This is a genomic window from Ferrovibrio sp. (assembly GCF_964218355.1).
In the GTDB taxonomy this organism is placed as follows: Bacteria; Pseudomonadota; Alphaproteobacteria; order Ferrovibrionales; family Ferrovibrionaceae; genus Ferrovibrio.
Genome location: NZ_CAXPMC010000007.1, coordinates 112841 through 155693 on the forward strand (window position 1 = coordinate 112841; position 42853 = coordinate 155693).

The window sequence follows — 42853 nt, forward strand, 5'->3', positions numbered from 1 at the left end:
AGCGGCTGTCGCGGCGGCCGCAGGAATTCGGCAACGGCGCGGTCGAGGGTCTGGCCGGGCCGGAATCGGCCAACAATGCCGCCGCCCAGGCCTCGTTCATCCCGCTGCTGACGCTGGGCATCCCGCCCAATGCGGTGCTGGCTTTGCTGGTCGGCGGCATGATGATCCACGGCATCGCGCCGGGTCCGACGGTGATGACCGAACAGCCGGCGCTGTTCTGGGGCCTGATCGCCAGCATGCTGATCGGCAATATCATGCTGGTGATCATCAACCTGCCGCTGGTGGGCATCTGGGTGCAGTTCCTGAAGATCCCCTACCGCTTCATGTTCCCGGCGATCTTCCTGTTCTGCTGCATCGGCGTCTACGGCGTGAACAGCAGCAGCTTCGAGGTGCTGCTGGCGGTCGGTTTCGGCCTGCTCGGCTTCCTGCTCTCGAAACTGGGGCTGGAGGCGGCGCCGCTGGTGCTGGGCTTCGTGCTCGGGCCGCTGATCGAGGATCACCTGCGGCGGGCGCTGACGCTGTCGGACGGCGATCCGACGGTCTTTGCCACCCGGCCGGTGGCGGCGGTCCTGCTGCTGCTGGCGGTGCTGGCGCCCTGTCTGGTGCTGCTGCCGCAATTCGGCCGCCGCCGCCGCGAGATTTTCCAGGAAGAGGCCTGAGGCCCGCCTGGCCAACCCCGGACCGGAGATGATTCCATGACCACGACCGATATCCGCGTCGCCGCCCTGTGCGGCAGCCTGCGCAAGGATTCGTACAATGCCGCCGCGCTGCGTGCCGCCATCGAGCTGGCACCGGCGGGCATGACGATCCGGCCGGCGCCGGTGGGCGACCTGCCGCTGTATAACGACGACATCCGCCAGGCCGGCTATCCCGAGCCGGTGGCCCGGCTGCGCCAGGCGCTGGGCGAGGCCGATGCCGTGCTGTTCGTGACCCCGGAATACAATTTCTCGATACCGGGTGTGCTCAAGAACGCCATCGACTGGGCCTCGCGGCCGCCGAGCCAGCCGTTCGACGGCAAGCCGGTGGCGATCATGGGCGCGGCAACCGGCGTGATCGGCACCGCGCGGGCGCAGTATCACCTGCGGCAGATGATGGTGTTCCTGAACGCCTTCCCGGTGAACAAGCCGGAAGTCTTCATCGGCCAGGCGGCGTCGAAATTCGATGCCGGCGGCAATCTGACCGACCAGCCGACCCGCGACATCATCGCCCAGCTGCTGGCCGCCCTGCAGGCCTGGACCCTGAAGCTGCGCGGCTGAACCCGCCATGTGAGCCGGGCGGGGCGCCCTTGCCGCGAATCCGGCCGCCGGAGTAGATTGCGTTCCGTCGCAGGCATTGACGGTTGCGGGCCCGGGTGAGCGCTTTCGAACCTTTGGAACATGGCGGTCGCCCCGCTGCGGACATGACGTCCGGGGCAGACCTGCTGCCGCGCGGACTGCTGCCCGGGTTGACCCGCAGGCTGTCGCGCAGCCAGCTCCTGCAGGCCGTGGCGCTGCTGCTGCCGGCCTGCTGGGCCCTCGGCTACCTCCAGCCGCCGCTCAATCACGATGCCGCCCTGATCCTGGACGTCGCCGGCCGCTGGCTGGACGGGGCCCGGCTCTATGTCGACGTGATCGACATCAACCCGCCGCTGGTCTTCCTGCTGGCGGCACTGCCCGAAATGCTGGCCCGGCATTTCGCCGCCGTCGACGGCCCGACGGCATTTGTCCTCATGGTTCTCGGCCTTGCCGGTGGCGCCCTGTTGCTGGCCCACAGGGTCATCACGCTGGCCGGCAGCGGCTTCGGCCCGGTGTCGCGGTTCCTGCTGCCGCCGCTGCTGGCCTTTCTGCTGCTCGTCTATCCCGACGACATGTTCGGCCAGCGCGAGCACATCATGCTGATCGCCAGCATGCCGTATCTGCTGGCGGCGGTCCCGCGGGCCGGGGGGCAGCGTCTGCCGGACGGCCTGCTGTGGACGATCATGGCCGCGGCCGGTATCGGCTTTGCCCTGAAGCCGCATTTCCTGCTGGCGCTCGCCCTGGTCGAGGTCTGCCTGATGGCATTGCGGCGCCAGCCGGGCCTGCGCGATCCGGCACTGTGGTGGCTGGCGGCGGGCCCGGCCCTGCAGGGTTTCCTGATGATTGCCGTGATGCCGGAATACCTGGCCGAGATCGTGCCGATGGCATTCCGGCAATATGCCGAGCAGGGCGAGGCGATGTGGGCGGTGGCGACCGGCGGCCTGATCGGACCGGTGCTGGCGGTCAGTCTGCCGCTGGCCGGGATCGCCGTCGCCCTGCGCGGCCTGCAGCTGCAGCGGCTGGTGGTCCTCTATGTGCTCGGCAGTGCGGTCGCGGCGGTGGTGCAGGCCAAGGGCTGGTCGTACCAGAGCCTGCCGGCCACCGCGGGCTGCCTGCTGCTGGTGTTCAGCACCCTGGCCGGCGTGATCGACCGCTACCTGCCCCGCCGCACCGCCGCCGCCGGCGCGCCGGCCATCGCCGGCCTGCTGCTGCTGACCTGCTATTTCCATGGTGCCACGCTCGGCCTGCCGTTCCAGCCGCAGCGCGGGTTTGCCACCAGCGATACCCGCCGGCTGCTCGACGTGGTGCAGCGTCACGCCTTCGACGGCCGCGTGATGATCGTCTCGCCCGGCGTGCTGCCGCATTTCCCGATGGTGAACTATGCCCGTGTCCGGCTGACCGGGCGTTTCGAGAGCATGTGGCTGCTGCAGGGAATCTACGGCGATTGCGGCCGGCCGGCGCCCTACAACCCGCCGGCCCGGATGTCGGCGGACGAGCGGCGCATTTTCGACGGCCTGTCCGCCGATTTTGCGCATGACCGGCCGTCGCTGGTGATCATCGACACGGATGCCGGCATTCCGGCCTGCGGCGGTCCGGCTTTCGACTATCTCGAATATTTCGGCCGCAATTCGGTTTTTGCGGCGACGCTGGACGAGTATGAGGAAATCACGGCCTTCGGCCGTTACCGTATCTTCCAGCGCACGACCGGGACGGACCCGGAGGAACTGTAGCGCCGGCCATTCTTTCTGGAAGGATGGCGGAGAGGGTGGGATTCGAACCCACGGTACCCGCAAAGGCACAACGGTTTTCGAGACCGCCCCGATCGACCACTCTGGCACCTCTCCGCAGGGGTCCGGCAGGGAACGGATGTCCCGGCCGGGGGTCGAAAGCGGCGCGGACCTTAACCGAAGCAGCCCCGACCCGCAAGCCTTGCGCGGCGTCTGCCGGTCCTGCCGGGCCACGGGGATTGGCCTTCGGAGTCAGCCGCTTATCCGCAGCCGCCGGCCGGGCGTGACAGGGCCGCCGGGGCCGGCGGCGGGGCTTGTCTTCGCCCCGGCCTTGGCGGAGACTTGGGGCAGGATTGAGTCCACGGCATTCGCCTGGGAGGCCAGATGGGCAGCGGCCGGTACCGCCTCGTCACACGCAGCGATTTTGATGGCCTGGCCAGTGCCGTGCTGCTGCGCGAGATGGACCTGATCGACGAGATCCGCTTCGCCCATCCGAAGGACATGCAGGACGGCGCCGTCGAGATCGGCCCGCGCGACATCATCACCAACCTGCCCTATGTGCCGGGCTGCCACCTGTGTTTCGACCATCATCTGAGCGAGGAAATCCGCGCCGGCGCCCCGGTGCCGGCGGATGCCCGCAATGGCGGGGCGCGGAACGGGCGGCCGGCCAACCACATCATCCGCGCCGGCGCCGATTCCGCTGCCCGCGTCGTGTGGGACCATTTCGGCGGCCACGAGCGGTTCCCGCGCCGGTTCGATGCGCTGATGTCGGCGGTCGACAAGGCGGATTCGGCGCATTTCACCGTCGAGGAGGTGCTCGATCCCACCGGCTGGGTGCTGCTGGCCTTCCTGATGGATGCCCGCACCGGCCTGGGCCGGTTCCGCGATTTCCGCATTTCCAACTACCAGCTGATGCAGGACCTGGTCGAACTCAGCCGCGAGGGCGATGTCGGCAAGGTGCTGGCGCATCCGGATGTGCGCGAGCGGGCCGACCTGTATTTCGAACAGGCCGAACGCTTCCGCGACCAGCTGCGCCGCTGCGGCAGCGTGATGGGCAATGTCGTCGTGCTCGACCTGCGCGGCGAGGAGCCGATCTGGGCCGGCAACCGCTTCCTGGTCTATGCGCTGTATCTGCGCTGCAACATCTCGGTGCATGTGCTGTGGGGCGTGAACCGGCGCAATACCGTGCTGGCGGTTGGCAAGACCATCTTCGGCCGGGCGCCCGGGATCGAGGTCGGCCCGCTGCTGCTGCATTACGGCGGCGGCGGCCATGCCGGCGCCGGCACCTGCCAGGTCCCCAACGACCAGGCCGAACGGGTTCTGGCCGAAATCGTGCAGGCTCTGCGGGAGGATTTGTAGTGCCCGAATGACAACGCCCGGTACGGGCGGCAAACGGAGGAAGCGGCCATGAATGTTGCAGCCATACTCAGGGAAAAAAGGGGTGGCGTGATCGGCGCCAAGCCCGGGGACAGCGTCGAGGCGGTCTGCCAGCTGCTGGCGGACAAGGGCATCGGTGCCGTGCTGGTGCTCAGGCCGGATGGCAGTATCGGCGGCATCGTTTCCGAGCGCGACATCGTGCGCGGCCTGGCGATGATCGGCACCGACCTGCTGCAGCAGAGCGTCGACAGCATCATGACCAAGACGGTGATGGTCTGCTCCAGCCACGACACCATCGAGGATATCATGCATCTGATGACCAAGCGGCGCATCCGCCACCTGCCGGTGGTCGATGACGGCAAGCTGACCGGCATGATCTCGATCGGCGACGTGGTGAAGAAGCGCATTGCCGATACCGAGATGGAGGCCGAGGCCCTGCGGCAATATATCGCCACCGGCTGAGAAAGCCCCTATACAGGGGCATGGCGGAACAGACGCGCGGCGCAATTCTCGGCATCATCCTGGCTGGCGGGCAGGGCCGGCGCATGGGTGGCGACAAGCCGCTGCAGGAACTGGCCGGCCGGCCGCTGCTGGCTCATGTGGCGGCCCGGCTGGCGCCCCAGGTCGATGCCGTCATCCTCAATGCCAATGACGACCCGGCCCGCTATGCCGCCTTCGGCCTGCCGGTGGCGGCGGATCCGGTTCCGGATTTCGCCGGGCCGCTGGCCGGCATCCTTGCCGGCATGGACTGGGCGCGGGCGAACCGGCCGGAAACGGTCGCGCTGCTCAGCGTGCCGGCCGATGCGCCGTTCCTGCCGCGGGATCTGGCGGTGCGGATGATGGCGGCGCGCGACCGGGCCGGTGCGGAGATCGCCTGCGCGGCTTCCGGCGGGCAGCTGCATCCGGTGGTGGGCCTGTGGCCGCTGGCCCTGCGTGACGACCTGCGGCATGCCCTGATCGCAGACGGCGTCCGCCGCATGACCGATTACACGGCGCGCCACCATATGGCACAGGCCGCATTCGGCACCGATCCGGTCGACCCCTTCTTCAACGTGAACACGCCCGCCGATCTTGCGGCGGCAGAGGCGCTGGCCGCAGCGTCAATCTGACGGCAGGTCGCGGGCGCCGAGGCGGCGCAGCAGGTCGGGCCGCGCCAGCAGCCAGGCCTCGACCGGGCGCAGCAGCCGGAACAGCAGCGGATTGAGGGCGATCGAGAGCAGGGCGCCGGCCAGCACGAGGTCGCGGCCCTCCTCGGGCAGCAGGCCGTAGGAGACGCCGAGGCCGGCCAGGATGAACGAAAACTCGCCGATCTGCGCCAGGCTGGCCGAGACGGTCAGTGCCGTGGTCAGCGGATGCCGGAAGGCCAGCACGATCAGGAAGGCGGCCAGCGATTTGCCGCCGATGATGATCAGCAGGACGGCGAGCAGCGGCAGCGGTGCCTGGGTGACGATAGCGGGATCGAACAGCATGCCGACCGAGACGAAGAACAGCACCGCGAATGCGTCCTGGAAGGGCAGCGAGCGCTGGGCGGCATCGTGGCTGAGATCGGACTCGTTCATGATCATGCCGGCGAAGAAGGCGCCCAGTGCGAAGGAAACGTCGAACAGCGTGGCGGCCCCCCAGGCGATGCCGAGCGCGGCGGCAAGCACCGCCAGGGTGAACAGCTCGCGCGATCCTGTGGCATCCACCTTCGCCAGCAGCCACGGGATCACCCGTTTGCCGACCAGCAGGGCAAGGCCGGCAAAGGCCGCGACCTTGATGACGGTCAGGGCCAGATTCTGCAGCAGGTTGTCACCGGCATAGATCGAGGGGCGGCCGCCCAGCGTGTCGGCCAGCGGCGGCAGCAGAAGCAGGGCGAGGATCATGAAGATGTCCTCGACGATCAGCCAGCCGACCGCGATGCGGCTTTCCGGATTGCCAAGGTCGCCGCGCGCCTCCATGGCGCGCAGCAGCACCACGGTGCTGGCCACCGACAGCGACAGGCCGAAGATGATCCCGGCGCCGATGCCCCAGCCAAAGGCCTGGGCAACGCCGAAGCCGAGCAGGCTGGCCACCAGAATCTGGGCCAGCGCGCCGGGGATGGCGATCCAGCGCACCTGCATCAGATCGCGGGTCGAGAAATGCAGGCCGACGCCGAACATCAGCAGGATCACGCCCACCTCGGCCAGCTGCTGGGCCAACACGGTATCGGCAATATAGCCCGGGGTATGCGGGCCGACGGCAATGCCGGCCAGCAGGTAGCCGACCAGGGGCGACAGCCGGAACTGCCGGGCCACGAAGCCGAAGGCAAAGGCGATCACGAAGGCCATGGCCAGCATGGTGATCAGCGGCGTGTCGTGCGGCATTGCGACATGTTCCCTGCCGGCGACAGGTACCGGCGTGTTTCTTGTGGGGCCTTCCGCCTTACGCATCCGTTAATGCGCCGGCCCCGTCCTCATACAGAAAGGGCGGCAGATGCCCGCCGCCCTTTCGCATCCTGCAGCCAGGATCAGCCGAGGTTCTTTTCGGCGAATTCCCAGTTCAGCAGCTTGTCGATCACTGCATTGGCGTAATCCGGGCGACGGTTCTGCCAGTCGAGGTAATAGGCATGCTCCCACACGTCGATGGTCAGCAGCGGCTTGACGCCGTCGACGGTCAGCGGGGTTTCGGCATTCGGGGTCTTGCGGATGGTCAGCTTGCCGCCCTCAAGGCAGAGCCAGGCCCAGCCGGAGCCGAACTGGCCGACGCAGGCAGCGGCGAAATCGGCCTTGAACTTGTCGTAGTCGCCGAAGCTGTCCTTGATCAGGTCGGCCATCTTGCCGGTCGGCTTGCCGCCGCCATTGGGGCGCAGGCTGTCCCAGTAGAAATCATGGTTCCAGACCTGGGCGGCATTGTTGAAGATGCCGGCCTTGTCGGCCTTGCCGGCCACCGCCCTGATCACCTCGACCAGGCTCTTGTCCTTCAGCGGGTCGTTGGCCAGCAGATTGTTCAGGTTGTTGAGATAGGTGGTGTGATGCTTGCCGTAGTGGAAGCCGATCGTGCCGGCATTGACAACCGGGCTCAGGGCGTCGTCGGCATAGGGGAGGGGTTTCATGGTGAACGGGGCACTCATCAGGTAACACTCCTTTGTTTCGCGCTGTCTTCTCTGTTCTGATCTGCCAGTCTGGGCGCTGCCCTAAATAGGACATTGCCGGGGAAAGGAAAACCAAGCTGCACCAGCGACATGGCGATAATTTGACGATTCCCTGCGGAACCGTGAATGTTCCGGTCTTCGGCTAGTTTTCCTGTTCTGCCGCCATTATAATCAAAGCCTTGGCCTCGGCTTCCGGATGGATGGGCAGATGCACAGCAGCAAGAATGGCGGTGCCATGGCGGTGCTTGGCTTCGCCGGCTGGAGCGGTGCCGGCAAGACCACGCTGCTGACCGCGGTGCTTCCCGGCCTGGTTGGCCGCGGCCTGCGGGTCTCGACCATCAAGCATGCCCATCATGATTTCGACATCGACCGGCCTGGCAAGGATTCCTTCCGCCATCGCGAGGCGGGTGCCAGCGAGGTGCTGATCGGTTCCGGCCGGCGCTTCGCCCTGATGCACGAATATCGCGACGAAGCCGAGGCCGGCCTCGATGCGCTGCTGGCCCGGCTCAGCCCCGTCGACCTGGTGCTGGTCGAGGGTTTCAAATACGAACCGATCCCGAAGATCGAGGTCTGGCGGGCCGCTTCCGGCAAGCCGATGCTGCAGCCGGAAGATCCCCGCATCATCGCGGTTGCCGGCGACCGTCCGGTGGCCGGACTGCCGGTGCCCTGGCTGGATGCCGGTGCGCCGGAGACGGTGGTGGCCTTCATTGCCGACTGGCTGGATGGTCTTGCCGCAGGAAAGCGCCGTGGCGCGGCTGAATGACGATTGTTTTGCCGATGGCGGTGCGCTGACCCGCCTGGATGCGGCGCTGGCCCAGCTGCTGCAGCGCCTAGTGCCGCTGACGGAGATCGAGACCTGCCCGACCGGCCTGGCGGCGGGGCGGGCCCTGGCGGTGCCGCTGGCGGCGCGGCTGCCCCTGCCGCCGCAGGACAATGCCGCCGTGGACGGATATGCCGTCTATCATGCCGACCTGCTGCCAGGGGCGGCAACGCGGTTGCCGGTGATCGGCCGGGCCGCAGCCGGACATCCTTTTGCCGGCCTGCAGCCGCGCGGCGCCGCTGTCAAAATCCTGACCGGTGCGATGATGCCGGCTGCCGCCAGTGCCGGCGGCGGCCCCGATACCGTGCTGATGCAGGAGGATTGCAGCGAAACCGACGGCCATGTGGTGATCCCGCCCGGGATTGTGCCCGGCGCCAATTGCCGGCGGGCCGGCGAGGATGTTCGGCAGGGGGCGGAAATCCTGCCGGCCGGCCGCCGGCTGGCACCGGGCGATCTGGCGCTGGCCGCCGCGGCCGGCCATGCAGGGCTGCCGGTTTTCCGGCCCCTGCGTATTGCCCTGCTGTCGACCGGCGATGAGCTGCACGAAGCCGGCCAGCCATTGCCGGCCGGCGGTATCCACGATGCCAATCGCCCGTTGCTGGCGGCCCTGCTGTCGGGGATCGGCTGCCATGTCAGCGATCTCGGTATCCAGCCGGACCGCCAGGGGCATCTGGCCGGCCTGTTTGCCGAGGTATCGGCGACCCATGACGCGATCGTCACCTCCGGCGGCGTGTCGGGTGGCGAGGAAGATCACGTGAAGGCCGCCATTGCGGCAGCCGGTGGCCGGCTGCATGCGTGGCGGCTGGCGATCCGGCCGGGCAAACCGGTGGCACTGGGCCAGGTCGGTGCCGTGCCGGTGATCGGCCTGCCCGGCAATCCGGTGGCTGCGGCCCTGACCTTTGCCTTTTTTGCCGGTCCGCTGCTGCAGAAGCTGGGCGGCTATATACCGATGCCGCCGCGTGGGTTTGCGGTCCGTTCGGGCTTTCGCTGGGCCAAGCGGGCCGGGCTGCGCGAATGGCTGCGGGTTTCGCTCGAACCGGACGGGACGGGCGGCTGGCTGGCCCGCAAATATCCTGTGGACGGTGCCGGCATCCTGTCGTCGCTGGTACACAGCGACGGCGTGCTCGCCCTTGACGAAGACCGGAGCGGGCTGGAACCCGGAGAGACGGCGCTGTTTTACCCGTTCAGGGAACTCGGGCTCTAGCGGTCAGCTGCTGCCGATCTGGCGCAGGATGTGGTCTGGCTTCAGTGTTTCGGCGAAACCTGGGGTCTCGACGATCGGCGCCACCGCATCCCCCTCGATGAAGCTGAAGCCGGCGGCAATGGCCGTCGAAACGTCGTCGTGGCTGGAGGCAAAGGCCAGCACGGATTCCATCCGGTGCAGCGCGGCCCGTTTGGCGAAGCTCGACAGGAGGTTGAGCCGCTTGCCGATATCGACCTCATCCTGCGGAACCCAGGTCGAGAAGGTGTGGCAGCCGGTGGTGGCATAGAGATCGATCAGGCGGAAATCGGGCGCGATATGCAGCACGCGGGTGGCGCAGAAGGGCTGGATATAGGCCATCACCTCGGCGACACGGCTGGCGGGCGTGCCGGCCGGGATATTGTGGATTGCCATGCCGAGGAATTTCGAAATGCCGGCCGGGATCTCCTTCAGGCGGGCAAAATACACATCCCGCAGTTTCGATTGCGCCAGGGTATCGAAATTCACCGACATGATGGCGATGCCCTTGCGACCGCTGGTCAGCATGCGATGGACGCCGAGCAGGCCGGTGGTGAGCGTGTAGCGATCGAGGTGAAAGGGCAGTTCGGCCGGGTTCTCGAGGAACGGGTCGTCGATCTCCAGCGCCGGCCGGCCGGTCGGCACATGGATGACGGTCGAATGATAGATGTTGAAGGTCCGGCGCTTGATGCCGAAGGCGGGATAGAACCCGGCCTGGCATTCCTTGAGAAAGGCCGCGATGGTTTTCTTCTGGAACAGGCCGGCCAGCGACTGGTCGAGATCGGTCAGGTCTGGCCCGGCGCCGGTAACCGCCGGCCCGACCTGCGACAGGTCGGGATCGGCCTCGGCGCCCTGGTGGAAAAAGGTCACGCTGTCGTCCTGCGGTGCCGCCTCGGCGGCGGCGCGGACATAGTTGACCAGGTCCTGCAGCGATTCAACGCGCTGCAGGACCAGCTTGCGGTCAACTTCGGCCACGGTGGAAGAGACGATGATCTCGCGGTCGGCCGGCAATTCGCCGACCACCAGCTTCTGGACTTCGTCGGCGATCACCTTTGCCTTGAAAGCCGCTTCCTGCCGGCCCAGCCGGGTGAACAGGATCAGGTAATTCTCGTCATCGACCTTGTAATAGGCATCGGTGACGTCGAGCCGCCGCCGCAGGATTCCCTCGACGAGATGGAAAATCTGCTCGGCCCGGTCCGGCCATTGCGGGCCAAGCTCCTGCCGGATCGCGGCGAGGCCGATCAGCTGCATGGTGCCGGCCGGCAGCTTGCTCGGCAGCGCGGTGCCGGGCGCCAGCGGTCTGCGGCCACCACCCGAAGGCGTGGTTTCCGCCTGGGACCGGCGCGGCTGCGTGGCGGGGGCGTCGTCGTCCCCGAACAGCATGTTGCCGATCCGGCCCATGAAGGATTTTGACTGCTGGTTGCTCATGTCTCAAAAATATAGGCACGGCTGGTCCTGTCCATGGCAGAAATCGAGCCGCATACATGCTTATTTTACAGTAATGCCTCTGTCGCCCGCGTGCGCCGCACAAGAAAAAGCCCGGGGTGAACCCGGGCTTTCCCATATCACAGGACGCGGCAGATCAGAGAATGGTCGGGTTCGGCGCATCGCCATAGACCGCCTTCGGATCGAAGGCCTTCTCGGTCTCCTCGAATTTCAGCGCGACCGGCTTGTCGCCCGCCTGGCCGGTCGGTACCGAGCGGTAGAAGCAGGAGCGGTAGCCGACATGGCAGGAGGCATCGCCGGGGATTTTCACCCGCAGCCAGACCGCATCCTGATCATCGTCGATGCGCAGCTCGGCAACCTTCTGTACCAGGCCGGAGGTGGCACCCTTGTGCCACAGGACCTTGCGGCTGCGGCTCCAGTAATGTGCCTCGCCGGTTTCGATGGTGCGCGTCAGCGCCTCTGCATTCATGTAGCCCAGCATCAGGACTTCGCCGCTGTCGGCGTCGGTGGTCACACAGGGGATCAGGCCGTCAGCGTCGAATTTCGGCGCTAGGTCATGGCCTTCCTCGACCTGTTCCACGGATATGCGCTTGGCGAACACGGGCTTGCTCCTGTCCCGGCGGGCTGCCGGCCCCGGGGGCGGCAACAAGCCGGATTGCTCTTCAAAGATGGGCCGTTATATATCGTCGGGCGGCCCCTGCTTCAAGCCAAGCCGCCCGGAGCCCCATGCTGAACGCCCTGTATAATGAAAAAATCCTTGGTTTTGCGGCACATATTGGCCAGACCGAGCGCCTGCTGGCACCGGATGCGACGGTGACCCATCACAGCCCGCTCTGCGGCAGCCGCATCACCGTGGATGTCAGCCTCGGCCCCGATGGCCGCATCGCCGGCTATGGCCAGCAGGTCCGGGCCTGCGCGCTCGGCCAGGCGGCCGCCTCGATCCTGGGCCGGCATGTGCTGGGGCAGGATGCCGCCACCCTGCGGGAGCTGGCCGGCATTATGCGCCGCATGCTGAAGGAAGACGGGCCGCCGCCGGGCGCCGATTTCGCCGGCGGTGCCTTTGCCGATCTGGAAGTGCTGACCCCGGTGCGCGACCACAAGGCCCGGCACAATGCCGTGCTGCTGCCTTTCGAGGCGGTGGTGAAGGCCATCGACCAGATCGAGGCGGCGCGCGGCGCCGCATAGGCGCGATGGCTCAGGCGGCTTTCAGTTCCGCCCGGGCGACATTGCGGATCAGCGCGATCATGCCGTTCAGGCCGTTCACCCGGTTCGAGGTGATGTTCTCCCAGACCCCGATCCTGTCGAGGAAGTCCGGCGGCGTATCGACGATCTCCTGCGCCGTGCGGCCGGAATAGACCTTCAGCAGCAGGGCGATCAGTCCGGCGACGATCTCGGATTCGCTGCTGGCCTGGTAGTGGATGCGGCCATCGCGGGCTTCGCCATGCAGCCAGGCGCGGTTGATGCAGCCCTTGACCCGCCAGTCGTCAGTGCGCAATGCGTCCGGGTAGGGAGGCAGCGACCGGCCGAGATCGATCAGATACCGGTAGCGGTCCATCCAGTCGTCGAACAGCGCGAAATCCTCGATGATCTGCTGCTGGGTTTCCTGGATGCTCTCGCTCATGGCCGCCTCCTATGATGCCACGCGCCAGGTGGTTTCGCCGGCCTTGTCCTCCAGCAGGATGCCGCGCGCAGCCAGCGCGTCGCGGATGCGGTCGGATTCCGCCCAGTCCTTGCGGGCCCGGGCCGTGCGGCGTGCGGCAATCAGGTCTTCGATCTCGGCAACGTCCATGTCTGCCGCCACATTGCCCTTCAGCCAGGCGGCGGCATCCTGCTGCAGCAGGCCCAGCAGCCAGCCGGCGGCCAGCAGCTCGCCCTTCAGGCGGGCCCGCTCGGCCGCCCCGGTTGCCTTGTTGGCGGCATTGGCGATCTGGTGCAGTTCGGCCAGCGCCTTCGGTGTGTTGAGGTCGTCGGCCAGCGCGGCGAGGAAAGCCTCCGGCGCGGCACTGGCCGTCGCCTCGGCGTCCTTCAGACTGTCGAGAGTGCGATAGAGGCGGTCGAGCTGGGCTTTCGCCTCGCGCAGGCCGGCCTCGGTCCAGTCGAGCGGCTGCCGGTAATGCGCCGACAGCAGGGCCAGCCGGATCGCCTCGCCCGGCGCCTGCTTCAGCAGGTCGTGCACCAGCAGGACGTTGCCCACCGACTTCGACATCTTCTCGGCTTCGATATTGACGAAGCCGTTATGCATCCAGTAGCGGCTGAACAGGGCGCCCCCATGGGCGCAGGTGCTCTGGGCAATCTCGTTTTCGTGATGCGGAAAGACGAGGTCGTGGCCGCCGCCATGAATGTCGATGGTGCCGGCTCCGAGATTCTTCTCGATCATGGCCGAGCATTCGATGTGCCAGCCGGGCCGGCCGCGGCCCCAGGGGCTGTCCCAGCCCGGCAGGTCGGGCGGCGAAGGTTTCCAGAGGACGAAATCGGCCGCATCGCGTTTGTAGGGGGCGACTTCGACGCGGGCGCCGGCGATCATCTCGTCGCGGTCGCGACCCGACAACCGGCCATACGCGGCATAGGACGGCACATTGAACAGGACATGCCCCTCGGCTTCGTAGGCATGGCCATTGGCGATCAGGCGTCCGATCATGGCGACGATGGCATCGATATGTTCGGTCACCTTCGGCTCGAGCACCGGCGGCAGCGCGCCCAGCGCGCTCATATCCTCGCGATAGACGGCATGGTACCGCGCCGTGATGGTGCCGATCGGCACGCCTTCCTTCTGTGCGGCGGCATTGATCTTGTCGTCGACGTCGGTGACGTTGCGGGCATAGATGACCCGCGGGTAGATGCGGCCGAGCAGACGGTACAGCGTGTCGAACACGACGACCGGGCGGGCGTTGCCGATATGGGCGTAGTTGTAGACGGTCGGGCCGCAGACATACATCGTCACCCGCTGCGGATCCTGCGGGATGAAGGGTTCCTTGCTGCGGGTCAGCGTGTTGTAGATCTGAATCTGCATGGCCGGGCCAGTCTCCATGGCCCGGAATATAAGACAAGCGCGGTGAATCGCAACCGGCCGGCGGATGCCAAAAGCACCCGTCCGGCGCGGAAAACCCCGGGGGAATGCCTCAGCGCAGGAAATTGACCAGCGAGAGCTGCAGGCTGTCGCGGGTAATCACATAGCTGGCTTCGAGCGAGGTCTGCAGGTTCTTGATGTTGACCGAAACCTCGCCGATATCGACATTCTCGATGGCGCCGATCCGGACCTTCAGGACATCCAGCGAGCGGTCGTGACGCTCCTGCACCTCCTTCAGCTGCTGCTGCTTGTAGCCGTTGCGCGAGGCAATGGTCTTCAGGCTGGTAATCGCCGTTTCCAGCTGGGCGCGGGCATCGTCGACGCGGACCGTATAGTTCGGGCCGTTGCCGGCGATGTCCTGGGTGGCATCGCGGAAGCGGATCATGGCATCGACGAGCTGCTGGAAGGCCGGCTCGGCGGCCGAGACGCCATAGCTGACCAGCTCGTTGTCATCCGAATAGAGGGTGACGCCCTGGTAATTGAAGGTGTTGGCGAGAGTGCCGGTGGTGCCGAGATAGAAATTCGCCGCAGCCGCATAGGGAGCCGGCGGGTAGGCGCCGGCATTGGCGGCGGCGGCGAAGGGCACCGGATAGCCCGCGGCGCCGGGCACGGCATTGGCGGCATAGGTGGTGGCCAGCTGCGACAGCTGGCCGTTGATCGGCGTAATGGTGTAATCGGTGCCACCGAACAGGAAGCGTTCGCCGTCCTTGGTCTGCAGCAGGCTGCCGACCTGGTCCATCAGGGTTTCGATCTGCACCCGCGGCGCCGCCGTGGCGGCGAAGAAGGGGTCGCGGGTCTTGATCATCAGGTCTTTCGCCTCGGTGGCGAGGTCGATGATCTTCTCGATGCCGACGGCATAGAGGCCGACGCGGTTCTGTGCCGTCTGCACACCGGACTTGTAATTGTTGACGGAACCGAGATCGGCCTTGAGCTGACTGAGTTCAAGTGCGCGCTGCGACACGCCGATCAGGCCGTCTGCATAGCGACCAGAGCCGAGCTGCTCGTTCTGCCGGGCCAGTTGCAGGTTCAGCTGCCGGATGTTGCGGGTGAAGGTGAACTGCTGGGCCAGCTGGGTGGTGCCGGTGACTGCAACCATAACTTACCTCCCGATGTTGACGAGAACGTCGAACATCTGCGTGACGGTGTTCATGACGTTGGCCAGGGCTGCGTAGTTGTTCTGCAGAACCTGCAGATGGGCAAGCTCGTCGTCGATGCTGACGCCAACGAGATTGCGGAAGTTGGTTTCGATGGCCGCGCTCTGGCGTTCGGCAGTATCGCGGGCGGACTCGTTTTCCGAGGCGTTGCGGGCGTGATAGGCCAGCACGCCGCTGCCGAGGCCGAAGATATTCACGTTGGCCACCACCAGACCGTTCGGATCCGCCGCACGGTTGACCTGGGCGGCGGTCAGGGTGGTGTTGCGCATCGCCTGCTGAACGGCGCCGGCGCGGGCCGCGTTCAGGTTGGTCGGCGTCGTCTGCAGGGCGGCCAGCACCGCGATGTCGCCGGCTTCGAAATTGGCGGTCGGCGTGGCGAAGAACTGCTCGACGGCGCCGGTCGCCGGGTCGTCATAGGCATTGTTGACCACGGTAACCAGGTTGGCGGCGAAGGTATCCAGCTGGTTGAAGAACTTCTGCAGGGTGCCGACATTGGGGTCGGAGCTGGCCAGGGCCGTCGCGCTGGTGTCGAGGTAATTGAAGCTGGCGCGGATCGAGCCGGTCTGGAAGCCCTGGTTCAGGACATTGGTGCCGCCGACATTGGTGATCTCGTTGGTGCCTGTATTGTAGGTGAACTGCTGAGCCACGGTGCCGACGATCTGCACGCCGGCCTCCGTGTAGACGAAGACTTCGCCGCGGTTGTTCTGGAGAGTCCGGATGCCGACCTTGTCCGCCAGCTTGGCGATTTCCGCATCGCGCAGGTCTTCCAGCTCGCCGACATCGCCATTGCCCGATTTCTGCGAGGCGATCTGGCTGTTCAGTTTGGCGATCTGCACGGCGGCTTCGTTGATCGCATTGATCTCGGTCAGGATATTCTGGCGGGCGCGGTTCTGCAGCTGCGACTGCAGCCCGTTCACGCGCCGGATTTCGGCGGTCAGTTCGTTGCCGCGCAGCACGACCTGGTTGCGCAGATCGGTGTCTTCCGGAGTGGCCTCGAGCTGCTTCCAGGCATCTTCGAAGCGGGTCAGCATTGCCATCAGGGTCGGCTGCTCGCCGGTGGTGACCGTGGCATCCAGCGATTCCGCCAGTTCCTTGGCGTAGCCGAGCTGGGCTTCCAGCTCGCCGAAATTGGCCTGTGCCTTGTAGAAATCCTGCTGCACCTCGGGAGCGGTGACGCGGGTGACGCTGGCAATCAGGGCGGCCTGGGGATAACCGTCGGCGGCCGGGGTGGTCAGCGCGGCGACCTTGCGCGAGTAGGACGGGTTCTGCGCATTCGAGACATTGCCGGAAACCAGGCGCGTCTGATTCTGCAGGGTCTGCAGGCCAATCACGGCGGTATTCAGTGCGGCGCTCAGCGACATGGCTCGGTTCCTTTGCGGGGGGCGGCGGGGCCTTCTGTCCCGCCGCGGGTCCTGGTGCTGCCCGACGGCTGGGCCGTCCGGCAGTCAGGTCACGCCTAGCGGCGGATGTTGATGGTTTCCTGCAACAGTTCGTCGGAGGCGGTGATCAGCCGGGCATTGGCCGAGTAGATGCGCTGGGCGACGATCAGTTTGGAAAACTCCTCGGCGATGTCGACATTCGACTGTTCGATGGCTGCCGAGACATAGTCGCCTGCTCCGCTGGATCCGGACTGGCCGAGCACGGCGGCGCCGGAATTTGGCGTTTCCACGAAGGCGTTGCCGGCCACGCGGTCCAACTCGGTCGGGTCGCGGAAGCGGGCCACCGGGATCTGGTAGAACTGCTTGACGTTGCCGTTGTCGAAGGTGACCGAGACAAAGCCGTCCTGGTCGATCGACAGGCTCTTGAAGTTGCCCTGCGGCACGCCGTTCTGGCTGAAGTCGTTCAGGGTAAGCGTATCGCCGGCATACTGGGTGGTGCCGATCGAGTTGCCGTAGGAGCCGAGGTCGAGGCGGATCGCCTGGGCCCCGGAGCCGTAATTCAGGGTGAAACTGAAGGAAGCGTCGTCGTTGATCGCACCGGCGGTGGAGCCGGTCAGGCCGCCAGCCGTGGTCAGCGCCGAGATCGTGCCGGGGTCGGTCACCGTGGCACCGAGGGTGCCGCCGAAAACGACCGTGGCCGGGCCGAGAGCGACGGTTGCGCCTGCGAAGCTGGAGCCGGATGCGCCGACTTCCAGGGTCCAGGTGTTGGTGCCGATACGGGTCCAGGTCAGATCGAGCGTGCGGGCATTGCCCAGGGCATCGAAAATCTGGATCGAACTGGCCGGCAGCGTGGCGGGCACGGTGCCGGTGGTGTTGGTGGCATTGGACGGCAGGTTGGCGGCATAGTCGACGATGCTGGAAGCCACGGGAGCATCCAGCAGGTTGGACACGCGCACCTCGGTGGTGGTCGAGGTATCGACCACGCCGGTTACCGGGTCGATCGACCAGCCACGCAGGAAGTAGCCCGACGAGTTGACCAGATAGCCGTCGTCATTCTGGTTGAAGTCGCCGACACGGGTGAAATACCCGGTGGTCTCGAAGGTCGGCAGGCCGGTATTGCCGTCGGTGCCGTTTTTCTTTGAGACCGGGATGAAGCCGGCGCCGACGATGGCGATCGACGTGGTCGAGGAGACCTGCTGGATCGAGCCCTGTGTGTTGTTGGCGAAGAAGGGCTGGTTGATCGCGCCGCCCGGCGAATGGGTGTTCGCCTGCGCACTCGAACTGGTGATCAGGGTCTGGAACCGCGATTCGACCTTTTTGTAGCCGATGGTGCCGGCATTCGCGACGTTGTCCGAAATGAAGCTGATCGCGGTCGACTGGCCGTTCAGGCCGGTAATCGCGGTCTGCATTGCGCCACTGATCGTCATAACACTGCCTCCTGGCTGGAAACCGATTTGGCCCATACAGAGCAAGCCGCGTGCCAAAGACCTTGGCACATTTCAAGATATTGATATTCCTGCTTTTTCACATGGATGACGGGAGCCGGCCTGGCGGCAGCTTCTGCCGCCGGGCTGCAAAGGACAGGGCGGACCGGCAGAAATTGCCGGGCGTGGAAGGGACGGACAGGGCGGAAATAAGCGGCCGGATCAGCCGCGGTTGAGCCCCGGCACCCACAGGACGTCGCCGATGCCGTCCTGGTTGGCGTGGCGGCTGGCGACGAACAGGTGATCGGACAGCCGGTTGATATAGGCGAGCGCCGCCGGGTTGATGGTCTCGGCATCCTGCAGGGCGGTGACCAGCCGTTCGGCGCGGCGGACGATTGTGCGGGCCAGATGCAGATGAGCAGCGACCGGGCTGCCGCCGGGCAGGACGAAGGAGGTCAGCGGCGACAGCCGGGCATTGAGCGCGTCGATTTCGGCTTCCAGCCGGTCGACCTGGACCTGGGCGACCCGCAGGGGGCGGCGGCGGGATTCCTCGTCTTCGGGGGTGGACAGGTCGGCGCCAAGGTCGAACAGGTCGTTCTGGATGCGCGACAGCATGGCATCCAGGTCGCTGCCGGCGGTATGCAGCCGCGCCAACCCAATGGTGGCATTGGCTTCGTCGACGGCGCCATAGGCTTCGACCCGCAGGTCATGCTTGGGCACCCGCTCGCCGTTGCCCAGCGATGTCATGCCTTTGTCGCCGCCGCGGGTATAGATACGATCCAGCTTGACCATGGCGCGTATCTCAGCCGCGGAAGGCGAAGCTGGCCACCGCGATCAGGATGATGGCGATGAACTGCAGCAGGATGCGCAGGCGCATCAGCTTGTTGGAATAGGAGCGGTTGAAGCTGCCGCCCCGGAACAGGGAATAGATGCCGACGCAGAGCACCAGGAAGGTGCCGACGGCAAAGACCGGGATCAGGGTGTGGATCATCTGTTCCATGCCGGCAGGATACCGCGCCGGCGCTTCTGCTCCAACCATTCCACGGAGGGGGCGGGTGCGCGGCAATCCGTCGCGCCCTGTGCCGGTGGTCTGCGCCATCTATACCCGAGATCGGGGTAAATCCCCTCTGGCCGCCATTGCTGGCCGCCTCTATCCTGACCGTGAAGGAGGCGGCAACCGCAATGCTACGCAGTGAATCCCGCAATACGGCCCGTTTCTGGCTGTCCCCGGCCATGCCCGGGTTGAGTCTGCTGCAGGCCGATTTCACCGCCCATGACTATGCGCCGCACAGCCATGACGCCCTGGTTGTGGCGGTGACCGAGATGGGCGGTGCCGAATTCACCAGCCGGGGCTGCACGGAGGAGGCGCGGGAGAACGTGCTGCTCGTCTTCAACCCGGGCGAGCCGCATTCGGGGCGCATGGCGCGCAGCCGCCGCTGGCGGTACCGCTCCCTGTATCTCGACCAGGCAGCGCTTGCCGGGATCGGCCGGCTTGTCGGCGTCGAGGCCGCTCCGTATTTCAATGCCAACCTGTACCGGGATGCGGGTCTGATCGATGCCTTCCTGCGGCTGCATGCTGTCCTTGAGGGGGAGGGCGGTGGTGCGGGGCTGGAGGGGCAGGAATTGCTGGCCGAGTGCTTCGGCCTGTTGCTGCGGCGGCATGGCAGCCGGCGGGAGCATGCGATCGCCGGGGACCCGCGTGACGAGAAGCTGTTCCGGCGGCTGGTGACGGTCATGCATGACCGTCATGCCGAACGGCTGGTTCTCCAGGACCTGGCAGATATTGCCGGCCTGACCCCGTTCCAGCTGATCCGCCTGTTCCGCAAAATGTCGGGGCTTACCCCGCACGCCTATCTGACCCAGATCCGCCTTGCCGTGGCGCTGGACCTTCTGAAGGCCCGCCGGCCGATTGCGGAGGTGGCCCTGGCCGCCGGCTTTTTCGACCAGAGCGCACTCAACCGGCATTGCCGCCGGGCCCTCGGCATCACGCCACGGCAATATATGGTTGCCCAGGCGGCGCGCAATTTTTGCCAATAAGCCGCCGGTCGGGCTTGGCATGCTTCTCCCGGCAAGGAGAAGGCAATGGCCCGTTATGTCTGTCACGAATATCCCGACCTGATGCAGATGGAGACCCGGGTGCTGGATGCCCGGCCCGGTGCCGTGCTGCTGGAGGCCAGCCCGTTCTATCCCGGCGGCGGCGGCCAGCTGCCGGACCGGGGCCTGCTGCGCTGGGCCGGGGGAGAGGCGGCGGTTGGCGGCTTCGAGGACCATGACGGGCAGTTCTGGGTCCGGCTGCAGTCGGATGCCGTCGTGTCCGGTGGCGTGGCGGCTGTGGTCGACCCGGCCTTCCGGCAGATGATGCGCGAACTGCATACCGACCTGCATATCCTCAATGCCCTCGTCTTCGCAGCCTTCGATGGGGCGCTGGTGACCGGGGTGCAGATGAATGACGACGGCACGGCGCGGATCGATTTCGACCTGCCCGATGCCGACAACGACCGCCTGCGGGCGCTGGAGCCGGCCGTCAACGACGCTATCCGGCAGGATCTGCCGGTGCTGGAAAACTATGTCGGCCTGGACCGGGCGCGGGAGGAGAAAGGCCTGCTGCGCTCCCGCTCGGTGGCGCCGCCGCCGACCGAAGACGGCCTGGTCCGCATCATCGAGATCGCGGGCCTGGACCGGCAGGCCTGCGGCGGCACGCATCTGGCCGCCACGGGTGCCTCGCGACCGGTGCGGATCCTCAAGATCGAGAACAAGGGCCGGCATAACCGCCGCATCCGGATCGGCCTCGACGGGCGCTAGGCCATGCCCCGCTGGCTGCAGGCCGTCTGGACCCGCCCGGTGCTGCTGCTTTGGCTGCCGCCGGCATTCTGGGCCGGCAATCTGGTGATCGGTCGCGCCGTCAGCCAGACCATGCCGCCGGTTTCGCTGGCAGTCGGCCGCTGGCTGGTGGCCCTGCTGCTGCTGCTGCCGTTCGTCGCGCCGGCGATGTGGCGGCAGCGTGCCCTGCTGTGGCGGCACCGCTGGCTGATCGCCCTGTGTGGCGGCTTCGGTATTGCCGGCTACAACGCGCTGGCCTATGTCGCCCTGCAGACCAGCCCGGCAGCCAATGTCGCCTTTCTCAACTCGACGCTGCCGCTGATGATCCCGCTGGTCGCAATGGGGCTGGGCCGCGAGCCGGTTGGGCTCCGGGTGCTGGTTGCCGTCGTCATTTCCTTTGCCGGGGTCGCCTGGATCGTGGCGAGAGGCAGCTGGGCGGCCCTGCTGGCTCTGCAGCTGGCGCCGGGCGACCTGCTGGTGCTGCTGGCGGTGCTGAATTATGCCCTGTATTCGGTGTTGCTGCGCCGCCGGCCGGCCGGGCTGGATGCGCTGGTCTTTCTGGCGGCCTGCATGGCCGCCGGCCTCACGGTGCTGCTGCCCTTCTGGATCTGGGAACTGGCGCACGGAGCCCGGCTGCCGATCAATGCCGCGGCGGCCGGTGCCGTACTCTATATCGGGGTGTTCGCCTCGCTGCTGGCCTTCATCCTGTGGAACCACTGCGTCGCGCGGCTGGGCGCCACGGTGACCGGCATTTCGTTCCACCTGGTTGCCGTGTTTACCGCCCTGCTGGCCTGGCTGCTGCTTGGCGAACCGATCCGCGGCTTCCATGTTGCCGGCATCGGCCTGATCCTGTCCGGCTTCCTGCTGGCGACGGTGTCACCGCATGTCTTCCGCCGTGCCGTGCCGCAGCAGCCGTCGTCCTGATCCGGCCATGCCCCGGACCGCAGGCTGCAACAGGATCGCCGCCACGCTGCAGGAACGGAGCGATGCCGAGCGGCGGCGCCTGCTGGAGGCGGGTGCCGTCGTGATGGTGCCCTGGCCGGGCGACCGGGATGCGGTAGATCGGGATGAGGAGGACCGGGATGCGGCCGCCCCGGCTGTGGATCACCGGAAGGCCGGCACCGGAGGTCCGCACCGAAGTCCGGCCGCAACCGGGCCGGCCCGGAGAACATGCCGGCCTAGCCGTTGCGCTGTTCCAGCAGGCGGCGGGCGATCACCTGGGCCTGGATTTCGGCGGCACCCTCGAAAATGTTGAGGATACGGGCGTCGCACAGCACGCGGCTGATCGGATATTCCTCGGCATAGCCGTTGCCGCCATGCACCTGCAGGGCGTTGTCGGCATTGGCCCAGGCAATGCGGGCGGCCAGCAGCTTGGCCATGCCGGCCTCAAGGTCGCAGCGGTGGCCTTCGTCCTTCTCGCGAGCGGCGAAATAGCAGAGCTGGCGCGCCATCATGGTCTCGACCGCCATCCAGGCGATCTTGCCGTGCACGCGCGGGAAGCTGTAGATCGGCTTACCGAACTGCTGCCGCTCGGTGGCATATTTCAGGCCGAGTTCCAGCGCGCATTGCGCGACACCGAGCGCGCGGGCCCCGGTCTGGATGCGGGCACTCTCGAAGGTCTCCATCAGCTGCTTGAAGCCCTGGCCTTCCTTGCCGCCCAGCAGGTTCTCTGTCTTCACGGCGAAACCGTCGAAGCCGATCTCGTATTCCTTCATGCCGCGATAGCCGAGCACCTCGATCTCGCCGCCGGTCATGCCCTCGGCCGGGAAGGGATTGGCGTCGTCGCCGCGCGGCTTCTCGGCGAGGAACATGGAGAGGCCCTTGTAGCCCTTCTCGTTCGGATCGGTGCGGGCCAGCAGCGTCATCAGGTCAGTGCGGGCGGCATGGGTGATCCAGGTCTTGTTGCCGGTCACCCTGTAGACATCGCCGTCCTTCACCGCGCGGGTGCGCAGGGAACCGAGATCCGAACCCGTATTCGGCTCGGTGAAGACGGCGGTGGGCAGAATCTCGCCCGAGGCCAGTTTCGGCAACCACTTTTTCCGCTGCTCCTCGGTGCCGCCGCACATGATCAGCTCGGCGGCGATCTCGGCGCGGGTGCCCAGCGAGCCGACGCCGATATAGGCGCGGCTCAGCTCCTCGGAAACCACGCACATGGCCATCTTGCCAAGCCCGTGGCCGCCGAATTCCTCTGGAATGGTCAGGCCGAAGACCCCGAGTTCGGCCATCTCCTGCACGACCTCCATCGGGATGAACTCGTCGCGGCGGTGCCAGTCATGGGCGAAGGGAGCCACCTTGTCCTCGCCGAAACGGCGGAACTGCTCGCGGACCATGGCCATGGTCTCGTCCAGCCCGGTTGCGCCGAAATCGCCGGTGGCGAGGCCATCCTCAATCAGGGCGGCGATGCGGCTGCGCACCGCCGGGGTATTTCCGCGCGCGGTCAGCAGCGCCACTTCGGCGACCTGCAGCAGGGCCTGCTGTGCCTCGGCCGGCACGCCCATATCCGACAGCCGGCAGATTTCCACCTGGCTCATCGGGATGCCGCCGGCGATCTGCGAGAGATACTCGCCGAAACCGGCCTGCAGGATCAGCTGCTCCAGTTCCCGCAGGCCGCCTTCTTCCTGCAGCCGTTCGGCCCAGTGCAGGGTTTCCTTCAGGGTCGCTATATAGGTGGCCAGCCAGGACAGGCCATGGCTGGCAAACTGCTCCCCCTCCAGTTTGGCAGCATCGATCCGGCCATCGGCCCCGCGGATCAGCTGGGCCACCGAAGCCGTGGCCGTGCCGAGCAGCTGTTCGGCCGCCTTCAGTGCGGTGCCGCAGGCGGGGATCAGGCCGGCGATGATCAGGCTGTCGGAGGTATCGGACAGTTTCGGGGCAGCAGACATGGCGGTCGCTCGCAATCAGAAGCGGTGGGCGGTCAATGATACGGATGTACGGCCGGCGGGATCGCTCCCGCCGGCCGGTCAGCGTCGAGAAGGGTTAGGCATTCCCCGCTTCGATCGCATCCTCAATCGTGCGCAGGCCGGGCGTCTTGGCACTGACCAGCACCGCCATGTTGCCGGGCTTGTGCTGGTTCTTCCACATCTTGGTGTGGGCCCGCGGGATGTCGGCCCAGGAAAACACTTCCGACATGCAGGGGTCCAGTCGCCGTTCGATCACCAGCTGGTTGGCCTGGCTGGCCTGCAGCAGGTTGGCGAAGTGGCTGCCCTGGATGCGCTTCTGGCGCATCCACACGAAGCGGGCATCGAAAGTGATGTTGAAGCCGGTGGTGCCGGCGCAGAACACCACCATGCCGCCGCGTTTCACCACGAAGCAGGAGACCGGGAAGGTCTGTTCGCCCGGATGCTCGAAGACGAAATCGACGTCATTGCCCTTGCCGGTGATGTCCCAGATCGCCTTGCCGAAGGCGCGGCATTTCTTCATGTATTCGGCATATTTCTCGGTATCCATCACCGGGGGCAACTGACCCCAGCAATCGAAGTCATTCCGGTTGATCACGCCTTTTGCGCCGAGGCTCATGACGAAATCGCGTTTCGATTCGTCGGAAATGATGCCGATGGCATTGGCGCCCGAGATCGCGATCAGCTGGATCGCCATCGAACCGAGGCCGCCGGCGGCACCCCAGACCAGCACGTTCTGGCCCGGCCGCAGGATATGCGGGCGATGTCCAAACAGCATGCGGTAGGCGGTGGCGAGCGTCAGCGTGTAGCAGGCGCTTTCTTCCCAGGTCAGGTGTCTGGGTCGCGGCATCAGCTGGCGCGACTGCACGCGGGCGAACTGCGCGAAGCTGCCATCGGGCGTTTCGTAGCCCCAGATGCGCTGGGTCGGCGAGTTCATCGGGTCGCCGCCATTGCACTCCTCGTCGTCGCCGTCATCCTGGTTGCAGTGGACGATGACTTCATCGCCGACCTTCCAGCGCTTCACGCGGCGGCCGACGGCATAGACGATGCCGGACGCATCCGAGCCGGCGATGTGGTATTCGGCCTTGTGCACGTCGAACGGCGAGATGGGCACGCCGAGGCCGGCCCAGACGCCGTTGTAGTTGACGCCGGCGGCCATCACGAGGATCAGCACCTCGTCGGCATCGATCTCCGGCGTCGGCAGCACTTCCAGCTGCATCGAATCTTCCGGCGGGCCGTGGCGTTCGCGCCGGATCGCCCAGCCATACATCTGCTTGGGCACATGGCCAAGCGGCGGAATCTCGCCGACCTCGTAGAGGTCCTTGTATCCACCCTTGGAGGGCGCTCCGTTCGTGGTCTGCAGCGCGACCACGGACCCACCCGCATTCGACATGGCGAAACTCCTTTTTGCTTCCCTGCCCCCCGGTTGGCGGGGGTGATTTCTGTCTTGTTGGGCCGGACCGGCCGGGATTAGCCTGGGCCGGCGCCGCGAGACGGCGGCTTGCAACCCGCCTGACATCTTTTCGCGTCAGCGAAAGAATGGCAAGATCATTTTGCAATGCAGCAGAGGTTATGATATTTCAGTTGCATGACGCAAGAGGCAACATAATAACCTTACGTCAACTTGACATGGAATAAAATTATGACCTCGACTCGTCCGGCGGAAGCCTTCGCCGCAAGAATCGTTCGCACTCGCACAAAAGGCTGAGGAAATGCCCGCTCGCGACAAACCCTGGCTGTTCCGCACCTATTCGGGCCACAGTTCGGCGAAAGCCTCGAATGCGCTGTACCGCACCAATCTCGGGCGCGGCCAGACCGGCCTGTCGGTGGCTTTCGACCTGCCGACCCAGACCGGTTATGACAGCGACCATGTGCTGGCCCGCGGCGAGGTCGGCAAGGTGGGCGTGCCGGTCTGCCATCTGGGCGACATGCGGGTGCTGTTCGACCAGATTCCGCTGGCGCAGATGAATACCTCGATGACCATCAATGCGCCGGCGGCCTGGCTGCTGGCCCTCTATATCGCGGTGGCCGAGGAACAGGGCGCAAACCGGGCCGACCTGAACGGCACGGTGCAGAACGACATCATCAAGGAATACCTTTCGCGCGGCACGTACATTTTCCCACCGGCGGCATCGATGCGGCTGATCACCGACGTGATCGCCTTCACCTATCGCGAGCTGCCGAAATGGAATCCGACCAATGTCTGCAGCTATCACCTGCAGGAGGCGGGGGCCACGCCGGTGCAGGAACTGGCCTACGCGCTGGCCACCGCGACGGCGGTTCTGGATGCCGTGCGGGATGGCGGCCAGGTACCGCCCGCGGATTTCCCGCAGGCCATGAGCCGGATCAGCTTCTTCGTCAATGCCGGCATCCGGTTTGTCACCGAAATCTGCAAGATGCGCGCCTTCGTCGAATTGTGGGAGGAAATCGGCCGCGAGCGCTATGGCGTCACCGATCCGCGCGCGCTGCTGTTCCGCTATGGCGTGCAGGTCAACTCGCTCGGCCTGACCGAGCCGCAGCCGGAGAACAACGTCTACCGCATCCTGCTCGAAATGCTGGCCGTGGTGCTGTCGAAGAAGGCCCGCGCCCGCGCCGTGCAGCTGCCGGCCTGGAACGAGGCGCTCGGCCTGCCGCGGCCCTGGGACCAGCAATGGTCGCTGCGCCTGCAGCAGATCGTTGCCTACGAGACCGACCTGCTGGAATACGAAGACCTGTTCGACGGAAACCCGGCCATCGAGAAGAAGGTTGCCGAGCTGAAGGATGCCGCCCGTGCCGAACTGAAGCGCATCGGCGATCTGGGTGGCGCGATCACCGCGGTGGAAAGCGGCTATCTCAAGCAGGCGCTGGTCGAGAGCAACACGGCCCGCGTGCGCGGTATCGAGACTGGCGACATCACCGTGGTCGGCGTCAACAAATTCACCGAGAGCGCGCCGTCGCCGCTGGTGGCCAGCGAAGGCGGTGCGATCATGACGGTCGATCCGGCGGCCGAGGCCGAGCAGATCGAACGGCTGAAGGCCTGGCGGGCGCAGCGCGACCAGAAAGCCGTGGATGCCGCGCTGGCCGGGCTGAAGGCAGCGGCACAGGAAGGCCGCAATATCATGGAGCCGAGTATCGCTGCCGCGAAAGCCGGTGTCACAACCGGCGAGTGGGCCGCCACCCTGCGCAGCGTGTTCGGCGAGTATCGCGCGCCGACCGGCGTGGCCGCCGCCGCAAACGCGCTGGCCGATGACGGCATGGATGAGCTGCGGGCCGAAGTGGCTGCCGTGGCCAAACGGCTCGGCCGCCCGGTCAAGCTGCTGGTTGGCAAGCCGGGTCTTGACGGGCATTCAAATGGTGCCGAGCAGATCGCAGTGAAAGCGCGCGACTGCGGCATGGAAGTGGTCTACGAAGGCATCCGCCTGACGCCCGAGCAGATCGTTGCCGCGGCCCTGGAAGAGGGGGTGCATCTGGTCGGTCTGTCGATCCTGTCGGGCAGTCATGTCGAGCTTGCCACCGAAGTGATCGAACGGATGCGCAAGGACGGCATCGGCGACGTGCCGGTGGTGGTCGGCGGCATCATCCCGCCCGAGGACGAGAAGCGTCTGAAAGCGGCCGGTATTGCCGGCGTGTTCACGCCGAAGGACTACGACCTGACCCAGATCATGCGCGAGATCGTGCAGTTGGTGGACCGCAGCTGGTCGAAGGCGGCCTGAACCCGCATCCTCGGGCCACACAGGCCGGGCCTTGCGCTGGGTCAAAGTTTCGTCACGGTCCTGATGTCATAATCGGGGCATGGCCGATGCAAATCCCGCCGATATCGCCGCGCTGTTCAATCCGCCGCCGGATGCGGTGATCGAGACGCATATCTCCAGGGTCTTCCTGTCAGGCGACCGCGCCTGGAAACTGAAGAAGGCGGTCTCGCTGCCCTATGTGGATTTCTCGACGCTTGAACGGCGGCACGCCGCCTGTGAGCGCGAGCTGGTGCTGAACCGTCGTACGGCTCCGGATCTCTATCTCGGCCTGCAGGCCGTGCGACGTGCCGCCGATGGCCGCCTGGCGCTGGATGACAAGGGCGTGATCGTCGACTGGCTGGTGGAGATGCAGCGCTTCGATCCGGAGCAGACCCTGGACCGGGTGATCGCCCGCGGCGAACTGACAACCGGCACGGTTACGGCGCTGGCTGCCGAGATCGCATGTTTCCATGAGGGCGCCGAGCGGGTGGACACGGATGGGGCCGCCGCCCTCGATGTCGCGCTCCGGGCCAACGAGGCCGGGTTCCACCGCCTCGACGCTGCCGCCCTGCCGGCAGCCGAACTGGCCCGCTATCGGGAGGCGCTTGGGCGGGAGCTGGCTGCGCAGGCCGGCCGGCTCGGAACCCGCAGGCCGGCGGGACGCATCCGGCGCGCCCATGGCGATCTGCACCTGCGCAACATCGTCCTGCTGGACGGCCATCCGGTTCTGTTTGACTGCCTCGAATTTGACGATGGTCTGGCAACCTGCGACACGCTGTATGATTTTGCCTTCCTGCTGATGGACCTGCTGGCGCGCGGCCGCCGTGATCTGGCGAATGCCGCACTCAGTCGCTATCTCGAAGTCAGCGGCGATCATGACGGCGTGGCCCTGCTGCCGCTCTATGTGGCGGTACGTGCGGCGGTGCGCTGCCATGTCGCGGCGCTCAACCCGGAGACCTGGCCCGAGGCGCGGCGCTACCTGTCGCTGGCGCGGTCCGCGCTTGTCCCGGCACATCCGGTCCTGATCGCCATCGGCGGCCTGTCGGGTACCGGAAAATCGACCGTCGCACGCACTGTTGCCCCGGCGGTTCATGCGGTCTGCGGCGCGGTCATCCTGCGCAGCGATGTGATCCGCAAGTCCCTGCATGGCCGGAATCCGCAGGAGCGCCTGCCGGCCGAGGCCTATTCGCCGGCAGCCAGCCAGCAGACCTATGCCGTGCTTTACGAGCAGGCACACCGCCTGCTGGCCGGCGGCAATGCTGTCGTCCTTGACGCGGTTTTCGGCCGTGCCGACGAGGCGGCAGCCGTGCAGGCCCTGGCCAAGGAAACCGGGGCGGAGTTCAGCGGCCTGTGGCTGGAGGCACCGGAAAACCTGCTGCGGGCGCGTGTGATGGCCCGGCGCAACGATGCCTCCGATGCCGATGCTGCCGTTGTGCGGTGGCAGTCGGCGCATCTGCAGGCACCGGAAGGCTGGTGCCACATCGATGCCAGCGGCAGGCCGGAGGATACGGTGGCCCGTGTTCAGGCGGCGCTGCCGGGCCACTGCCATCCGGTTGGCTTCGGGCTGCCGGAACGGTAGACTGGCTGCAGTCATTACGGAGACCGCCATGTGGTTCCTGCCTGCCCCGCCGCGTTCGGCTGCCGGGCGCATCCTGCTCAGCCTTGCCATCGGCCTTGGTTTGCCGGTGCTGCTGTTCGGCATCCTGCTGCTGCGGACCCAGGGCTACGAGCCGATGGGGCTGTGCATGCCCACGGTTGGCGGCATCCTGCCCATCGATATGAGCCGGGGCGGCGCGCTGCCTTATACCTGCGCTCTCAACTGGCGCTTTGTTGCCACCAGCATGCTGCTGCCGGGCCTCGGTTTCGCGCTGCTGGCCTGGCTGCTGCTGGGTCTGCAGCAGCAGGCCGAGGGCCGGGGCTGATCTGCAGTACCGGCGTCCGGCCAGGCCGCCAGTCGTCAGTTTCAGTGAAATCAGTTCCCGTAAAAAAGCCCGGCGGAGACCGCCGGGCCGGGCCGGGAGGCTGAGCGGAATGCCGGCTAGGCGGCAAAGTCCCACGAGGCATAGAGGGTGATGCCCGGCGACGGGGCGTTCAGGGCCAGGCCCAGGCCGGGATCGAGGTAATACGGCCAGATGATCTGCGACAGGGCGGTGGTGCCACCGCCGGTCGGCAGCACCAGGATATACCGGGTGGACGAGGGGCCGGGCGTCGGCGGTGGCGGCGGCAGCGAGCTGATGTTGTTGTCGGCATAGAGCTGCGCCGGGGTGCCCGGAATCGGACCGGAGCTGGTCAGGATCGCCGTGCGCAGGATCACGCCGCGCACATTCGAGCCGGACGGAATGATCACGGTCGGCGAGGCGCCGGTGGTGGTGTAGGCGACGGCATTCTGCCCGAGAAGCTGAAGCGGAACTTCGTTGATCGTGGCTGCCATGGGATTTCCCTTTGACATAGGACGGGGACCATTCCCCGGGTGCCACAATATCCACTTATAAGTGCAGTGTCCCTGGTGAATACCCTTTTAGGTACATGCCGACTTGCTTCCGCGCTGGCCCATGCGCAGCCGCCCGGCCAATGCTGGCCGGGCGGTCTGGCAATGCCTTGAGGGCCTTGATCTATTCCGCAGCCTGCCCGACAGGGGCGCCGTTGCTGCCCGGCTTCCAGCGCAGCACCGGGCTGCGGGCGGCACGGGTCTCGTCGAGACGCCGCCGCGGGGTCAGGCGGGGCGCGCCCTGGAACCAGGCCGCCTGATCGCCCTGCTTCGCCTTTTCGGCCAGGCCGCGCAGGGTGGCGACAAACATGTCGACGCTGTCCTTGCTTTCGCTCTCGGTCGGTTCGATCAGCATGGCGCCGTGCACCACCAGCGGAAAGTAGACCGTCATCGGGTGATAGCCCTCGTCGATCATCGCCTTGGCGAAATCCAGCGTGGTGACCCCGGTTTCCTTCAGGAAGTCGTCGTCGAACAAAGCCTCGTGCATGCAGGGGCCCTCGAAGCTGGGGCTCATCACGTCCTTCAGGCTGGCCATCACGTAATTGGCCGACAGCACGCTATCTTCCGAGACGCGCCGCAGGCCATCGCCGCCATGGCTGAGCATGTAGGCGAGCGCACGGATGAACATGCCCATCTGGCCGTGGAAGCCCTTCATGCGGCCGAAACTCTTGCCGTCATCCTGCTCGACGAGGCGGTAACCGATACCGTCATGCATCACGTAAGGTACCGGCACGAAATCCTTCAGGGCCTCTGACAGCACGACCGGACCCGAGCCCGGGCCGCCGCCGCCATGGGGTGTCGAAAAGGTCTTGTGCAGGTTGATGTGCATGGCGTCGATGCCAAGATCACCCGGCCGCACCTTGCCGACGATGGCGTTGAAATTGGCGCCGTCGCAGTAGAAGAAACCGCCGACGCCATGAATCATGTCGGCCACCTTGCGGATGTCGCGCTCGAACAGGCCGCAGGTGTTGGGGTTGGTCAGCATGATCGCCGCGACGTCGGGTCCCAGCTTGGCCTTGAGCGCGTCGAGGTCGACGCGGCCGTCCTCGGTGGCCGGGATCGGGTCGACCACATAGCCGCACATCGCCGCGGTGGCCGGGTTGGTGCCGTGGGCGGATTCCGGCGCCAGGATGCGCTTGCGCACATCGCCGCGCGCCTTCAGGGCCGCACGGATCGCCATCAGGCCACAGAGCTCGCCATGGGCGCCGGCGGCCGGCGACATCGCCACCGCTGGCATGCCGGTCAGCGTCTTGAGCCAGCCGGCAAGCTGGTCGATCAGTTCCAGCGCACCTTGCACGGTGGAGACCGGCTGCAGCGGGTGGATGTCGCCCAGCCCGGGCAGGCGCGCCATCTTCTCGTTCAGGCGCGGATTGTGTTTCATGGTGCAGGAGCCGAGCGGATAGAGCCCGGCATCGATGGAATAGTTCTTCTGGCTCAGCCGCACGAAATGGCGGATCACCTGCGGCTCGCTCAGGCCAGGCAGGCCGATCTTTCCGGCGCGCTTCAGGCCGCCGAGGCGGTCGGCGCCCTTCGGCGCGTCTGGCAGGTCGACGCCGGTGCGGCCGGCCTCGCCCTGCTCGAAGATCAGCGCCTCTTCCATCAGCAGCCCGCGGTTGCCGGTGATGGTGCCGGCGGCCTCGCTTTCGGCCTGCTGGTTCGGGGTGGTCGGGCGTCCCTGACGATTCAGCATCACAGCACCTCCTTCAGGGCGGCGACGAGGACATTGATGTCGTCCTCGGAATTGGTCTCGGTGGCAGCCAGCAGCAGTACGTTGTCCAGTGCCGTGTTGCCCGGATAGAGCCGCACCGCCGGCACGCCGCCAAGGATCTTGCGCTCGGCCAGGGCCTCGACCACGGCCGTTGCCGGCCTGGGCAGCCGCACGGCGAATTCGTTGTAGAAGCTGCCGGTCAGCACCTCGACGCCCTTCAGCGCGGCCAGCCTGTCGGCAAGTTGCACGGCCTTGCCGTGGTTGATCGCGGCCAGCCGGGTGAAGCCGGCTTCGCCCAGCAGGCTCAGATGGATGGTGAAGGCCAGCGCGCAGAGGCCAGAGTTGGTGCAGATGTTCGAGGTCGCCTTCTCGCGGCGGATATGCTGCTCGCGTGCCGACAGGGTCAGCACGAAGCCGCGGCGGCCATCCTGGTCGACGGTTTCGCCGCACAGACGGCCCGGCATCTGGCGCACGTATTTCTCGCGCGTGGCGAACAGGCCGACATAAGGTCCGCCGAAGCTGAGCGGCACGCCGATGGCCTGGCCCTCGGCCACCACGATATCGGCACCCATCGCGCCCGGCGGCGTAACGAGGCCAAGCGAGGTGACCTCGGTGACCACCACGACCAGCAGGGCGCCCTTGGCCTGGCAGGCTTTGGCGAGACCCGACAGGTCGCGCAACTGGCCGAACACGCTCGGGTTCTGCACGACGACGCAGGCGGTGCTGTCGTCGATCAGGCTGCTCAGGTCTTCCGTGCCGTTCAGATCAACGGGTGCTGAGACATAGGGCTGGTCAGTCTGGCCCATCAGGGTGGTGACCACGTCCCGGTAATGCGGATGCAGGCCGCCGGACAGCACGGCCTTGGTTTTTTTTGTCACGCGCTGGGCCATCAGCACGGCCTCGCCGGCGCCGGTGGCACCGTCATAGAGCGAGGCATTGGCGACATCCATGCCGGTGATCATCGCCACCTGGGTCTGGAATTCGAACAGGTACTGCAGCGTGCCCTGGCTGATCTCGGGCTGGTAGGGTGTGTAGGAGGTCAGGAATTCCGAGCGCTGGATCAGATGGTCGACCGCCGCCGGGATATGGTGGCGATAGGCGCCGGCACCGAGGAAGCAGGGCACTTCCGAGGGCGACAGGTTCTTCTTTGCCAGCCGGGCGAATTGCCGCTCGACCTCCAGCTCGCCCTGGTGCGGCGGCAGGTCGATCGGCGCGTTCAGCGCATCAGCAGGCACGTCCTTGAACAGCGCGTCGATTCCGGACGCGCCGACCACCGCCAGCATGTCGCGGCGGTCGGCTTCGGTCAGACCAAGATAGCGCATCGGGCGCTCCTTACAGGGATCTAGAGAGTCTTGAGAAAGGCGTCATAGGCAGCCTGGTCCATCAGGGCATCCAGTTCGGCCTTGTCGGCCACCTTCAGCTTGACGAACCAGCCGCCGGTCTGGGCCTCGCGGTTGACCAGTGCCGGATCATCGGCAATGGCCTGGTTGCCCTCGACGACCTCGCCGCCGACCGGCGCGTAAACTTCCGAGGCGGCCTTGACAGATTCCACAACCGCCACTTCGTCACCCGCCGCGACCTTCCTGCCTGGTGCCGGCAGGTCGACGAAGACCACATCGCCGAGCTGGCTCTGGGCGTAATCAGAGATGCCGATGGTGGCCACATCGCCGTCGAGACGGACCCACTCGTGGTCCTTGGTGTAGCGAACGGTCATGGGGATACGTCTCCTTACTTGGCGTAGCGTTTGGTGATGAAGGGAAGGGTGCAGGTCCGGGCCGGCAGGGTCTTGCCACGCACCGACAGGCCGAGCGGCGTGCCGGCTTTGGCGTATTCGGTGGCGACATAGCCCATGGCGACGGGGGTATCGACGCTGGGGCCGAAGCCGCCGGAGGTGATCACGCCGATCTTCTCGCCCGCCTCGTTCAGTACCTCGGTGCCCTCGCGGGCCGGCGCGCGGCCCTCGGGCTGGATGCCGACGCGCTTGCGGGCGACGCCGTCCTTCAGTTGTTGCTGCACGATGGCGGCGCCGGGATAGCCACCCTCTTCGCGGCGGCGTTTCGAGATCGTCCAGGCCAGCCCGGCCTCGATCGGCGTGGTGGTCGTGTCGATATCATGGCCATAGAGGCAGAGGCCGGCCTCGAGGCGGAGGGAATCGCGGGCGCCGAGGCCGATCGGCTTCACCTCCGGCTGGGCGATCAGCCAGCGGGCGAACTCCTCGGCCTGGCCGGCGGCCAGCGAGATTTCGAAGCCGTCCTCGCCGGTATAGCCCGAGCGGGTGACGAAGGCCTCGTATTTGCCCAGAGCCAGGGTTGCGCCCATGCCGAAGCTCATGGCCGGCATCACGCTGTTCAGCCGGCTGAGTACTGCCACTGCCTGCGGGCCCTGCAGGGCGATCAGCGCGCGGTCTTCCAGGTATTCGACCTCGCACCCCTTCAGGTTGTCCTGCAGGTGTCTGATATCCTGTTCCTTGCAGGCCGCGTTGACGATGACGAAGAGGTCCCGGTCGCGCTTGTTGACGATCAGGTCGTCGAGAATGCCAGCCGCATCATTGGTGAAGACCGTGTAGCGCATCCGGCCGACATCGAGGGCAACGAGGTCGCCGGGCACCAGGGCCTCCAGCGCCTTGGCCGGGTCGGCGCCGGTGATGCGCACCTGTCCCATATGCGAGACATCGAACAGGCCGGCGGCGGCGCGGGTGTGCCTGTGTTCGGTGAGGATGCCGGCGGGATACTGCACCGGCATGTCGTAACCGGCGAAGGGAACCATGCGCGCGTCCAGCTCTTTATGCAGCGCATGCAACGGCGTGACTTTGAGGTTTTCGGCTGTATCGCCCAAGCGTCGGGTCCCTTCAGAACAGAGTCGGAGTCGCCCGGGCGGATGGTTTCGCCCGACGCCCCCTCTGTCCCGGGACCTGAGAGATTCGCAGCACCGGATTCTGGGGCCGGCCTGCTTACTCCTTCGGTGGGACCGGGCTTGGACCCCCGATCCGCTTTCCAGAGTGTCGCCAGTCCGGGCGGTCCTTTGGCCTGAGAGTTTCCGGGGCGGTTGCTCCTTCGGCGTGCCGGCCCCCGCTTATTCCGGGTTTGGCACCTCTCCCGCCGAACTGAATGCGACGCGGCGAGAATAGATTGCGGTGCAATAGAGTCAAACTGATTCCGGCCGTCGCTACGGAACCATGGAATTCCTGCGATTGACAAAGGGTTAGAGGAGCTTAGGCTTATCCACAGCAAAGGCGCCGCCGCGCGACTCGGGGCGAGTCGCGGCCGAGACGGATGCCGCTGGAGGAAACGCCATGAACCCGTTCTTTGTCAGACAGATGGCCATGTATTCCGCCTATCATCGCGATGCCCGCAACCGGGCCACCCATTTCATCGGCATCCCGGCCATCGTATTTGCGATTTTCATCCCGCTGCACTGGCTGCCGCTGGCCGAGCTGTGGGGGGGCGAGCGGGTGATCACGGTGGCGACCGTGCTGTGGCTGGCCACCGGCATTTTCTATCTCTGGCTCGACCGCACCATCGGAGGGCTGATGGTGCTGGCCGGCTTCGCGCTGCTGATGCTGGCCGAACAGGTGGCGCAGATCGGCAGCATGACCGGCTGGATCGCGTTCGCCGTGTTCTTCGTCGGCGGCTGGGTATTCCAGCTGGTCGGCCATGTCTTCGAGGGGCGCCGCCCGGCTCTGGCCGACAACCTGCTGCAGGCCCTGATCGGCCCGATGTTCCTGATTGCCGAGTGCGTCTTCGCCGCGGGGCTGAAACACGACCTGCACGAGGCAGTCGAGGCGCGCTGGAAGGAGTATTCGGTGGGGGCCATGCAGGCCCGCGCCGCCTGAGCAACCGACAGGGGATCAATGTCACGCTGGAAGAACCGGCCCGAGGGGTCGAACTGGGGCGAGTTCGGGCCGGATGACCGGCTTGGCAGGGTCAACTGGATCACGCCGGAGAAAGTGAAGCAGGGGGTGGCCGAAGTGCGCGACGGGCGCAGCTTCTGCCTGTCGCTGCCGCTGGAATATCCCGGCGGCAACCTGCTCAATCCGCGCCGCTTTCCACCGCAGCTGTTTGCCGTGGTGCGCGAGGGCCGGCCGAATATGGCGCTGCCGCTGTCGATGTATGACCCGCATGTCACGGATGTGTCCAGCGACGATGCGGCCCTGCTGTACCTGCAGTATTCGACGCAGTGGGACAGCTTTGCCCATATCGGCTCGATGTTCGATGCCGATGGCGATGGCCAGCCGGAGCGGGTTTTCTACAATGGCTGGCGCGGCGGCAGCGACGTCCCCGATGTGCCCGACCGCAATATTGGCGAGCCGCGGCTGGAGCGGTTCCCATCGCCCGGCACCGAGGCGCTCGGCATCCACAATTTCGCCCGCCACGGCATGCAGGGGCGGGGTGTTCTGCTCAACCTGAAGGACGAGGTCGGCGAGACGCGCGACTGGATCGGCTACGACCGGCTGATGCGCATCATGCAGGCGCAGAAGGTGGAGGTCGGGAAGGGCGACATGTTCTGCCTGTATACCGGTTTCGGCGACGTGATCCTGTCGATGCAGAAGAAGCCCGATCTGCAGAGGCTGGAGAATTCCTGTGCCGTGCTGGATGGCCGCGACCAGGCCTTGCTGAAGTGGATCACGGACAGCGGCCTGTCCTGCCTGATTGCCGACAACTACGCAGTCGAGGGCCTGCCGGCCAAGCCGGTGGACGGCAGCCACGCAATGCTGCCGCTGCATGAGCACTGCCTGTTCAAGCTCGGGGTGCCGCTGGGCGAGTTGTGGTATCTGTCCGAGCTGGCAGCGTATCTCAAGCAGAATGGCCGCAGCCGTTTCCTGCTGACTGCGCCGCCGTTGCGCCTGACCGGTGCGGTTGGCTCGCCTTCCTCGCCGATCGCAACGGTCTGAGGACAGCAAGCAGGCTTTTGAGAGGTCTGTACCCGAGATGCACGCTGCTGCATCCCGGTGTGCACCGCATCCACTCTTTATGGTAGTCAGTGGAGTGAGTGTATCGACGCGTTATTGAATTTTTACTCCTGCCGGTTTGTCTGCTGTGCCATGGTCGCAATCACAGAATGAGTGCGACCCACAGAATAAGCAGTCGCGTGAACCGAGGGAGAAACCAATGACCATCTATCCGCGCATCCGTATCGCCATCATTGCTGTCGCCGCCGCTGTCGCTCTGGCGGTCGCGCCACAGGTGCAGGCGCAGGATCATGCCCCCAAGGCGAAAGCCTGGGCAGAGAAAACGCTGAAGGGCTGGATGCAGGATGCCATCGTTGTCGAAGCCGTGAAGGCGCAGAATGCCAAGCATGCCGGCCTTACCCAGGACAAGATCGATGCACTCGACAAGCAGTGGCGTGCCGAGACCAAGGGGGGCAGCAAACCGCTGATCGACTCCGTGGTGGGCAACGCCCTGTCGGTCTGGCTGAAGAAGAGGGAAGCCGAGTCCAAGGGGCTGGTGACCGAGATCTTCGTGATGGATGACAAGGGCCTGAATGTCGGCCAGTCGGATGTGACCTCGGATTACTGGCAGGGCGACGAGGCCAAGTGGCAGAAGACCTATTCCGTTGGCCCTGGCGCTGTCTTCGTCGACAAGGTCGATCAGGATGAATCGACCCAGAAGTTCCAGACCCAGGTCAGCATGACCGTGGTCGATCCTGCTTCCGGCAAGGCCATCGGAGCCGTCACGGTCGGTCTTGATGTCGAATTGCTGATGGAAATGTGAACGGCTCGCCTGTATCGCCGACCTGAACAGGAGACACATCATGCAAACCGCTACGTTGACGTCGTCCCCGCAGATCGCGGGGGCGAGGCGGACCGGGCTGCGCCTGTCGCTGTCGCAGAAACTGGGCCTGCTGATTGCCGTCATTGTCTGTATCGCGGTTTCCCTGACCGTGCTGCAGCAAATCCGGACACGCCATGGCGATGCCGAGGCCGGTTTCCGCGATGCCAACCTGCAGGTCGCCGAACTGATGGCACAGCAGATTTCCGGCGGCGTGCGCTGGAATAAGCCGGATACGATCCTGCCGACTTTCGAGGGGGTGGCGGAATTTGAAGGCAGCTCGCTTGCGAATGTTGCGGTCTTCAATGCCCAGCGGGAACCGATTGTGGGTTTCGAGGGCAAGCGCTATCCGGTCTACGGCAAGCTGGCCGGCGACTTCACCCCCGCCATGGAGGCGGACCTGAAGGCGGGCAGGACCGTCGCATATTCGAATGGCCAGCATTACATCATCGCCGCGCCGGTGCAGGCGGGGAAGAACAGGGACTATGTCGGCGCCATGCTGACGGCGTTCAGCCTGCGCAATCTCAATGCCTCGCTCGATGCCGAGACCCGGCAGTCGATGATCGCCGGCATTCTGCTGCTGGTGGTCCTGCTGGCAGCCCTGGTACTTGGGACCCAGCTGCTGGTCAGCCGGCCGCTGCGGCGGCTGTCGGGCACGATCAGCGACCTGATTGCCGGGCGCCAGGATGTCAGTATCCCGAGCCTCGGACGGCGCGATGAGGTCGGCGACATTGCCCGCAGTCTCGATGTCTTCAAGGCGCAGATCGCAAAAAACCAGCAGCTACAGCAGGAAAATGCCCGGACCCAGGCCGCTCAGCTCGCCGAGCGCGAGGCCGCCGAAACCGAACGGCAGCGGCAGGAGGATTTGCTCGACCGCTCGGTGGCCCGGATTCTTGAAGCGGCCGTCGATGGCGATCTCGGGCGGCGCATCGAAACCGGCGAATTGCGGGGTGCCGCACAACGCATCGGCGACGGGATCAACCGGCTGCTGGATGTGACCGACCGCTCGCTGCAGCAGATCAGCGGCATGATGGCGGCCATGGCCGAAGGCGATCTGTCCCGGCGGATCAATGGTGACTTTGCCGGCGTGTTTGCCCGCATCCAGACCGATGCCAACGGCATGGCGAGCCGGCTGACCGAGATCGTCGGGCGACTGGTCGATACCAGCCGGACCGTACGCGACGCTTCCGGAGAAATCTCTTCGGGCAGCCAGGACCTGGCGCAGCGCACGGAAAGCCAGGCGGCCTCCATTGAGCAGACGGCCGCGTCGATGCATGAGATCACCACGACGGTGCGACAGAATGCCGACAATGCCCAGGCAGCAAACCAGCTGGCCAGTACGGCACGGGACACTGCCGAGAAAGGCGGCGCGGTCGTCGAGCAGACGGTTACCGCGATGAGCGGCATAGAAGCCAGCGCACAGAAGATCGTCGATATCGTCGGCCTGATCGACGAGATCGCCTTTCAGACTAATCTGCTGGCGCTGAACGCCTCGGTGGAAGCCGCGCGGGCGGGCGAGGCCGGAAAAGGCTTTGCCGTGGTGGCCCAGGAGGTGCGCGCCCTGGCCCAGCGTTCGGCCAATGCCTCGAAGGACATCAAGGCGCTGATCACGGAGTCCAACGCACAGGTGAAGACCGGTGCGGCGCTGGTAGGCCAGTCCGGCGCTTCGCTTGGTGAAATCGTCGATGCGATCAAGAAAGTGTCCGACATCGTGGCCGAGATCGCCGCCGCTTCCCGCGAGCAGGCCACAGGCCTCGAGCAGATCAACACGGCAGTCGGCGGCATGGACGAGATGACCCAGCGCAACGGGGCGCTGGTGGAGCAGACCACGGCCTCGGCCCAAGCGCTGGCCAATCAGGCGGTCGAGCTTGCCGAGCTGGTGGCTTTCTTCCGGACGGATGCCGCTGCGTAAATCATGCCGGGCAACCGCTCAGTGCGCGGACGACTTGCGGAGCAGGGCCCCGATCTGGTTTGATCGCGGCCCTGTTTGCAAGGAGGAAGCGCGATGAATGGGGCCGAGAGTCTGGTCCGTACCCTGGTGGCGTCCGGCGTCGATACCTGTTTCGCCAATCCCGGCACGTCGGAGATGCATTTCGTTGCGGCTCTCGACCATGTTCCCGGGGTGCGCTGCGTGCTCGGCCTGTTCGAGGGGGTGGTCACCGGCGCCGCCGATGGCTACTGGCGCATGACTCACCGGCCGGCGGCCACGTTGCTGCATCTTGGTCCGGGTCTCGCCAACGGCCTTGCCAACCTGCACAACGCCCGCAAGGCCGGTTCCGGCATTGTCAATGTGGTGGGCGAACATGCCACCTATCATCTGCAATACGATGCGCCGCTGACGTCCGATATCGACGGCATTGCCCAGCCGGTTTCGGCATGGCTCGGTCGCGCCCGGGCGGCGCATGACGTGCCGAAACTGGGGGCCGAGGCGGTGGCGGTGGCGCGCAGCGGCTCCGGCCGCATCGCCACCATGGTGCTGCCGGCGGATACCGCCTGGACCGAGGTGACCGGGCCGGCGCCGGTCCTGCCGGTGCCTGCACGCGCGAAGGTGGACGACAGCGCGATCCTTGCGGCGGCAACGGCCCTGAAAAAAGCCGGCCCGCGCGGCATGCTGGTGCTGGGCGGCCATGCGCTGCTGCGGCCCTGTCTGCTGGTGGCGGCACGCATCGCCGCGGCGACCGGTTGCCGGCTGTCCAATCCCGGTGCCAGCGCGCGCATGGAGCGCGGCGGCGGCCTGCCGCATGTCGGCCGGGTGCCGTATATCCTGCAGCAGGCATTGTCCTACCTGAAGGACACGGACGAGATGGTGCTGGTGGGCGCCCGCCGGCCGGTCGCCTTTTTCGCCTATCCCGGCCAGCCGAGCCTGCTGACCCCTGACAGCTGCCATGTCACGCCGGTGGCCGATGTCGATGACGATCTGCTGGACGCGCTGGAACGTCTGGCCGATGCGGTGAAGGCTCCGAAGACGGTGCCGGCGGCACCGGCCCTGCCCAAGCCCGCTTTACCCGGCGGCGCGCCGAGTTTCGAGAAGATCGCCGCTGCCATTGCCGCCCTGCTTCCCGATCATGCCATCGTGCTGGATGAGTCGCTGACCTCCGGTCGCGGCATTTTTGCCGCCAGCGAGGCATCCGGTCCGCATGACTGGCTGCAGAATATGGGCGGCTCGATCGGCTACAGCCTGCCGATGGCGGTGGGGACGGCGATTGCCTGTCCGGATCGCAAGGTGATCGCACTGACTGGTGATGGCAGCGCCTTCTACACCCTGCAGGCCCTGTGGACGATGGCCCGTGAGAAGCTGGACGTGACGGTCGTGATATTCGCCAACCGCTCATACAACATCCTGCGCGGTGAACTCGCGAATGTCGGGGCGGCCAATCCGGGGCCGCGCGCCATCGACATGCTGACCCTCGACCGTCCGGATCCGGACTGGGTGGCGCTGGCCAGGGGGCACGGCGTGGCGGGCATCCGGGTTGAGGATATGGACGGCTTTGTCACTGCCTTTGCCGACTCGGTACAGGAAAAAGGTCCGCGGCTGATCGAACTGGTGCTGTGAGCCGGCCGGACCTGTGGTTAATGCACCGATTCTGTTTGCAGAAAGGCCGGAAATCGGGTTTTATTCAAGGGCTTCCTGAAGCATCGAGACGGGTTATGTCCGGTGCCGGCCCGACCGCCGAAGGGGCCACTGCCAACTCGAAACCCATCCCATCCGGGCCAGCGCCGCCCAGTGTTCCCGGGGCGGCGCCGCGGATAGCGTCGAAAGCAGAAAGCCATGACCACTCCAGCCACCATCCCGACCGCCGGTGACGAGAAACTGCCGCAGGCGGCAAAACAGTCGGGCCAGGCCCTGCAGACGGCAGGCCGGCACACGACCCAGGAGATTCTCACCTTCACCATCGGCAAGGAGGCCTACGGGCTGGATCTGCTGACGGTGCGGGAAATCCGCGCCTGGACCGACGTCACCCCGCTGCCCAACACGCCGCCCTTCGTGCGCGGCGTGATCAACCTGCGCGGCGCCGTGGTGCCGATTTTCGATCTGCGGGTGCGGCTGGGTGCCGATGCCACCGAGCCGACCAATGCCAATGTGGTGATCGTCGTCGAGATCGGCGACCAGCTCTGCGGCCTGCTGGTGGATACCGTTTCCGATATTCTGGCCCTGTCCGATGATGCCATGCAGCCCGTGCCGGCGACGGCGGCAGATGCCGACCACAATTTCCTCAGCGCCCTGGCGACACATGAAGACCGCATGGTGGCCCTGATCGATGTGGCGCGCCTGTTCAATCGCGGCGTGCCGCAGGTTTCTGAAGCCGCCTGACCTCTCGGCAGCTGCCAGCTGCCGCCCTGATCCCCATGGCCGGCCCTGTTGCGGGGCCGGCCATTTCTGTTTCTGCGGGGTCATGTCCGTCTGTATATTTTTTAGAATAAGAACAAGCGAAAACACCACCAAAGATAGCAATCACGGGGTTGCACTGGTGGTGGTATCTATCCTTTTGCCGAACACCTTGCGGCTGTGGGATGATAACCCGGCATAAAAAAGCAGGCTGTGCTGCCGGACCCGGTATCGCAGCAGAACAGTCCGGGAAGGAAACAGGATGTCCATCGCCTCCAATATCAGAATAGCGCCGCGGGTGCTGGCCGTGGTCGCGCTGCTTGCCATTGCATCGGCGGCCATCGGCTATATGGGTGTGGTCTCGCTGGACCGGTATGAGCGCCAGACCAACCTGATGGTCGATGTCGCCCGCCAGACCCAGTTCGGCGAGCGGCTGAATGCGCTGGTCTATGCTGTGGTGATGGATTCACGCGGCGTCTACATGTCCGATGATGCCAAGGATGCGAAACGCTTCGCCGACGGCATCAACCGCTTCACCGGGCAGATCGACGAACTGATGGCGGAGTGGAGCCGGCTGGTCGGGCCCGATGCGGTAAAGACCGAAGGGGCGCAGAAATTCATCGGGCTGGTCAACGACTTCCTCAAGTTCCGGCGCGAAACCGCGCGCCTTGGCGTGGAAGTCGGCCCGCAGGCAGCCAACGAGCAGGGCAACAACGACGCCAATCGCGCCAACCGTCAGGCGCTCAACCAGGCCATTGTGGCGATCAACAAGCAGAATGCTGAACGGCTGATCGCCGTCAATGATGCACTGACCGGCTATTACAATACCCAGAGGCCGTTGCTGATCACCATCACGGTGGTGGCGATTGCGGTTTCGGTGATCCTGGCCCTCTATGTCGTGATCATGACGGTGACGCGGCCGATCAGCCGGATCACCTCGGTGATGAAAACGCTTGCGCAGGGCGATACCGGCGTGGCCGTCACCGGCAGCGAGCGGCGCGACGAAATTGGCGAGATGGCTGGCGCGGTTCAGGTGTTCAAGGACAGCATGATTGCGCGTGAGCAGGCGGAGGCGGAGATATCGCAGCAGCGCGAGGATTCCGAGAAGCGCCGCCAGGAGCGCGAGGCGCGCGAGC

40 protein-coding genes, 1 tRNA gene and 1 riboswitch (1 of these 42 only partly in view) are annotated in these 42853 nt (G+C 66.0%); of the genes, 22 read left to right on the forward strand and 19 right to left on the reverse strand.

Annotation, left to right across the window (positions count from 1 at the left end; genetic code table 11):
- From ACEQZY_RS03140 to ACEQZY_RS03150, 3 genes are all read left to right on the forward strand, one after another.
- On the forward strand, nucleotides 1-659 hold the final stretch of the coding sequence (locus tag ACEQZY_RS03140; RefSeq protein WP_370152196.1) for a tripartite tricarboxylate transporter permease. The gene continues 850 nt to the left of window position 1, outside the view; only the last 659 of its 1509 coding nucleotides appear in the window; its start codon lies off the left edge, out of view; the stop codon is at nucleotides 657-659.
- A 36-nt stretch (nucleotides 660-695) separates the two neighbouring features.
- Nucleotides 696-1256 carry an NADPH-dependent FMN reductase gene (locus tag ACEQZY_RS03145; RefSeq protein ID WP_370152199.1) on the forward strand — a complete coding sequence of 187 codons (561 nt, stop codon included), beginning with the start codon at nucleotides 696-698 and terminating at the stop codon, nucleotides 1254-1256.
- Between the two features lie 143 nt (nucleotides 1257-1399).
- A complete protein-coding gene (locus tag ACEQZY_RS03150) occupies nucleotides 1400-3004 on the forward strand; it encodes a hypothetical protein (RefSeq protein WP_370152201.1) in 1605 nt (534 codons plus the stop codon).
- Between the two features lie 24 nt (nucleotides 3005-3028).
- Here the strand turns inward: ACEQZY_RS03150 and ACEQZY_RS03155 are convergent.
- Nucleotides 3029-3118 (reverse strand) — tRNA-Ser (locus tag ACEQZY_RS03155).
- Between the two features lie 267 nt (nucleotides 3119-3385).
- Here ACEQZY_RS03155 and ACEQZY_RS03160 point away from each other — a divergent pair.
- From ACEQZY_RS03160 to mobA, 3 genes are read left to right on the forward strand one after another with little or no spacing between them, the layout of a single operon-like run.
- Nucleotides 3386-4360, forward strand: a complete 975-nt coding sequence (locus ACEQZY_RS03160) for an exopolyphosphatase (protein WP_341702937.1) — start codon at nucleotides 3386-3388, stop codon at nucleotides 4358-4360.
- A 48-nt stretch (nucleotides 4361-4408) separates the two neighbouring features.
- Nucleotides 4409-4840: a CBS domain-containing protein gene (locus ACEQZY_RS03165; protein ID WP_341702938.1), complete on the forward strand. Its 432-nt coding sequence runs from the start codon at nucleotides 4409-4411 to the stop codon at nucleotides 4838-4840.
- A gap of 20 nt (nucleotides 4841-4860) precedes the next feature.
- Nucleotides 4861-5487, forward strand: coding sequence for a molybdenum cofactor guanylyltransferase MobA (gene mobA / locus ACEQZY_RS03170; RefSeq protein ID WP_370152205.1), 627 nt, complete (start codon nucleotides 4861-4863; stop codon nucleotides 5485-5487).
- On the opposite strand, the gene ACEQZY_RS03175 is transcribed toward mobA, so the two are convergent.
- Together ACEQZY_RS03175 and ACEQZY_RS03180 are read right to left on the reverse strand one after the other, a co-directional pair.
- The gene (locus ACEQZY_RS03175; protein WP_341702940.1) at nucleotides 5479-6723 is read right to left on the reverse strand and encodes a cation:proton antiporter; all 1245 of its coding nucleotides are present in this window, start codon (nucleotides 6721-6723) and stop codon (nucleotides 5479-5481) included. The two genes, mobA and ACEQZY_RS03175, sit on opposite strands and share 9 nt — an antisense overlap.
- Nucleotides 6724-6866: 143 nt before the next feature.
- Nucleotides 6867-7469: a superoxide dismutase gene (locus ACEQZY_RS03180; protein ID WP_341702941.1), complete on the reverse strand. Its 603-nt coding sequence runs from the start codon at nucleotides 7467-7469 to the stop codon at nucleotides 6867-6869.
- 256 nt (nucleotides 7470-7725) lie between these two features.
- Here ACEQZY_RS03180 and mobB point away from each other — a divergent pair, with 256 nt between their 5' ends.
- Both mobB and glp read left to right on the forward strand, forming a co-directional pair.
- On the forward strand, nucleotides 7726-8253 hold the full coding sequence (gene mobB / locus ACEQZY_RS03185; protein WP_341702973.1) for a molybdopterin-guanine dinucleotide biosynthesis protein B: 528 nt from the start codon (nucleotides 7726-7728) through the stop codon (nucleotides 8251-8253).
- Complete coding sequence (glp, locus tag ACEQZY_RS03190) at nucleotides 8237-9514, forward strand: gephyrin-like molybdotransferase Glp (protein WP_341702942.1); 1278 nt, start codon at nucleotides 8237-8239, stop codon at nucleotides 9512-9514. The genes mobB and glp overlap by 17 nt, the downstream gene beginning before the upstream one ends.
- Nucleotides 9515-9517: 3 nt before the next feature.
- On the opposite strand, the gene ACEQZY_RS03195 is transcribed toward glp, so the two are convergent.
- Together ACEQZY_RS03195 and hisI are read right to left on the reverse strand one after the other, a co-directional pair.
- Complete coding sequence (locus ACEQZY_RS03195) at nucleotides 9518-10957, reverse strand: hypothetical protein (RefSeq protein ID WP_370152207.1); 1440 nt, start codon at nucleotides 10955-10957, stop codon at nucleotides 9518-9520.
- A 154-nt stretch (nucleotides 10958-11111) separates the two neighbouring features.
- On the reverse strand, nucleotides 11112-11576 hold the full coding sequence (gene hisI, locus ACEQZY_RS03200; RefSeq protein ID WP_341702944.1) for a phosphoribosyl-AMP cyclohydrolase: 465 nt from the start codon (nucleotides 11574-11576) through the stop codon (nucleotides 11112-11114).
- A gap of 125 nt (nucleotides 11577-11701) precedes the next feature.
- Here hisI and ACEQZY_RS03205 point away from each other — a divergent pair, with 125 nt between their 5' ends.
- On the forward strand, nucleotides 11702-12160 hold the full coding sequence (locus ACEQZY_RS03205) for an iron-sulfur cluster assembly scaffold protein (RefSeq protein ID WP_370152211.1): 459 nt from the start codon (nucleotides 11702-11704) through the stop codon (nucleotides 12158-12160).
- A 10-nt stretch (nucleotides 12161-12170) separates the two neighbouring features.
- Here ACEQZY_RS03205 and ACEQZY_RS03210 read toward each other — a convergent pair whose 3' ends face one another.
- The 7 genes from ACEQZY_RS03210 to ACEQZY_RS03240 form a co-directional block, all read right to left on the reverse strand.
- On the reverse strand, nucleotides 12171-12596 hold the full coding sequence (locus ACEQZY_RS03210) for a SufE family protein (protein WP_341702946.1): 426 nt from the start codon (nucleotides 12594-12596) through the stop codon (nucleotides 12171-12173).
- Nucleotides 12597-12605: 9 nt separating this feature from the next.
- Complete coding sequence (gene cysS, locus ACEQZY_RS03215) at nucleotides 12606-13985, reverse strand: cysteine--tRNA ligase (RefSeq protein WP_341702947.1); 1380 nt, start codon at nucleotides 13983-13985, stop codon at nucleotides 12606-12608.
- Nucleotides 13986-14094: 109 nt separating this feature from the next.
- Nucleotides 14095-15138 (reverse strand): flagellin, encoded by a 1044-nt coding sequence (locus ACEQZY_RS03220; protein WP_341702948.1) that lies wholly within the window; start codon nucleotides 15136-15138, stop codon nucleotides 14095-14097.
- Between the two features lie 3 nt (nucleotides 15139-15141).
- Nucleotides 15142-16557, reverse strand: coding sequence for a flagellar hook-associated protein FlgK (gene flgK / locus ACEQZY_RS03225; protein ID WP_341702949.1), 1416 nt, complete (start codon nucleotides 16555-16557; stop codon nucleotides 15142-15144).
- A gap of 95 nt (nucleotides 16558-16652) precedes the next feature.
- Nucleotides 16653-18002: a flagellar hook protein FlgE gene (locus ACEQZY_RS03230; protein ID WP_341702950.1), complete on the reverse strand. Its 1350-nt coding sequence runs from the start codon at nucleotides 18000-18002 to the stop codon at nucleotides 16653-16655.
- A 219-nt stretch (nucleotides 18003-18221) separates the two neighbouring features.
- The gene (locus tag ACEQZY_RS03235) at nucleotides 18222-18791 is read right to left on the reverse strand and encodes a cob(I)yrinic acid a,c-diamide adenosyltransferase (protein WP_370152216.1); all 570 of its coding nucleotides are present in this window, start codon (nucleotides 18789-18791) and stop codon (nucleotides 18222-18224) included.
- A gap of 10 nt (nucleotides 18792-18801) precedes the next feature.
- Complete coding sequence (locus ACEQZY_RS03240; protein WP_341702952.1) at nucleotides 18802-18990, reverse strand: twin transmembrane helix small protein; 189 nt, start codon at nucleotides 18988-18990, stop codon at nucleotides 18802-18804.
- 242 nt (nucleotides 18991-19232) lie between these two features.
- Between ACEQZY_RS03240 and ACEQZY_RS03245 the strand changes: the two genes are divergently transcribed.
- Genes ACEQZY_RS03245 through ACEQZY_RS03255 form a run of 3 tightly spaced genes read left to right on the forward strand, consistent with a single transcriptional unit; the run spans nucleotide 19233 to nucleotide 21743 of the window.
- On the forward strand, nucleotides 19233-20036 hold the full coding sequence (locus ACEQZY_RS03245; RefSeq protein WP_370152219.1) for an AraC family transcriptional regulator: 804 nt from the start codon (nucleotides 19233-19235) through the stop codon (nucleotides 20034-20036).
- A gap of 45 nt (nucleotides 20037-20081) precedes the next feature.
- Nucleotides 20082-20801 (forward strand): alanyl-tRNA editing protein, encoded by a 720-nt coding sequence (locus tag ACEQZY_RS03250; RefSeq protein WP_341702954.1) that lies wholly within the window; start codon nucleotides 20082-20084, stop codon nucleotides 20799-20801.
- Nucleotides 20802-20804: 3 nt separating this feature from the next.
- The gene (locus ACEQZY_RS03255; RefSeq protein WP_370152222.1) at nucleotides 20805-21743 is read left to right on the forward strand and encodes a DMT family transporter; all 939 of its coding nucleotides are present in this window, start codon (nucleotides 20805-20807) and stop codon (nucleotides 21741-21743) included.
- A gap of 254 nt (nucleotides 21744-21997) precedes the next feature.
- On the opposite strand, the gene ACEQZY_RS03260 is transcribed toward ACEQZY_RS03255, so the two are convergent.
- On the reverse strand, nucleotides 21998-23701 hold the full coding sequence (locus ACEQZY_RS03260; protein WP_341702956.1) for an acyl-CoA dehydrogenase family protein: 1704 nt from the start codon (nucleotides 23699-23701) through the stop codon (nucleotides 21998-22000).
- Between the two features lie 94 nt (nucleotides 23702-23795).
- The gene (gene ccrA, locus ACEQZY_RS03265; protein ID WP_341702957.1) at nucleotides 23796-25109 is read right to left on the reverse strand and encodes a crotonyl-CoA carboxylase/reductase; all 1314 of its coding nucleotides are present in this window, start codon (nucleotides 25107-25109) and stop codon (nucleotides 23796-23798) included.
- A gap of 319 nt (nucleotides 25110-25428) precedes the next feature.
- Between ccrA and ACEQZY_RS03270 the strand changes: the two genes are divergently transcribed.
- The 3 genes from ACEQZY_RS03270 to ACEQZY_RS03280 all read left to right on the forward strand — a co-directional run bounded on the left by ACEQZY_RS03270 (nucleotide 25429) and on the right by ACEQZY_RS03280 (nucleotide 29348).
- The gene (locus tag ACEQZY_RS03270) at nucleotides 25429-27408 is read left to right on the forward strand and encodes a protein meaA (protein ID WP_341702958.1); all 1980 of its coding nucleotides are present in this window, start codon (nucleotides 25429-25431) and stop codon (nucleotides 27406-27408) included.
- A gap of 79 nt (nucleotides 27409-27487) precedes the next feature.
- Nucleotides 27488-29005, forward strand: coding sequence for an AAA family ATPase (locus ACEQZY_RS03275; protein WP_370152227.1), 1518 nt, complete (start codon nucleotides 27488-27490; stop codon nucleotides 29003-29005).
- 28 nt (nucleotides 29006-29033) lie between these two features.
- Nucleotides 29034-29348, forward strand: coding sequence for a hypothetical protein (locus ACEQZY_RS03280; RefSeq protein ID WP_370152229.1), 315 nt, complete (start codon nucleotides 29034-29036; stop codon nucleotides 29346-29348).
- 116 nt (nucleotides 29349-29464) lie between these two features.
- Here ACEQZY_RS03280 and ACEQZY_RS03285 read toward each other — a convergent pair whose 3' ends face one another.
- The 5 genes from ACEQZY_RS03285 to gcvT form a co-directional block, all read right to left on the reverse strand.
- The gene (locus ACEQZY_RS03285; protein WP_341702962.1) at nucleotides 29465-29857 is read right to left on the reverse strand and encodes a hypothetical protein; all 393 of its coding nucleotides are present in this window, start codon (nucleotides 29855-29857) and stop codon (nucleotides 29465-29467) included.
- Nucleotides 29858-30038: 181 nt separating this feature from the next.
- Nucleotides 30039-31607 (reverse strand): aminomethyl-transferring glycine dehydrogenase subunit GcvPB, encoded by a 1569-nt coding sequence (gene gcvPB / locus ACEQZY_RS03290; protein ID WP_370152232.1) that lies wholly within the window; start codon nucleotides 31605-31607, stop codon nucleotides 30039-30041.
- Nucleotides 31604-32944 (reverse strand): aminomethyl-transferring glycine dehydrogenase subunit GcvPA, encoded by a 1341-nt coding sequence (gene gcvPA, locus ACEQZY_RS03295; protein ID WP_370152235.1) that lies wholly within the window; start codon nucleotides 32942-32944, stop codon nucleotides 31604-31606. Before gcvPA ends, gcvPB begins: the two co-directional genes overlap by 4 nt.
- Before the next feature lie 20 nt (nucleotides 32945-32964).
- Nucleotides 32965-33336: a glycine cleavage system protein GcvH gene (gcvH, locus tag ACEQZY_RS03300; protein WP_341702964.1), complete on the reverse strand. Its 372-nt coding sequence runs from the start codon at nucleotides 33334-33336 to the stop codon at nucleotides 32965-32967.
- A gap of 14 nt (nucleotides 33337-33350) precedes the next feature.
- Nucleotides 33351-34457, reverse strand: a complete 1107-nt coding sequence (gcvT, locus tag ACEQZY_RS03305) for a glycine cleavage system aminomethyltransferase GcvT (protein ID WP_370152238.1) — start codon at nucleotides 34455-34457, stop codon at nucleotides 33351-33353.
- Nucleotides 34458-34626: 169 nt separating this feature from the next.
- A riboswitch (glycine riboswitch) is annotated at nucleotides 34627-34730 on the reverse strand.
- A 184-nt stretch (nucleotides 34731-34914) separates the two neighbouring features.
- Here gcvT and ACEQZY_RS03310 point away from each other — a divergent pair.
- From ACEQZY_RS03310 to ACEQZY_RS03340, 7 genes are all read left to right on the forward strand, one after another.
- Nucleotides 34915-35454: an Mpo1-like protein gene (locus tag ACEQZY_RS03310; protein ID WP_341702966.1), complete on the forward strand. Its 540-nt coding sequence runs from the start codon at nucleotides 34915-34917 to the stop codon at nucleotides 35452-35454.
- An 18-nt stretch (nucleotides 35455-35472) separates the two neighbouring features.
- Nucleotides 35473-36513 (forward strand): cyclase family protein, encoded by a 1041-nt coding sequence (locus ACEQZY_RS03315; protein WP_341702967.1) that lies wholly within the window; start codon nucleotides 35473-35475, stop codon nucleotides 36511-36513.
- Between the two features lie 217 nt (nucleotides 36514-36730).
- On the forward strand, nucleotides 36731-37333 hold the full coding sequence (locus tag ACEQZY_RS03320; protein WP_341702968.1) for a hypothetical protein: 603 nt from the start codon (nucleotides 36731-36733) through the stop codon (nucleotides 37331-37333).
- Between the two features lie 40 nt (nucleotides 37334-37373).
- The gene (locus tag ACEQZY_RS03325) at nucleotides 37374-39302 is read left to right on the forward strand and encodes a methyl-accepting chemotaxis protein (protein ID WP_341702969.1); all 1929 of its coding nucleotides are present in this window, start codon (nucleotides 37374-37376) and stop codon (nucleotides 39300-39302) included.
- 93 nt (nucleotides 39303-39395) lie between these two features.
- The gene (locus tag ACEQZY_RS03330; RefSeq protein ID WP_370152243.1) at nucleotides 39396-40943 is read left to right on the forward strand and encodes an acetolactate synthase large subunit; all 1548 of its coding nucleotides are present in this window, start codon (nucleotides 39396-39398) and stop codon (nucleotides 40941-40943) included.
- Nucleotides 40944-41159: 216 nt separating this feature from the next.
- Complete coding sequence (locus ACEQZY_RS03335) at nucleotides 41160-41702, forward strand: chemotaxis protein CheW (protein WP_341702971.1); 543 nt, start codon at nucleotides 41160-41162, stop codon at nucleotides 41700-41702.
- Nucleotides 41703-41979: 277 nt separating this feature from the next.
- A partial coding sequence (locus ACEQZY_RS03340) for a HAMP domain-containing protein (RefSeq protein WP_370152246.1) occupies nucleotides 41980-42853 on the forward strand: 874 nt, incomplete at its 3' end.

Coding starts and splice junctions, on each gene's coding strand:
- flgK (WP_341702949.1), bottom strand. CDS start 16,557: ATGTCGCTGAGCGCCGCACTGAATACCGCCGTGATTGGCCTGCAGACC.
- ACEQZY_RS03240 (WP_341702952.1), bottom strand. CDS start 18,990: ATGATCCACACCCTGATCCCGGTCTTTGCCGTCGGCACCTTCCTGGTG.
- ACEQZY_RS03150 (WP_370152201.1), top strand. CDS start 1,400: ATGACGTCCGGGGCAGACCTGCTGCCGCGCGGACTGCTGCCCGGGTTG.
- ACEQZY_RS03315 (WP_341702967.1), top strand. CDS start 35,473: ATGTCACGCTGGAAGAACCGGCCCGAGGGGTCGAACTGGGGCGAGTTC.
- ACEQZY_RS03245 (WP_370152219.1), top strand. CDS start 19,233: ATGCCCGGGTTGAGTCTGCTGCAGGCCGATTTCACCGCCCATGACTAT.
- ACEQZY_RS03320 (WP_341702968.1), top strand. CDS start 36,731: ATGACCATCTATCCGCGCATCCGTATCGCCATCATTGCTGTCGCCGCC.
- ACEQZY_RS03210 (WP_341702946.1), bottom strand. CDS start 12,596: ATGAGCGAGAGCATCCAGGAAACCCAGCAGCAGATCATCGAGGATTTC.
- ccrA (WP_341702957.1), bottom strand. CDS start 25,109: ATGTCGAATGCGGGTGGGTCCGTGGTCGCGCTGCAGACCACGAACGGA.
- ACEQZY_RS03255 (WP_370152222.1), top strand. CDS start 20,805: ATGCCCCGCTGGCTGCAGGCCGTCTGGACCCGCCCGGTGCTGCTGCTT.
- mobB (WP_341702973.1), top strand. CDS start 7,726: ATGGCGGTGCTTGGCTTCGCCGGCTGGAGCGGTGCCGGCAAGACCACG.
- cysS (WP_341702947.1), bottom strand. CDS start 13,985: ATGCAGATTCAGATCTACAACACGCTGACCCGCAGCAAGGAACCCTTC.
- ACEQZY_RS03220 (WP_341702948.1), bottom strand. CDS start 15,138: ATGGTTGCAGTCACCGGCACCACCCAGCTGGCCCAGCAGTTCACCTTC.
- ACEQZY_RS03160 (WP_341702937.1), top strand. CDS start 3,386: ATGGGCAGCGGCCGGTACCGCCTCGTCACACGCAGCGATTTTGATGGC.
- gcvPA (WP_370152235.1), bottom strand. CDS start 32,944: ATGCGCTATCTTGGTCTGACCGAAGCCGACCGCCGCGACATGCTGGCG.
- ACEQZY_RS03175 (WP_341702940.1), bottom strand. CDS start 6,723: ATGCCGCACGACACGCCGCTGATCACCATGCTGGCCATGGCCTTCGTG.
- ACEQZY_RS03145 (WP_370152199.1), top strand. CDS start 696: ATGACCACGACCGATATCCGCGTCGCCGCCCTGTGCGGCAGCCTGCGC.
- mobA (WP_370152205.1), top strand. CDS start 4,861: ATGGCGGAACAGACGCGCGGCGCAATTCTCGGCATCATCCTGGCTGGC.
- ACEQZY_RS03195 (WP_370152207.1), bottom strand. CDS start 10,957: ATGAGCAACCAGCAGTCAAAATCCTTCATGGGCCGGATCGGCAACATG.
- ACEQZY_RS03250 (WP_341702954.1), top strand. CDS start 20,082: ATGGCCCGTTATGTCTGTCACGAATATCCCGACCTGATGCAGATGGAG.
- ACEQZY_RS03270 (WP_341702958.1), top strand. CDS start 25,429: ATGCCCGCTCGCGACAAACCCTGGCTGTTCCGCACCTATTCGGGCCAC.
- ACEQZY_RS03280 (WP_370152229.1), top strand. CDS start 29,034: ATGTGGTTCCTGCCTGCCCCGCCGCGTTCGGCTGCCGGGCGCATCCTG.
- ACEQZY_RS03180 (WP_341702941.1), bottom strand. CDS start 7,469: ATGAGTGCCCCGTTCACCATGAAACCCCTCCCCTATGCCGACGACGCC.
- ACEQZY_RS03165 (WP_341702938.1), top strand. CDS start 4,409: ATGAATGTTGCAGCCATACTCAGGGAAAAAAGGGGTGGCGTGATCGGC.
- ACEQZY_RS03275 (WP_370152227.1), top strand. CDS start 27,488: ATGGCCGATGCAAATCCCGCCGATATCGCCGCGCTGTTCAATCCGCCG.
- ACEQZY_RS03235 (WP_370152216.1), bottom strand. CDS start 18,791: ATGGTCAAGCTGGATCGTATCTATACCCGCGGCGGCGACAAAGGCATG.
- ACEQZY_RS03230 (WP_341702950.1), bottom strand. CDS start 18,002: ATGACGATCAGTGGCGCAATGCAGACCGCGATTACCGGCCTGAACGGC.
- gcvH (WP_341702964.1), bottom strand. CDS start 33,336: ATGACCGTTCGCTACACCAAGGACCACGAGTGGGTCCGTCTCGACGGC.
- ACEQZY_RS03335 (WP_341702971.1), top strand. CDS start 41,160: ATGACCACTCCAGCCACCATCCCGACCGCCGGTGACGAGAAACTGCCG.
- ACEQZY_RS03310 (WP_341702966.1), top strand. CDS start 34,915: ATGAACCCGTTCTTTGTCAGACAGATGGCCATGTATTCCGCCTATCAT.
- ACEQZY_RS03260 (WP_341702956.1), bottom strand. CDS start 23,701: ATGTCTGCTGCCCCGAAACTGTCCGATACCTCCGACAGCCTGATCATC.
- ACEQZY_RS03205 (WP_370152211.1), top strand. CDS start 11,702: ATGCTGAACGCCCTGTATAATGAAAAAATCCTTGGTTTTGCGGCACAT.
- ACEQZY_RS03285 (WP_341702962.1), bottom strand. CDS start 29,857: ATGGCAGCCACGATCAACGAAGTTCCGCTTCAGCTTCTCGGGCAGAAT.
- ACEQZY_RS03330 (WP_370152243.1), top strand. CDS start 39,396: ATGAATGGGGCCGAGAGTCTGGTCCGTACCCTGGTGGCGTCCGGCGTC.
- ACEQZY_RS03325 (WP_341702969.1), top strand. CDS start 37,374: ATGCAAACCGCTACGTTGACGTCGTCCCCGCAGATCGCGGGGGCGAGG.